Raw genomic sequence first — 46,962 nt, 5'->3', positions numbered from 1 at the left:
CAAAAAATGCCAGCTGGCAAACAATAAACACAAGGCTTACGGCTGCTATAAATGGCGTAAAACCTATTTTTTTAAAGAATGAATAAAAGCCTGCCAGTCCGCATAGTTGGGCCAAAGCTACCGTTATTGCCATTGCCTGCCCGGTGTTCAGACCGGCTACCAGCTTAAAAAAATAAGGCACCAGGTATTGTCCGGGACTCCACCACGTCACAAACTCACTATAGTTTTGCGAAATGTCATCCTGATCGGGTGCCGTTAAAACGTTAAAACCTCCTCCTAACCGCATGCTGCATAATATATTAAATCCATTGGCGGGATCGGGAAAAAGTGCAGGGGGGATAAAGAAAAGGATCACGCCCATTATCAACACAGCTATGCCGGTAATTATTAAAATAATTTTATGCGGGTTGTTTTTTTGTGAAGGCATTTAATATCAATAGCTATAAAGTTACCTGTCATATTTTTCAAGAAGAAACGATACATTTTCATCGGTGATACTATAGGCTGGTTTGCAGCCCGTATTGTGCTTGTTTTTAAAATGTACCCGGTATTTATTTGTTAGTTGCGGATCAAATCCATAATGATTTAAAAAAAAGGATTTGTTTAAAGAAATCGCATCTGAATAAACAAGGCTTATAAAACCCAATAAAACATATATGAATAATGGAATAATTTTGACATAGCTGCTTTCAATAAATTTAAACAAATAAGAAAAGAAAAGATAGATGAATAATGGGATTACCGGTATTAAAAACCTTGTATCGTAAAAAGGCCATAAAAAGATCATGATGAAATAGGTTGAAAATACCCAAAAAGCAAAATGATCAAATAGTTTAAAACGAAAGATTGCTTTAAAAAAAAGCCACAACCCAATAACTCCTAATAGGATCAATAAATATTGAGCGGTATCGAAACTTTTGATCTTAATAATTCCCATTAGCTTACTGTAGGGAATATTTAATATCAACTCCCCAATTTCTTTAAAATGCAATAGGAATCTGTCAATTATTGAAAACGGATGCTTGATCATCATCATTAAATTCAGCTGCCTTAAATAATCGATTTTGGTTTCAAGAAGGGAAAGTTTTATAATAAAAACTAAGATGGCTAAAAGTATGAGACTAATAAGCACAACTAATCTTTTGCTTGCCATGAATTTCGCCCTGTTACTATATATTATATAAAATACAATGCCAGGCAGGAGAGCTATGCCTGCAGTTCTTACAAAAACGCATGCAACAGTTAACAATAATGCGGGTATAATATAATATTTCCGCCCCGCAAAAAATTCAGACCACAAGTATATGCTTGTGATAAAAAGCAGTACAAATAATTGATCGGATACGGGTAATGTAAAGTGCTTAATATTTATAAATGATAACATTACCAGTGAAAAAAAAAGGTATTTATTATCAATTGTTAAAATCTTGGTTAACATATAGCATGAAAGCAGCGTGCACAAAATATTAACGATAGTAATTGACATTGGACCGAGTAAATTCAATTTATGAATTAAAAGTAAAAGCCATGGGTATCCGTGCGGAAGAACATCATGTGCCCAATAGCTGTTTTTATCCAAGCCGCCGTTTAAATATTCAAGGATGTTTAAATACCTGATGCCATCTGTTATTAATCTTAATGGTGTGAAAATATTCAGGAACACTAAAAACATAACTGTAAAGAACAGGCTAATTGTTACCCGGTTGTTAAAATTGTATAAGCCTGTTTTATCCATGCTGTGAGGGTTAAGGTTGTATCGTTATTGTTTTGATATTAAATGATGATTCGTTCACGGATCTTTACAGCCGGGTTTCCCTGGTAAACAGAATAAGCTTCCAGGTTTTTAGTAGCTACCGAACCACTTGTCAGCACTGCGTGCGATGCCGCAATTACGCCAAGGTTAACCATTGCTCCTGCGCCTATCCAAACGCCATCCTCCAACGTCACTGGTTGAGTTATCAGATCGAAAGTTTTCTTTTTATAATTATGGCTGCCGGTAAGCAAAACAGCCCCTTGAGAAATACAGACATTATTGCCTATGGTAACCGCAACAAGGCAATCTATCCATACATTTTCACCAATCCACGTATGATTACCAACGGTTAGGTGCCATGCGTATTTAATGTTAACACCAGGCTTTATGGTGACGCCTTTACCAATTTTAGCCCCGAATAAACGCAGTAAAAATACTTTAAAACTGCTTGATGGCAGCAAACCGCTTTTTAAAAATACAGCATTTACGTAATACCACAACAGTCTTTTTACAGCGCTGCCACCCGGATTAAAAGGCGAATTATTGTATAACGAAAGATCAGTTTGCAGCATTGTTGTTGATCAATATACCATTGCGCTTTACCCAAAAATAAAGCGTTATGGCAATAATTAAATAAATGATGATGTTAAAGATGATATGGTGATCAATCACCCGGTTCTTGTTACTGCTCCAGTACAGCGAAAGCAGTACAAATCGCATAACATTTAACACCTCAATCCCCAATATCCCGCCAATAAGGAAAATCAGCTTTGATTTACACTTTGCCGGGTAAGCCAGGACGAACGCACTAAAAAAGCTGATAACCCCTAAACCAAGGCAAGAGTAAACCAACTGGAGAATGGTGTGCCCCGGCACCATGAGCTCGTAATCACTGGTAATGGCCACAAACCCAAACCAGTTAAGCACCTGAACGCTGCTTTTCAGCAATAGCCACCTTAAGCCCTTTATATAATTAAGATGTTCTGCTAAAAATGCACTATAGTGATTACCGGGCGAGGTAACGCCAAAATAAAATATATGGAAATAATAGAAGGCCACAAAAAGCACAATAAATGTCAGTACAAACCTACCCGCCGGTGTATTACTGCCTGAATTGGTTTTAGCGCCTGTTTTGCCGGAGAACTGCATCTTTTTTTAACGTCAAAGTAATTCCAAATCTACATAAATTCACGAAGCTGCGGTGTGTTTTGCTGATCACGGCAATAAAAACATTTTAATCACAACAGCCTGCACTACCACAGGCAACTATTCCGTCAGTATGGGATCCGACAGCGCGCAAAAGATTAAAGATGCCGGCTATAATTATTAACGGAGGATCAACTGGTAAGGCCGTCATCAAAATTAATTGTAAACTTTATTATCAAAACCCCGTTTAAACGGACCGGGCAATATGCAATTTTTAAAAAACCGGTAGAACTGCATTTTTAGCAACATTTTAGTTGCAATAAAAAAAGGGTTAAATTGTAATTGAAAATTGTATTTTTGTAAAGTTGTATTCAAAACCAAAGGTATGCGGGTAAAGCTATTTATTAGTACTTTATTATTTTTAATGCTTAATGCGGCGTTGCTTTATGCACAGGATCCGGGTGCGCCCTGCTCGGCCCAGGATGTAGACCTTGGTAACTGCCCTTTAGACAGCTGGGTTGTTGTGATTGCCGTTGCTGCTGTTATTTTTGCCGCGTGGCACCTGAATAACCAACAAAAAAAATCTTCCCGCAGCTTTTAAAAATCACAAAGAAGGATGGACCAGTTGCTAAGCTGACGCAGGCTTCCCGAGGCTGTAAAAACTGTTCGGCAGGTACCCGATCCGCCGGGCTCTTTAGCCTCGTCGAATCCATAATGCAAGTCAGTTGTTTCATCCTACCTATTGGGTTCATTATTTCGTTTTGACCCCTTTTTTTCCTGCAGGATCTCATCGATTTTAATATCAACCATAAGGCGGAACCAAAATGACTGTAAAAAATGAAAAATAACACCGGTGCGGCCATCGAGGATCCCGAGCTGAAAAAACATCCGGTAAATAAAATAGAGCAAAGGCCTTGCATAACGTGGCAGTTTCCACCAGAGCTGCTTTAACCACGCCGTGCGTTCATCGGGCGAACCCCAAAAATGCGGCTTAACCGTTTGCGACCTTATTTGCTGCATCCGTTCCACTTCCTCCTGCGCAACCAAATCACTGTAGCGGTTATGTTTCCCGATCCAAAAGCTGATATTGTTCTCCTTTAGGTTTTCTTCCAATAGATAGCCATCCTTCCAGATAACTGTATGACCGGGAACTATTAACCGATGATCCATACCCTCATTAAGATCGGAGAAGCCAACCCCAAACCTTATCATTTTAAGCAGGTAAAAAGGTGAATAGCCCCCATGTTTTATCCACCGGCCTTTAAAAAAGTTTTTGCGGTTAAAATAAATCCCGTCAATATCCTTGTAATCCGCCGCCTTAAAATGATGAAGATGCGCTTTAAGCGCATCCGTGACAACCTGGTCGGCATCCAGGCAAATTACCCAGGGGGTTTGGATCCTGAAATTTTTCAGCGCGTAATCCCATTGTTTGGGATGATTTTCAAAAGCGTGCTGTAAAATGGTTGCTCCGGCTTTTTCCGCTATCGGGACGGTATTATCCGTACTGCCTGAATCTAAGATAAAAACAGGGGCGTTAAGACCTTGTACAGACTGAAGGAACCTGGGCAAATGTACTTCTTCGTTATAGGTAATCACGATAAATGAGAACTGATTGCTCAAGATAGCTTTGCTTTAATGATCATGGATTTCCAAAAGTACGGAAACCTGCCGCAGCCTGTAAAAGCTATAACCGTAAAACCGGCATTGGTCAATACTTTGGTCAGCGTATTTTTTGACCATAGTTTAATATGCCCGCCCAGCCACAGCGGATCCAAATGGCTATCCCATCTGTTAAAAATACTCAGGGTTAAATTTTTAAAATAACCATGGTAAGGCGTAGTTATGATCAACTCGCCCCCCTGCCTTAGCTGTTGCCTGCAAAAATCAATAAACGCTTCGGGATTGTATAAATGTTCAATCACTTCTGTGGATATGATAGTATCAAAAGGAATGCCCTGCAATTGCCGCGGTAAAGCGTCTGCAGAAAGATCCTGTACAAAAAAACGGCCGGGGTTTGTTTTTTGTGCGATGGCTATTCCCTTTTCAGAAGCGTCGGTACCATAGGCATTGTAACCTTGTTCAATCAGGAAATTTACCAGGTAGCCGTTGCCGCAGCCCAGGTCAAGAATATATTTGTTTTTTACTTTATCAATTAACCCAACCAGCTCATTCAACTGGTAGCTAAAATTATGTGTAGGGCCGTCGCTATGAAAACCGTAATCTATATAATCACCCATTAACTATGTTATTATACATATCCATATATCGTTTAATCAAATTACCTTCATCAAAATCAGCATTGATCCTGGCGGGCGCATTTTCCCGGATAAAATTAAGCGCATCCTGTTTTTGATGAATAAAATTAATCCTGTTACTCACGGATGCCGGATTTAACTCACATTGCCACCCCAAATTATTTTCCGTAACATAGTCAGACAAACCTACAAACGGACTTACCAATACTGCTGTACCCTGGCTAAGGCTTTCAATGATCACATTGCCAAAGTTCTCATCATGCGAGGGTAAAACAAGCAGATCGTTTTCAAACAGTAATTTAAACTTATCCTCATTTTGAAAGCCCATCCAGCGAATATTTTCCTCATTAGCATTTTTTTTAGCCAATGCCTTCAGGTCATTTACATAGTTTATGTCCCCGTCACCGACAATAGTTAGTTTGTAAGGGAAGGTTAAAAGCGGCAAAGCGTTTATTAATATATCCAGGCCTTTTTTCGCTTCAATTCTTGACAAAAAGATCAGCCGGAAAATACCTGAAGATCGATTAAATAAAGGTGAAGTAACAGGCAGCTTTACAAAATTGGGCAGATCAATGATACTTTTAGGTATAAGGATGCTATTTGCAGCCTCGCCTTCCTGATTGGACGTGACGTGGATATGGCACCTGTTTAACAACAGCTTACCCAATAAATGATGAATAAGCCATTTTTTGCCGATGTTTTTATTTTGAAACGAATAAGAACTTAAAGTCCCTCTTGGGGATACCACAACCGGCACCTTACGCACCAGCGCAATTAGGCATGAAAATAACGATACCAGGTTCCACCAGGCATGGATGTGGATGACATCAAAACCTTGCGCTTCCTTCCACAACCTTTTAAACAGGGCAGGGGAGAAGTGGCTGTGATCTTTTGTTATTCGTTTAAAATAAGTCACCCTGACACCATCAACATTTACCAGCTCACCAGGATTAACCGGCAACTCTCCTTTTCCGTTGGCTGTTGTTGCATATGCTTCCGTATAAACGCCAGCCTTTGCCAGTTGTTCGCCCAACATGCTTACCGACATGGTTGGCCCGCCATAAATATAGGCCGGTTTGTAAGCTGCACAAATCTGTAAAATCTTCAAATCTCTTTTAATATATTTCTGGAACGCAATATTTTGAATACAACCAGCATGGTTATATAACTCCAAAACACAGAATTTATCAAAAACTCAAAACTTAAACCCCGCCAGAATATTTGAAACAGGCCGCTGAAGATGAGTGCTGTACCCAAAATATAACCGCCAAATAATTTTTCAGCCTTACAGGCTATAATTTGCGCTATGGCGCCGTATGCAAACAAAAAAATAAAAATCCCTATTGCGCCGCAGGATAAATAGGCATCAACAATAAAAGCAGGTTTAGCCGAAACGTTTGAGTTTCTGTTTACTACGCCTGCGCTATAAACGCGCTCCATAATAAGGGCTTCCGTACTCGGTTTTGATGGCCAAAAGACCCGGGGAATTATAGCTATGGCAGATTGTTTTATCAATTGAGTGCCATAAAAGTCGATCTTGTCAGGAGTTGATTTAACATATTTTGTAAACATATCAATTTCACTTAACCTGTATACCAAAAAACCCCAATTGGTATTATCATCAGCGTCTTTATTAAGAGTAGCATCAAGTGCTATTTGCGCAGCATTATCTACATTTTCATCGCCAGTCCATGCAGTTCCACGAAAACTGCTTACATAAGCTGGCAGAAACATAAACAGCAAAATCAGGACGGGTCCAAAAACGATAGTCACAATTTTTTTATAATTTGGATATAAAAATATGCCTAAAACCAGTACACTAATGATGATGGGCTCCTTAAAGCCGGAAGTAAGGGCCTGGTAAAAGTTAAAAATATATAATGAAAGACTAATTAAGGTGTTGGTTACCTTTTGAAGCGGCAGGGCAAAAGCAAATGCAAGTGTGCCGGCAATAAAGCTGAGCGAACTAAGTTGAAAATAAAACTGTGATAATCCCGGGATCCGTAAAAAGACAAGGGACACTGGAAACGCAACTAACGCTGTCATTAATAGCAAATTAGCTAATTTCTCTTTTTCAATATAATACTTATGCTTAACAGGATATTTCATAAACATCAATATCCCCGAAACAAAGGCTGCATGCCCTAAACAATAATACCTTTGGCATTGTGCCGCAATGTTCAATGCATTCTCATCTATGGCTAAAGCCGTATTTGTCTTACTCAAATATTCATACCCTAAAAGGCTTAAAAAATAAAATATTGAAGTGCAGCACATGTAACCAGCAAAAATCACCTGGATTATAAAAATTGGCCGCATCAATTGTTCAGCAAAACTCCGATCGGCAGGCAAGGGTTTTATTTTACCGGTTAACGTCATATAAAAAATAAAGAATGAACCCAGCCATGCAATAAAATAGGAAGTAACCGCATATGACTCAAAAAGTAAGGAAATGGCCCATGGCAAAAAAAGTAAAAAATGTTTCTCAATGGCGTTTTCCTTTTTCATAAACTATACAGGCATACAAAACAGGTTACCACTCTCAACGTTTTCCCAATCGCTTAGCAGCTCACAGCCAACAGGTGTAATCTGGTACAGTATATAACCAAACGACTGTAAAAATGACCAGCATTCGGCAATTTTTTGACTATTACTCATCCAATAATTGCTGTCGTATTCAAAAATTATACGGGGTTTATGTTTTTGAATTGTTTTGGCCAAGCCAAGCAACACCTGGTACTCAAAGCCTTCTACGTCAATTTTTACCAGGTCGAGCGAGTGGAGATTTTGAATTTCCGGGAGGTTATCGCCAACCTTTATAAATACACGCTGTTTATCAGATCCATCGCTGTTATTATTGCTTAAACTAAAGGTTCCCTGGTTCCATGAATTTTTATTGATGATAAAATCGGCCTCACTTTCCTGGTTTGATAAGGCGTAAGGCAACAGCGTTACGTTAAAAGCCTTATTCAACAAAAGGTTGCGGCTAAGTTTTTCCTGGAGGTATATCAACGGCTCAAAAGCATAAACCTTACCTGTTTGCCCCACACATTGCGACATCCGGATACTTTGTAAGCCAATGTTGCCCCCAATATCCAATGCATTACCACCGGTTTTGAGAGAAATCCTGATCAATTTATTTATCTCATCTTCGTACGTGCCGGTGCTTAATATGGTCCATTCAATATAGTTATCGGCACTGGTATAAATGGCTATGTCTTCGTCGCTTAACCATACGATCCCTTCTTTTATTTTTGCTTTAAGCTGATCAGATGGCTTTAGCAAGTTAGAAAGCCTTTCTTTTCCGGGAAGCCTCCAGTTACGGGTAAAATCAAGCTTAATACGGTCAATGCGCCTCATTCAATAATTTATTTTCAATTGCTTCCGCAATAGGTAAAAAGCACCAGTCTTTAATAATTAATTTTGATTGCTGTCCTAATTTAACCAATTGACCCTTGTCCTGGGTTAATTGCTGTAGCTTTCCAACCAAATCAGCCACATCATCACTTGTAAAAACAGCGCCATTTTTGCCATTTTCCACCAAATCAACCGCACAGCCCGCCTTATCAGACACTAATACGGCTTTACCACATGCCATCGCTTCATTTATACTTAAGCCCCAGGTTTCACTTTTTGAAGGCAAGCAAAATAAATCAGCCGCCTGGTACAGAACAGGCATATAGGTTTGATTTTTAAACCCCGTAAAATGAATATTGCCGGTAACACTACTTTGACCAGCCATATCTTTTAATTTATTTTCATTGGGGCCATCACCCGCTAACAGCAAATGTACATTTGCCGGTTTCAAAGTTATAAATGCTGACAATAGTAACTCAACATTTTTAACCGGTTCAAACTTACCTGCATATAAGATCAATACATCATTATTACTGATGCCAAGAGACGATCGCAGCTCATTCGCCTCATGTTTCCGGTCGGCTTCAAATCTATCATTGTCAATAGCATGTGGTGTAAAACTTAGCTGACTTTTTTTTAACCCATACCTCTCATAATAATCCTTGTTGTTTTTACCAACATAAAAAACATGGTTAACATGCCTGTATACCCATCTTAAAAAAATATATCTGAGCGTTTTTTTTAATCCGTCTTTTTCATTCAGCAAAGTTGAATCGCCCCTGAAATATATAGGTATTTTACCATTAAAATAGCGGATTATTTTTAAATGAGAATTATATGCCCAGCCGAAGACCAAAATAGCATTAGGCCGGTATTTTTTAATCTGCTCAATGCCATCAGAATTAACTATTCCCTTAAAATGGTGAGAGCCGGGATTAACGGCTGTATTTTCCAACCATTCAAACTCATAACCGTCTAACAGCGGCACATCCCACTCAACTACCTTGTTAAAGCCATGGTCAAACTTGTTAACAGCGGCTATGCCCAGCGTGTAAAACACCTTAACAGCTATATTTTTACGCTGCTGCAAAAGCTTAAATACAGGCGCATAATACTGAATAGGATGGGTAGTAATAATTGCCAGCTTCCTCATTTGATGGTTAAGTTATCCATTGAAAAAAAGAGTTAGCTATTGACGGGTAAATCAAAGGAGTTAATAAGTAATAGCTACCGAATATCCGCCCCATTGCTTTTCTTTGCCTCATAATATCTGGTAGCCTTAACAAACAGGTCAGCCTGCTGGCCCGTAAGGTTTTCTGCGTTGTATTTTTTAAAATTCGCTGAAAGGTTTAACGGTTTAAATAAGCCATTTCCCCAATCGGTTAGTATTTGGAATAAATCACCTGTTAAGTAAGATGTATCTTCACTAAAAGTTAATACCATGGCATCACCTGTACATTCTTTTATACCTTCAACTGCATTGCTTTTTTCATTAAAAATTGCAAGCAGGGGCTTACCGGTTAACAGGTATGGATAAATTTTCGAAGCTGTATATTTTGGATCATCCGAGCCAGGTATAAATAATGCATCGGCCTGTTGTAAGGTTAATAAAGTGCGATAATAACTTATCCTGTCAGTTATTTCAATTATATTCGAATCAACGCCATATTTTTTAGCCAGAGGCAAAACTGTAGGCTTACCTGTGCCTGCCGGCGCATAGCTGGTACCGATAAAGTAAAATCGCAGCTTGCTAAATACTTCAGCGTTTTCATTCAGCCCTTTTTTTAGCGCTTCAAATACAGGGGCAATGGCTTTTTGCATATCCATACCGCCACGCCCTACATATACAATATTCTTGAACCCGCTTTGCAGCAATGCGTAAAATTTACCTTGGTTGTCAAGTGCTATTTTCAGATCCTGCTCAAAAGCGCCGAATGTAATGGTAGCCGATGGAACATTATTTATTACGGGGTATCTCGCTTTTAAATCGCTGATATAATCAGCTGACACACTGATCAAACCATCAACCTGCTTCATAGCTATCGGCTCCAAGTATTTGTGCAGGCGATAAGAAAACCAATATTTGGGGGGCTGCTGATCTTTAGGTTTATCTTTATAATATTCTGAGTGCCAGGGGTCCTGCATATCTATTACATAGGGAATGCCAAAGCGTTTTTTCCAATAAGCCCCTAAAATACAAAGCGGGAACTGGGTAGTTGAAAAATAAATGAGGTCGTATTTTTCCTTTTTCAAAATCTCATTTACCTTTTTACGGTAGTACCAAAGTGAGCGTAAAGCCAGGCTTCCTAATCCAATTTTTGAGGTTAGCGCCCTGCTTAAAGCTTTTACTTTATAAATCTTTATATCTGCCGGGATGCTTTGCATAAGCAACTCGTCCTGCACAACATCAGAATATTTTTCATCAATAGCTACTACCGCTACATCCCACCCAAATTGCTTAAAGTAAGGCAGGCTCATTCTTATGCGCTGCATATCAGCTGCATTTGAAGGCGGAAAGTAGGGGGAGATAATGAGTACCTTAGCGTTCAGCTTTATTTAAGGTTTGTCTAACAAGGGTTAAAAACTTTTTACTTTCATTTTCCCAGTTTAAGGTGTTTTTTGCCAAAAGCCGGGATGCTTCGCGGCTTTCTAAGAGCTTGTTCCGGTTTTTATTGTAACCAGATAAAACACCCGCTAATGATTGCGCATCTGCTTTATGATAAGTTGTTCCAATCGAAGGATATTGATCAAATAAAGCGCTTTGAGCCGTAGTATCGCTTGCAACAATTGCCAAACCAGCCTGCATATAAGTGAATATTTTATTGCTTAATGCAAAATCATTGTTTACGCTGAAACCGGGCTCCATCGCTAAGCCAATATCAAACTGAGCCGCAAATTCAACCAATGCTCCCGGTGTAACCGGCTGGTGATAAAAGATTTTCCCAGCACCATTATTTAGTTGTTCAATGAAGTCTATTGTTTGGTTTGAGTGATAACCCAGCAGGTGCAGTTCAAAATTATCATCTTTTAAAATATGGAGCGCTTTTACAACATCTTCTATCCCCCGGCTAACACCAATAACCTGCGAAAACCAAAATAACCTTATGGGGTGTGAGGTATTTAATTGAGGTTGCTTTACCTCATTATTAAAAGGAAAAACATTTAACAAGGTAACAGGTTTTTTAGCCGGAAAAAGCTGGTGATAAGCATTAGTAATTTGCGCGCTGCTTGCTGATAAATAGTTCACCTGAGGGATATACTTGTCCTCAATAAATGCTTTTAAAATAACTTCGCTATCGTTGTCGCTATTTGAGGTTTCGTACCGGTGAAAATCCTCTGCATCAAAGCCGCATAGTTTTTTATGCTTTTGAGATGCTTTAACTACAGCAGGTAAAGCACCAAGATTATGCCCGACGTACAGATCAGCCTTGTGTTTTTTAGTTTCCCTAATTAAAAAGTAGCTGCTTCTGGCAATAGCAAGTTGAGTGAAGTACTTAATGCCGGTATGTTTTGTAACCAGTAAGGAAAACTTATGAATTATTCGGCTTAGGAAATAAGTGACCCTTTTTTGCTCCGGATCTCCACCCGTCCTTACAGCCCGCCATTGTTTATGGGGCAACAGTTTTTTGTCGAGGTCTGTTCCCCAGGCGTTCCAGTAAGCATACAAGACAGTAACTTCATACCCCCCGGCATCCAAAGCATCTGCCTCTTTTACCAACCTTGGATTTAAAGACGGCTGCCCCGAAGAAACCAACACTATCTTTTTTTTAACAGAATTTATGCGTGCCGTCAATTCCTTTTAAACAACGGATACAGTTTATTAATAAAATCCCTGTGAAAAACACTTCCTGCCCCATCAACATAATGCTCGCTTGTTATTTTATTTCCAAGAAACATTTCTTTTCTGGCTAAATCATAGTGTTTTGGCAAACCTAGAAAATTTCCCTTTTCGCTGGCAAACATTGCCAGCAATGTTTGCTCGAGGTGCCATGATTCAGTTTTATATAAATTGCCTTCTATAACCCCGTTTATAAAGTTAAAAAACGACTCGTCAAAATTGTGCAGTATCAACCCCGAATTAAACCGGCCTATCATTTCTGATGTAAGATACCTTGACATAGTTTCATTATCAAAAGTATAGGAATTAGATACATCGCAGTTATAACACCCGTTGTAATTACCTTTTTCAACAATATCCAATATTTCATCAGGCCTCGAAAAAAAGAGGACGTCAGAATCAATGTGTAATAAGTAGTTTGTCTGCTTTTCTACAATCATATCAAACAACTTTATAGATAAGAAAAAAACATCTCTCAATTTTTTACAATTTTCCAGTCCTTTTGATGCCAACAGCGTTTTAACTTTTATATTTTCATCGCTTCTTAAAAACACTTTTATACCTGGAAATTTTTTTTTTAAAAAACCGATCTCTTTTTCAGTAAGTGTTCCGTCTTCATGATAATGGAGATAAACGTTCTTGTTCCAGAAACAAAAACTATACAGCGCAGCTACTGATTCGTAAAAATTCTTTTTATTAGAGAGTGTAGCCAAAGTAAGGCTACTATTTTCTGATCGTATAACAATTGGCGGAAGTGATTGGATTTTTTTTTTCAGGATTAATCGATAGGCTGTTTTTCTGACCTTGTCTGAAATTCTTACATAATAATGTGTATTATTAAATCGAAGTTCGTACTTTATTTTCTTTATGATTTTTTTAATCATGAAAAATTAATAATTAAGGGTATTGAACAATATTGTGTTAAAGTTTAACCCTTGTCGGTAATTTTTGAGCATTTATTACCGGCGAAAAAGTTTAATTGATTACCTGACTCTCTGGAAATTTGTATTCCCGTTATAGTAAATTGTTTTAGCTTAATAATATTCATTAGTTATATTAATTGAATAGTAAAAGGTATTGCGTTGAAATAACAGAAATATTGAATCTTTTTTCAGCAAGCGCTCTACAGTTTTTTCTGCCTATCGTATTTATTAATCCAATTGCAGCCTGCATTTCTTCAAAAGTATTAACCTGTATGCCTGTTTGTTCAGATACAACTTCGGGCACCGAACCCCGGTTAAAAGCTATAACAGGCGTACCGCAAGCCATCGCCTCTACCATTACCATACCGAAGGGTTCATCCCATTCAATGGGGAACAACAGCGCTTTTGCCTGCCCTAAATAAGTATTTTTTTCAGCATCATTTAAAGCACCCAGGTAAATAATTTGCTTACTATCTATCTGCGGCTCAATTTGCTGTTTATAGTATGTTAAATTATCAGCCGTTTGGGGGATATTGCCCGCTATCCATAGTACATTAGAGGTTGTTTTTGCAATTTTAATAGCCGTATGCACGCCCTTAACTTTATCCAAACGGCCTAAAAACATTAAGGGGGCATTGTCACCTACCAATTCATTTAGTTCATATTTAGAAAAATCAACGGCATTGTATACCGTTTGCCAGGTACCAGCCACATTACCTGTTGATACACAATAATTACTGCAGGCTGTAAATATCAAATTGCGATTTGGCAGTGCATTTATAATTTTTACCCCCTTTGTACTTACCGGCCTGCCATAGGTCATTATTTTTTTTACCGGATAATTTAAAACAGGCAGTAAGTAAATTAACCTGCCGAAGTTGTGGATCAAATCAAACTCGTGCCTGTGTTTATAAATAAAGGTCCATGCCTGGATCAGCTCCTTATTTTTCTGAAGGGATGATCGCTCCAAATCATTCACACCAAAAGAATAACACTTACCCTTAATCTTAGAACCAGGTCCCGCCAATAAACTTACTTCATGTCCCTGTTTTTGATACTCCCCGGCAAACATATGCACAAGCCGCTCATGTCCCCCATAGAGCGGCGGTGGTACAGGTATTCCCGGATCCATTATCAGTAAGATCTTCAAGCTATTTCTTTTTCAACCTCCAGGTAAATCTGCAGATACTTTTCAGCGGAAATTTCAAGTGTTAGATTATCTAAAATGAATTTCCGGGGTTCAAATTCTGCTTGCTTGCTTACAAATAAATCAAGCTTTTCTTTAAATTCAATTGCATCCTTAAACTTAAAACCGCAACTATCATTCCAGTAAGGCACCGAGCTTACCGGTTCATATTTTACTTTGCCGGGGTAGTAATACGGATCCTGCCAATAGCCGCCCCTGTCCCAGGCCAGTATTGGGGTATTGGTTGCCAGTATTTGCTGATAGGCCAATCCCTGCGTTTCATGCTCGCATAAAAAGATCACTGATTTGCTGTTAGCTACTTTTTCCTGCAATTCACAGTGCGTATAATTGCCGTATCTAACAAATTGATAGCTAAACCCGCCTTCATCCAAATCTTTCAATACGGGTTTGATCAGGGATCTACTAAATTCATCGTGCTCCCAGCGGATCTTGTCGTATATCAAAAAGTCCATTTTCTTTTCAATGCCTGATGGCTTCCATTTTTCCGTATCAATACCAACCGGCCAGGTTACCGCTTTGTCGCCATAATAAGGGCGGCACATTTGCTGCATCCAGTTACCAGGTACCAAAAAACGCTTTACATTAGGGTATTTTTCAAACAGATCAGGGCATTCAATAGGATGCGAATAAATTCCTGAACCAAAAATGACTGGGTTTTCCCATCTTCTATCAAACAATAACTGCGGTTTGCCTATTAGGCAGGCAATATCGTCTGGGTTTTTGTTGATATATCCATAATCGTTAAAGCGGTAAGGAACCCCCATTTTTTCGAGGCCCCGCATCAAATTCATGGCCACCATCATTACACCACCCGGTTTTTGTTTACCCCTTACAAGCCTGCGGATAACACGGCGGGGATAGCGATCGAATTTAAACCACCTGTCGGGATCAGGTTCGCTATAAAATATATTTAAAGGCCTAATCAGTTCCATCCGTATTTAAACAGCCTACGTATGCTTAAGATCCGTTCTGTCGTTTTAAATCCAACGATTCGAAACATAAAACCGATACCGCCCTTATTAGGGGGCGTAAAATCAGGGTTTAATTCAACGATCCATTTTAACAAAACAGCAGCTTCATTGATATTGTCTTTAGCTATCCAATGGCACAACGGCCACAATACATTTATCGAAGCTTTTATGCGCCTTGTGGTAAGCTTGCCTTCCTTACTTAATTGTCCTAAAATATACTTATAAAGATTTAAATGCTGATAATTTTGTACCTGCTGCTTTAAACCGCTGCTTACCTGCAAACGGTCATGATGGGCAATACGGTGTAAAAGTGCAGCACCCTGGTGAACAACAATTTTTGGGTTTTTTAAAGCCACCTCCAATATAAAAATCCGGTCATCTCTAAATGCGAAATCAGGCCGGTGCGGTATTTCCTCAATAAATTTTTTCCTGAACAAAAATGCTGAATAATGCGAGCCGAAGCCTTCCCCTAATTGCTGGGCTATAAAATCGTCTGTTTCAACCCAACTTTGTGCTTTTTGTGTTTGCTCTTTGTTAGTAAAATCCGTACAACCACTTACTACTACATCAGCCCCGTTTTGAAGAGCTAATTCGAATTGCTCATCATTCGCCAGGCGCTCAATTAAATCATCAGAATCTAAAAAACGGATGTATTTACCTTTGGCCATTTTAAATGCCTTATTTACCGCCCAGCATTTGCCTAAATTTGGCTGGTGTAAAACAACTAAGTCATTTTGCTGCCCCAACCATGCTAACGTGCCGTCAGTACTTCCGTCATCGATTACAATTATTTCCGCGCGGCAGCTTGTATTCCTGCAGCTTTCAATCGTTTGTGGTAAACTCCATAAGCGGTTATATGTTGGAATTATAATTGAAAGATCTATATCGTTCATTAATTTACTATTCTTTCAGAGTTTTTAATCTTCCTTATCCCAAAGAATTTATGATAGGTGGCTCTGAATGTGTTTTTTAAAAACAATTTAAACCGCTCAGGATATTCTATTGTTACTTTACTTTTAAAATTACTAAACCTGGTAAGGTTATGGTTAAGAAGATAAGCTTCACGGCGATAGGGATAGTGCAATGTATATTGCCCTAAAAAATGCACTATCAAAGGGGTAACCCTTTCAAACGGATACCAGCTTTGATGCAATGGATGTGGTAATGGTGGGTTAACCAAAAGTGTGCGGCCATTTATAACATCCAATTTGTACTTGCCCGGACAAGCCTGCGGATCGCTCATAATACTTCCATCATCAATTAAAGGCTTCATATTTTCAAGCTGCATCGCGAGCGCCATTATTACTTCATCATTTGGCCGGTTCCGCAAACGGACAAAACCGATCTGGTCATATTGTTTTTCGATGTTCCGCGCCCTTTCATAAACCCTGGTTGCAGCATCGCCATTTTCCAGGTAATAAAGTCCCCCATTAAATTTGGGAAGATGGGGTACATTGAAATTTCTGCAGATAGTTTTGATATCCCCGAACCACTCCCCTGATGAAATATAATTGCCAACTACTGCTACCGGCATGCCTTTTAATCTGTCAAATACCACTGATAGATCACCGAAAATAAGACAGTCACTGTCAATGAAAAGTGTTTGGCCTTCGGGAGCAACTTTATCTAAAAATAACTTACTTGAAAAACCTTTGCCTAGCTCACCAGGTTTAATTGCTAAAATTTTTGCTTTGGATGTAATATCTGCCGGCAATAATTCAGGATGATCTGTTACAATATTAAACGTCATAGCTCCGTCTGTATGCCATAAGTAAAAAGACCTTGCCAAATTAACTGCAAAATTTATATACAGGGGTTTTCCCGTTGCTATTGTTAAGACAGATCTCTGGTCGCTCATTTTTTTACGATCCCTGACTTATATAAACCAATGGTATAGCGCAATAACTTTATGCCTAAAATGGGATTCAATTTAAATAGCTTTAGATATACAATTGTCAGCTGTTTGTATCCACTCTCTGACGCCCTGTTAAGCAATTGAATATCATAATTAAGTAGTTTTAAATTTACCGCACCTAAAATTTCAACTTTATCTTTTAAATCCGGAAAGTCAGAAATATAAGTCATGGTTAGCCGGATAACTTCCTCCCACATCCTCTCTTTTAATTTTGATCCTTTGGCTGCATTATGCTCCCGGTAAAATGATAAGGTTTCGGGCAACTGAATAGGTTTATAGTCACTATTCAGCAGTTTATACCAATAATCATGATCCATGGAAAATTCAAGCTCTTCATTAAATTTTAAATTATTTGCAGACCAAAACACTGAGGGCTGAGGAACCACGCCGTAACCCATAGTCAAATGTCTAGCTGTAAATTCGGCTGATGCAACACCTGTATTTGCATGCAATAAGTTTTCAAAATCTAATCCATTTTTACAATAGCCATGTATTAATAATTTTGAGTTATCCTTTTGATCCCTAAAACTTTCGGCAACTAATTTTAATGTGTTGGGATAGTAACAATCATCACTGTTTAAATAGGCAAAAATTGCACCGGTGGCTTTAATAAATCCCTTGTTGATCGCATGTGTTTGCCCCCTATCCGGTTCGCTAACCCAGTATGAAATTTTTTGTTCATACTTTCGTATTATATCCACCGTGCTATCATCACTCCCGCCATCAATTATTATATATTCAATATTAGGGTAATTTTGATTTAAAACAGACAAAATTGTTTCTTCAATAAAGTTACCCTGGTTAAAGCTGGGTGTAATAATTGATATTTTGGGCCAACTTATATTGCTATCATACGCGGCATTATCGACAGCGTTTGTCCAAGGCCAAAGCAATTCTTTTATCATATTAAAATTACTTTACACATTATTATATTTGTCAAGTGTTTCAACTATATGATTTAAGTTAGCCAACCTTCTTAAAAGCTTTTTGGGTACAAACTTTTTTAATTTTTTAATTACCAAAACCTTTTTGGTGTTTGCGGTACCCGGCATTTCTCTTTCAATATAATTCCCATAACTTAATTTATATGCTGGTTTGTATTTTTTGTAATATGGATAGTTATTTTCAATTAGCTTATCCTTATAAACAATCATCAATTCCATTAAAACATCGTTGTTAACTGCCGGGCTTGTGTGTTTTCTTTTTGATAAGTGTAATAATGAAAAGTCAAATGAACTAAAATGAAAAAAAACAAGGGGAACGTTTTTATTCACATAATATAAATCATTCATTTTTTGAACTGTTCTCTCATTCAAATTCCAATAAGCCGTATTAAAGCCTAAATGATTTGTAATTTTTACCCCATCAAAAAATCCCGGAACCAGATTCATCCATAGCTGATCAACAAAATAGCCATTTTTAACATCGGCAATTCCTAAATCTAATGTTCTTTCTTCCCACCAGTTTAGCATTTTAAACGAATTGTCATCGGCTTTTATAGCAATAAAACCTAAATTGTAAATACCATAGTTAAGGAATGTGTTTTCAAATGGCTGAATATTTAAAGGTACTGGCCGGGTTACATGTGGAGTTAACAATATTGAATGGTTTTCAATCTCAGATGCGATAAAACTGTATGCGTCCTGGAAGAAATACAAGTCAGGATCAAAATAAACGAACAAGGATTCATTACTATAAAGTGATATAAGGTATTTGAATACAGAAGGTTTAACCGAGGTGCTTAATTCAATAATATTATATTTTTGAGTTAACATTATAAAACCCGGTACAATTTCATCAATTATTTTAATTATGTCATAATTTCCTGCATTGTAATCAATATCAGAGCTTAGCTCATCAACCAAAAAAATAAAATACTTAGTTGGATCAAAACCATTTTTTTCCAGGGAATTTCCTAAAGTGATCGCCTCAGCTAAATAATTATTTGAGCATATCGTAAATGTTATCATCCTTTTAATTTAGTTGTTAAAGATTTTATAAATGAAAACGGTTTTAAAATCAAATTCCCTATCCGAAAAGAATGAGAGTTTCTGATAGCTTCTATTTGTTTGTAGAAAACCTCGATAGCGTTAAAAAAAGATGTATCGGCTAAAGGAATAATGTCGATATCGGCTTCGCTTGCTAACGCTAAGTTAAAATATGGCTTGTTGTGGATATTGTCACAATGAAGTTCGTCAACATCACTAATATTGTTTGTGATATTTAAATATCCGCCATCAAAAAAGCTAAAACCGCTTGCATTATTTGAGTCTGTTATTCTATTAACTATCGAACCGTAAACAAACCGTTGGTTGAAAATTTTATAGTATTTAAAATTTTTTTTTAACAGATTTTCAAATTCTTCAAGTGTTAACTCTTTAACATGATATGGATTATTACTCTCGCGAAATTTATAATTATTTTTTTCGGGCGATGAGATCAGGAGTACTCCATTGGATTTCAGCACCCTTTTAATTTCATTCATCATTAGTTGATGCTCGTCATGATGTTCAATAGTTTCAAATGAAATTACAACATCAACACATGCATCCGCTAAGGGTATTTTACTAGTGGAGCCGGTAACAAAATCCAGGTTGGGTTTTCCATATTTAATATTTGCGTGTTTAACTGCTTCGGTAGAAATATCTGCTCCATATACTTTTTTTGCATTATAGCTTAACAAGTTTGAACCATATCCCTCACCAGAGGCAATATCCAACACAACTTTATCTTTTACTATTTGCATAGCTAATGCATAACGGTGCAGGTGCTCTACAGTTCCTGGTTTGTCTCTAATTTGGGTTACAAGCCTTTCACCCGTCCAGTTTAAGTCGCTCATTAGCTATTTATCTTTATTTAATAATATTCCGGTATCGTAAATACGTTAATATTCTTACCAGTCTCCAGCCTATAATTTTACTCAAAAATGTGCTAACAGGACCGGCTTTATACTTTTCCCCTCTATAGTCATAGGCAACAGCTTTGTCTAAAGCATTTTTTGAAAGTTCCTTATATTGAGGATAAGCTGCGACTCCAATTTCCCAATAATGTCTTGCAAATATTGGTTCAAGTATGGGATTGCTGCTTCTTTCTTTTAAGTAACTATATTTTAAATTCACGGATAAAAGCATGCTTTCGTATGCATTCAGACTTTTTTGAGCTGATAAAGAATTGTTTGTTGTATGTTTTCTGTAATAATTTGTACCGGCAGCGCTATATTTTATGCCTTCGGAAGCTAAAATTACACGGCAAAAAAATTCACCATCGTCATCAAGATTCAGTTCCTCGTTCCATAGTCCCGCTTTTTCAATCAAACCTACAGGTGTCAACCACGCGTTTGGCTGTATCATACTTCCATACCCAGGCATTACCTCATCACCGGCGTTCAGCTTTAATAAAAAATCAACCGGATCATTATTGTCTGCACAAAACCAGTCATCATCTTTTAAAGCCTTTTCTTTGTAAGCTTCTCCATCGTTAAAATGCACAACCCGACATAAAGCCAAATGCGTTTCTGATCTGTTTAAGCGATCCATCTGGCCTTCAATTTTATCAGGGCTCAATAAATCGTCTGCATCCAAAAATTGTATATATTCACCTTTTGCCTCTTTTAACGCATAATTTCTTGCCGTGCTTGCACCACTATTAACCTGGGTTAATACCCATACATTGTCGCTTATAAATTGCATTGCTATGGCTAATGAATTATCAGTAGAACTATCATCAACTATAATGATCTCTTTGTTTGGCCAGGTTTGGTTTAAGGCGGACTGTATGGTTTCCGAAATGAATTTTTCGGCATTATATAATGGGATTATTATAGATACTAATGGTTGATTTATCATTTACCCGAAAAAATCTCTATCCATCTTTCTCTTAATGAAAAATCAGCAGGGGGGATATTATCATGAAACCATGGCTGTTTAAGATAAGCCGTATATTTATCAGGATCTTTATCTAACATAATTATTTGATCGATCAGGCTACTAAAATCCAGTTTATTAAACTGCAATTTCATTTTAAGATCCTTCCCGATTGATTTTAATTTACGCTGGATCCTGTCTTTAGGTGATTTATAATAAAGCGGCCTCGTGTCGATAAAATTTAATTGAGATCTTTTTTCCAAAAGCCTTACTAACCCCGAGTTATTGGGCTTAATGAAATCATTAGCGAACAAGAAACTCTGCGTGTTAAATATTTCACTAATATTAGGATCGCCGCAATAAACCGGCAAGCTTTGGCAAAGCATTGCATCATACAGCTTTTCGGTTTGATACCCCGGATAAACATAATTTTCAAAGGCAATAGTGAATTTATATTGCGATAAAAACTGGTGTTTAACTGTCCATTTATCCCCTTTATAAATACTATCAACAGACAGCATATTGTTCATGCTTTTTCCCGGGGCATCCACCTTTTTATACCTGGATAATTGCCTGAAAAACTCTTCCCTGTAATGAACCGGATGTGAATATAAGAAATTGCAAAATTTGGTTTTTGATGAAAGGATCGCTTCCGGCTCCCAATTTTTTTTTATCAGATCGTCCGGGTTTAAATTGTGCCACTGAATCCGTTTATATCTGGGATTATTGACTTGAGTCTCCAAAGGAATGCCGAATGCCCACTCACATGCTTCAAGATCAGGGATGATATTTTCACAAAAATATCCTATCCTGCTATATTCACCAGGGGGCGGAACATTATTCCCATACGGTCCAAAAAAAATATAATCCGGCTTGTCGCTTTCAATAAAATCAAATTTATCCAACACTACATTCAGAATATCATTAATGCCGGTATGATAAAGTATCCCGTTTTGGAATTTAATTTTTATTTGTTTCTTCATTTATGAAATGAATACAAAATCATCAGCCTGGTTGTACGCTTCAATAACTTCGTAAAACCTGTTATAAACAGAAACCATTTCATCAAATGCGGGCATTTGCGAAGTGCCGTTATTTGTACCGCTATTTTCCGTTTTATAATTAATTGCCTTCCCTATAGCTATTTTTATTTCGGAATAAAAAGAAATGTCAGACCGGTCGCCTTCATATCCATATTTTTCCTCACCTATTAATCCTTCTTTTTTTAACCTGGCGGCATTGGTTGATGAAGTGACATTTTCGGGTGTATTTACAGCTAATGAATTGTAGCCGGTATAATAAGCAATGCTTGCTTTTAGGTACGAGCATCGCAGGGAATATTCCCAATCCATCATGGCAAACTGTGTATCAAATAATCCCAGGTAACTTAAAGCGCTTTTTCTGATCAGCATATAAACATCGCTAAAGGTAAAACAAGCGGTTTTCCCGGCTTTCCATACCTCATAATATTTTAACCTGCCGTTAGTATGGATGTTTTGCGGAGCTAGTAGGTCGGCAGTTAAGCCATTTGATATGCAAATATCAACTCCTGGATTATTTAACATAAACTCCCTGCATTTCCTTATCGCTGTAAATGAAGGGACGTCGTCATCAATTACTTTTTTGATGATGGTGCCTCTTGCCATTAACAACGCCTTATTCCAGCCATGGGCCTGGTTATGGTCGGGCTCTGAAATAAACTGGTGTATTTTTCCCTGTTCAAAAAGCTGCAGCAAGTATTCTTTTGCGCCATCTGTGCTGTTACCATCTACAACTACAATTTCCTCGCCCGGTTGTAATGCGATTATTAATTTTTCTAACGTGATTTTTAAAAAAGCTAAACGGTTACGGGTAGCAATAATGTACGACAGATTAAATAAGTTCATTAGGCCGACTATTTTTCTTATTCAGTAATAAGTATAAGGGAAACGAAAAAGCAGTGGAACTCATCCTGCCTGCCCGTTATTTTTGAAAGTGCAAATCTTTCTATAAATACTCATTGTTTTAAAGTTATATTCAAAATAATTAAGCGCTATATTTTTCCAGGTAATATGGTGTATTTCATCGGTTGTCCCTGTACCTGTGCTGTAAGCCAAATAATGCTTTGGCCAATACTTCACATAAATTCCACAATAATAAAGAGCCTTCCTTAACCAATAAAAAGGCGGCAATTTTAAACTTTGGGTATTTAATGCTTTATTATATAAACTCAGTATTACATTGCTTTTAGCAAACCCGGTATGCAGCTTTTTTAAATGGTCCCACGTAAGGCGGTTGGTTGACAAAAAATGAATAAATGTTAATTTTGGTGAATACAACACCCTAAACCCGGCAAGCCGCACCCTCATGCAAATCTCCGAATCGCCCCCTGATAAAAGCTGGTTTTTTTTTCGATCCTCCAGGAACATGGGATATTTCCGGGTAACCATGTTTAAGACAGATTTACGGATAGCCATCCCCGCGCCGTAAACCGTGTCGCGGTTTTCCACCTCCCCGGCGTTTAATGAAACCGCATATCCGTGATAAAAGTTATCAAACCAAAAAGGTTTTAACAAAGGATCTTCAAACCTTGCGATTCCAAATCCGCCTATGACACCAATATCCTTATTTGCTTGGAATAATTCATAAACATTTTGAAGATAGTTTTCGTCAAGCCAGTTATCATCATCGCAGAGAATAAGATATTCATAAGCGGATGCTGAGACACCTCTTAAACGGGCAAACGATAAGCCAGGCATCGGCTCCGAAACTATGTTAAGGTTAATTTTGTCCGAATGAATTATTGACCAAAATGAGCCTGCAATTTCTGCTGTATTGTCAGCCGAGGCATTATCAACCAAAATTATTTCCCATTTTATATCATTTACCATTTGTGCAGCAAGGTACTCCAGCGCTTTCTCAATTCGTAAAGCGCTGTTATAGCAGCATATTATAACGGATATTCCTTCAGTAATCATTAAAAATCAATTAAGGTCCAACTATCTGGATATATTTCTGCCGGGGTTTGTTTTTTAATTTGCCAGCCTAAAAAATATTTGGGGGCATAAATAACTTTCGCGGGTTTATTATTAAGCCATGCACCCCACCAGCTAAAAGTACTGTTTGATATAATACAGGCATCGGCATTTAACAAATGCTGAAAATCAAATATTGTAGTATCAGTTGATATGGTTTTATTGGTAATCGTGCTAAAATTCTGATTAACAAAATCAGGTTCATCGCTTACAAAAACGAAATGTACATTTTGACCATTGTATTTGCTTAGTGCTTTATTATAATAAGCCAACGGTAGAGACAGGTCTTTACCGCCTAAGTTTAAGTGTGATTGATTTTGATAATCAGTCCGTCGGATATGGACAGCTACTATATAGTTATCCTGGTATAGTTTGCTGTATTTGTTTTTAAATGCAACAATAAACGCCTTTTTCAGACGGAACCTCTCCTTGACCAGATCTTCCGCGCCCTTAAAAAATAGTTCGGACTGGAAAAATCCCACGTACAATGTTTGGTTTGTTAATATTGTTGCGGCTACGGCATCGTTAAAACCATATGCTTTTACGGATAGCTTGTTTATTTGCGCCAAATATTTGTAGTATAGCCTGCGCAAATGAAAACTAAAGATGTTTTTAAAGCCATTAATTTTAAATAGCTGCGGAATAATGCCGCGCGAACTGCCGGCAACAATGTTAAAATAATTGTCAACGATATCATGTTCAATGCACTGATCGATATAAAAACCGGTATTCAAATTTTTTTTAGCAGCAAGTATAAAAGCATATTGAAAAAGCTGGTTACCCAAACGCCCCTGCAGCCTTATTGCAACCATGCCGTTTTAGTCAATGAATAGGAGATGCCTGCACTTTTAAACCATTGTATTGGAAACGCTTCTTGAGTTTTAAGATCCAGCCCTACCATTTTTTAGTTAATCTGTAGATAAGTGTTTGCACCTTATACCTCAAATAAGAGCCATGGTGCCATTTGTAACTGAAGTATATCCTGGGCGCCTGTGTAAGTTTTCGATGTTCTTTATCTCTCAAGCTATTCCAGGACCCACTTCCCAAATGCGTTACAATTGATTTTTCAATTAAACAGTTTTTAATACCGTACTTTTTTAAAGTGTTGGAATAATCACGATCGGCATACCAAAACGTAAGCTTTTCATCAAGCGGCCCTATAATATTAAAAATCTCTCTTTTAACAAATATGCACCAGCCAAATAAAACGCCAAAATAATTTTCCATTTCAGAGTCATGACCAGTAAATTCCTCTTTTTTTTGAAACGTCGGAATACACGGATGAACACTTAATAGTTCGGGGTCATTACCCATTGCCTTCAATAATTCAGTTGCCCAGCCTCTATGAAATATCAAATCATTATTACAAAGGCACACATAAGGGCTGCTGGTTAATGTAATGCCGATATTTAAATATTTATGAAAGCCGAATCCTTCCCTGGGATAAATTGTAGTTGAGTTTTCAAATTGAAAGGGTTGCAGCGCTTTATTTGATTCAACAACCACTACATTAAAACGAATTTTTTCCGGGTCTTCCGACTCCAGTAACGTGTTGATAGTTTGGATTGTTAAGCCTTTAAGATATTCGTCTTTAGCATAGCTTAGTATAATGATGTCTATATTATTTTTCACGCGTGTTTTTCAGGCCTCACATGCCTGTTTGTATACCTAACCTGTAAGTCAGGTTAATTGGTTCCAATCTCACTTAGTTAATTCATTTAAAATATTCTTCAGCTGTTTAACTCTTTCAGAGGTGTAGTGTTTAGCCAAATAGTTTTCATATAATTTCAAATCAGGCCCGTCTTCGTTTAAAGCTTTTGATAGTTCCTTTTCAAATAATGAATAATTCACGCACGAGATGCAAATTTTATCCAATTCAAAATATTGCGTTTCTTCATTTATAGGATACCTGGCTATTATATGGCATCCCGCACTAACCATTTCCAGAAACCTTGGCGTTACCGGGCTAAATCCTCCAGTTCTTATCTCATCCTCGTCAATTCCAACGGTGGAGTAAAGCGTAACCCTTGAGGCCTTTAGCAAATTCATGTATGCTTCTCTTTCCTGTCCCTTATGGCCAATTCCTGTTTTATTTGAAATATAAACAAATTCTCCATTTATATATTCCCGGTATAAATACTCTATATCCGGAAATTTCTTTTCATACGCCTTCAAAAACCCTAAAAGGATTGAATCAACCCTTCCGGGTATAATTACGTCATATAACTTTTTAAAGTTCGCGTCGGGCCGAATTTTGTATTTATCGGCAATACTTTGCGGGAAATGGTAAATATTTAACGGGCATTTATATTGTTTTAGATAATTATAAGCCTGAAGGTTTGAAATCAATACCACCTTACAGTTTTTATAGGCATTGTAAAATAAATTCAAATTGAAAGTTTTCGGAAAATCAATAATAACAGGGATTGTGTTTTTACTTCCTGTAAAGTAAAATGAGCTTCTCGGCAGCAACTCAAAGTAAACAGCCAGCGGTTTATTAATAAATTTATCGGCAAAAATTATTAATCTGTTATCACCGAAAATATTCCGTGATGCAAATCTTAAAACTTTATCCAAATAATATGTAGTTACTGAACCTTTGATTACATCAGATAGTTCCAGGTTTAGCGACGCTGCAATTACATCTTCCCATTCATAAATTAAAGGCCAGGTAGGCCAATTGTTAAAATAACGCTCCGTATAAATAATTTTTAATTCCATGCTATTGGTTTGATTGCCGCCGTGAATGATAATTAAAATACGTTCATTTATTACTGATAAATGCCGCCATCCCGAACTGTAGATATTTCATATCTGCCAGTTTATTAAATAGCAGTACGTTCAAAATATTGAGGAACCTGAAATTACTTTTATTGATGCCTTTTATAGTTTTTATGGTAAAGCCTGCATCTTTAAACATACGCGCCATGCTTTTTTCGGTAAAAAACCTAAGGTGCGTTTTATCCATCACACCCGAATTTTGGTACTCAAAATCTTTATAGCGCAGCAATTGCAATATTACCGGGTACCAGCGCATGTTTGGGATTGAAGCTACTATGTATCCACCCTCATTTAGCAAATCTTTTGCAAGCAAAAGCGCGTTTTCCGGCTCGGCTAAGTGTTCAAGTACGTCGTTGAAAAATACACAGTCGAACTTTGGCAACTGCATTTCTTTCATCGATCGGTTGAAGGTATCGTTTATGACATGGTCAAGCCTGGTGCCTGCTTCCTTTGCTGATGCGGGGTCGGGCTCTATTCCCCACACCGAGCAGTTAAAGGCCGATTTTACCAGCATTCCAAAATTGCCCGTGCCGCAACCCACGTCGAGCGCGTTTTTAATACCGGCTGGAATAAATTCAAGCATCTCAGGCCTTGAATGATTAAAATAGGCGCTATTTTTATCCTGGTATAAACTAGTGTACATAAATTTAACTGTTGTTGCTAATTGGTATGAGTGCCCGGTTCTAAACTTTTAGATAGGTACCGGGTTAAATGCAGCAGCGTTTTGGGATAAAAATGAATTTTAGCATATTTTAAAAGCTTAAAAAAGGCAGCCTGGTAAACCTTTTTTTGCGGCTGGCCATTAGCTATAAGTAGCATTGCAAACTCATTAAGTGTTTTTAGTTCCGCTTCGCAACGCGTGCTATACTTTAATTGGGTACAGGTTGCAGGTAATAACGGTTCCCACTTTTTATTAAAAGCCAAAGCATTTTGCGTCCAGGTTTCATTAATGTCGCCTTTTGAAAAATGCTTGATCACAATATCAAAAACGCAATAAACATTATAGCCGGCCTGGCTCACCTGCATAGTGGTATCGACATCATAAAAATGAAAGCCGCGGTAAATATCGTCATCAAATCGTATTGAATCAAAAAGGTTTTTGCGGATGCAAAACCAAACACCGTCAAGCACAACTACTTTGCTTCTATTGCCTGCCGCAGGCAAGTATGCCTGAAAGCTATGGTGCTCGGCACCTTCTCTGTCTGATAGCATATTAATGCTAATCAAATTCCCTCCCCACCACGAGCCTGGTAAGTATGGCATGTAAGGGGTGCCTGCTATTCCAATTGCACCCGTCTTTTCGTCATCAAAGTGATTTAAAGCCAAATTACCCCAATCTTTTGTGAAGTACTGTATATCATCATGCATGAAGCATAAGACGGGGTACCTGCTGCGTTGCACCCCTAGGTTGTAAGCTTCAAAAATGTTATATTTATTATCGGAGTTATCAATCACTATAATTTCATACGCAGCGCCAATGGTATTTGCTATGTTTTCTTTCAGGGATAAGGAGACATCGCTGGCCCTGGCGCAAATAATTAGGGAAAGCATTAATTGTTTGCTAAAGCCGGGTTAATCAAATTACTTATTTGGTTATAAATGCCCGGTGCTGCTGTTTCAGTATTATGTTGGGTAACTACCAGCTCATTACCTTTAAGCCCCATTTTTTTCGCCAAATCATTGTCCAGGCTAAGCTGATATACCAGCTTTGCAACTTTTGTTGTGTTTAAATATGGGGCCAGCAAACCCGCACCTTGTATTACAAATTCGGGTATGCCGCCGCTGTTTTCAAAAGCTATCAGCGGCTTTTTCAAAAAAGCCGCCTCCAATGCTATTAAAGGAAACGGGTCTTCCCGCGACAAAAGCACGAAAATATCAAACAGATTTAAATAATTGACAGGGTCTGACTTAGCGGGTATAAACAATATCTTATCTCCAATATTGCATTTATTTGCATCATAGACCAGTTGTTTTACAAATTCGTTCCCGGCATCAGCACCTAACCAAACCACTTTAAATTTAAAATCCGGGTATAATTTGATAAGTTTTAAAGTAAGCGGAATAAGCAAATCGGTGCCCTTTCGCCATGACGGAGTACCACCGCCTCCAATTACGAATTCGCCTGGTTTTACGCCAAACCCGGCTAAATGCTCATCCATAGCGGCAGGGACTAAATCAGTATCGATAAATTCGTAATGAAGTTTAATTTTCTCAGCCTGTAGGTGCAAAAGATCTACCAAATGCTCCTTAACTGCCCCCGAAACCGCGATAATGCTGTCGGTAAGCCTTAGGTTTTCTTCAATATACGCATCGGTAAAGAAATAATTCAGCGCATAGGAAAGCTCATGTATGCAACAAAGTGTTTTTACTGCATGATTTTCTTTAAATATTGTTAACCAAGGCAGGCTCACTATCGTATTGCCATACACCAGTTTATATTTTCGTTTAGAAAGCCAGGCGGCGGCTTTTTTATATTCATCGTTTAGCGTTATTTTCAGTAATTTTTTTTTGATACGGGCACCATAGGTGTGCTGCCTGATAAGTTTGCTTAAAACAAAAGTTTCGCCCAACCGTTCAAAATCGGGTTTTAACGGCCCATCGGCTAACAGCAGTATTTCAAATTGCAAGGATGTGTTTATTTTAATCCATTTAATCAAATGCAATAAAACGATTGGTGCACCACTGCGTGAAGCCTCATGGCTTATGAACAAAACTTTATTTAACGGTGATTTAGTCAAGTTATAAAGGATGGTTTTCGATAATATGATCCGCCTTGAATTTTAAGACGCTATTGGCCGGTACAGATTTATAAATCAAATTATTGGCGCCAATAATAGCATTGTCGCCAATGATTACGCCTTTAAGTATGGTTACATTGCTGCCTATCCAGCAGTTTTTACCAATGGTAATGGGGGCAGTTGTAAACTTATCCCTGGCCACGGTGAGGGCACCGTTTTCGTAACCAAACGTATGGTTATGGTCGTACAATTTTACGCCTTCGCCAAACTGGGTATTTTCGCCAATGCTTATTTTATCCAGGCAGTTGATGGAGCAGTAATTGTTAAAAAATACGTTTGAATTGATAATCAGCCCAGCGTTCGGTACCAGTAAAATAGCACAATACTTTTTAAAATAAACCCCTGCGCCAAATTTTATGGAGAAATTACCGGCAGGCAGCGATGCCGAAAAATACTCCTCAATGGTAAGATTGCCCTGGATACTGATGTTCGGGTTATTGTATATTACCTTAAGCTTATACCCTTCGTAAATAAGCTTAAACTTTGCAACCATTTTACCGGCTATGTTTTTCAGGGCCCGCTTCATCAATCGGAATTTAGCATCGTATCAATTTTAAAACCCAGCCGTAATAAATAGTACGCCCTTTTGCCGTGGTTATCTATAATAAAGGAACCAAATTTCCTTAACCATCTCTTTGAAACATTATACATGAAATTATTTAAAAACAAAGCCTCTTTAATTTTTCCAAGTTTTGTAAAGCTACAAATAGTCAGGTTTATAAAACCATTTATTCTGCCAAACTCTTCTTTTGTTAAGAGTTCCTTTTTTAAATTTTTGATAAATACAGTCGCCTTAGCCAAAGTCATCAAGTTATTATCGTTCGACATATTTGAAATGTGCCTTCTATAATAAAAAAGCCGTTCATTCATCCCGAAAAACGAAACTCCGTTTAGCGCCAGCCTTAGCCAATAATCCCAGTCTTCGCACCCATAGACATATGGGTTTTCATCCTGCAACCCTATTTTATCAATGTGTGATTTTTTTACCAACGCTGATAGCACCGGGATATAATTACCCTTATATTCCAGCTTATAAATTTCTGTATGTGTAAAAAAACCGGCAACCGTACCATATGGTAATGCAGTATTCAGCGAGTTATCATAAAAAGTATACCCACTGCTAAAAATAACGCCGGCTGCGGGTTCTGTTTCCGCCGCCTGTATTTGCTTTTCTAATTTATACGGCATCCATAAATCATCGGCATCTAAAAATGCTATCCAGTTTCCTTTAGCAGTTATTATTCCTGCGTTCCTTGCTGCGCCAAGTCTTTTATTTTCCTGGTTAATCAATTTTATCCTTGCATCAGCAGCACCATATTTACCCGCAATGTTGGCTGTTCTGTCTGTTGAACCGTCATTTATAATAATTAATTCCCAATTAATATATGTTTGACAGATAACAGAGTTTATAGATTCCTCAATATATTTTTCTGCATTAAAAGCAGGCATAATAACAGAAATAAAGGGACTATTCATTTGGTAAGCGGATCCAATCTTTTGGAACGATGTCCTGATCGTTAAAATAATCCATTTTGCCGTTGAACCAATGTTTTGGAGTAATAACCATTTTTTCTTTATACGGGTTTAGCCATGCGCCCCACCAGCTAAAACTGCTGTTTGCTATGATGTGATGTTTGCATTTACTCATCAGGACCATATCCTGCCAGCTATCTAAACCGGTGTTATGTTGAATTAAAGCAGCACTTTCAACGCCTGGTAACAGATTTTCCCTAACCCAATCCGGATCATCCGAAAAAAAATAAAAATACGGATCAAGTGTTTCATCTTTAATCATTGTTATTGCGTCACGATAATATTTGACTGAACACAGCCCGTGCAATTCATTGGTTGCTTTTGAACTTACATAATCTGCCCGACGCACATGAATACTTACTGCATTTGGATGTTGCGCCAGCTCATCCGCAATCTTTTGCGATTGCACGTTTAACTTAACTTTAAATGTGAACGCATTTCTCACCTCATTTTCAATGCCGATAAAGTATTGTTCACTTTGCCAAAATCCTTCAAAATAAACTGATGGCTTTACATTAAACACATCCCCGGTAAACCTTAAGGTACTTTCTCTGTAAACGGTGTTTTTATTAAAAAAAAATTGAGCGAGGTTTGGCTTTAAAAAGCTTTTCACCAACCCGTGGCCCGCAATGTTTGCCGATGGGGTAAAAACCCCCAGCTCATATCGCCTCGGCGTAAGGCCTGTATCCTGCTTATAAAATGATAAGTCGAAATACAGCGGCGCCTTCATTTTTTTTGATAGGGATAAACCAAAAGCATATTGAAACATTTGATTGCCCAGGCCTCCCTGTAGTTTAATAACAAGCATTTAAAAGTTTTACCGATTTTGCCATTTATCCTTTAAAATAAAAATGGTGTTAATATTAGTATCGGCGTATACCATATAACCTTTACCTGTTAAATAGCTAATTAAAGTGTCGTCTTTTATGCCGTTTCCGTTACCTGAATAAGATATGGTCTCGAGACAAATAACAGTAGGTCGCGATTGGCTAAAATCAATCGACTTTATTATAGCCTCATCAAGTCCCTCCACATCAATACTCAATAAATCAGGGTAAACCCCATTGTTATATTGTTGAATAATGAAGCCAACTGTTTTAACAGGGGTTGTTATTTTATTTACGATGCTGAAATTATGCTCCTTAACCAAACGGTCAGCTTCACTGGCCGAAAATGTATTTAGTGCAGGCGAATTCATTACATGCAAAATCATTTCGCCAGCCTGACTGCCAATGCCGCAATTAAGGTTTATGTCGCCTTTCCGGTATATAAGAAAATGCTTAAATAGTTCTTTATCGGGTTCAATATTTATGCCCCTGTATCCCTTTTGGTACAATAAAGCCGTATTGCTTAAATAAAACGGATGATGAGCACCTATGTCCAAATAGGATGGTTTTGCTAGGCCTATTTGCGTAAAAATAAAATCAATAATCAAATCTTCGCCCGATTGCGAATAGGACTGTTTTTGATACTTGTTTTTGGGATGCTCAAATTTTGTTTTTAAAGCCGCTATTTGATTCCGCAATTTATTAAGGTCCCCGGTAATTTTTGACATTTACTACGAATACTATTGGCGATATTTTAAAAAGCCCAACTTACAGGACAGTTTTTTAGCTACGCTTTTAATTTTTTTAAATGAAATTTTTGAGTGTTTTAATTTTTTATCTGAAATATTCCTAAGATAATCATGCCCGCCATATTTTTCTTTTAACAAAACTATCAACTTGGGTTTAAACGGAATATCATATCCTTCCACAAAGCCATAAGCGGGAGATAATATTTTCGGATTTTTATCCAGCAAATACCTGTTCAGGTGCGATTCATCATGCCACAGCGCAATAACATCTTTATCGAGGTCGGTATGGATGTTATTGTTCAACGTTTTAATCAATAGCAGGTAGGCGGCTGTTTGTCCGCCGTTAAAGCCGCCCATAAAATAGTGTTCACCGTCCCCCTCGGGTATATATGCGGTTGAGCCGGAATTCCGGTCGTATAAGTACCCTGAGCTTGGCTTATCCCAAAAACCGGGATGCTTCACCGCGAGCAAACCATCGTTTGTTTCAGATGGGAGAATAGTAGGTCCTATTGTGTCAACAAAAACTATGTTCGCATTAAAAAAAAGAAGATAATCGCATTTTTTTAAATATTCTTCCACGCCCAAAAACATTTTGAACCTAAACAACGTGTCGTAAGGCCAGCCTAAGGTTTCCTGGTATATCTTTTGAATTTTGTGGCTTTTTTCGGCATAAAGTTGTTGGGCATCTGTAAACACAAAATATTTTTTTTCATGACCAGGAAAGAGAAATTTCTCGGCGGAAAGGAAAAATTTCTTCCAAAAAATAGCGTATTTACCCGTACAAATGTATAGTATGCCTATCATTTATTTTTTGCCACTATATAACAGTACGATGCAATGGATTGATGGGTAGGTTTGCGTCGGTGCACATAGTCGGCCAATTTAATAATACCTTTTTTAATTGCCCGTTGAATTTTATTTTTTTGAGGCGTTTCATCCCAAAATTCATAACCTGTATAGCCGTCAGCAATAACTTTCATGCCCGATTGCTGCAGTAAAAGTTTCCATTTTTTTGGTGACATGCTTTTCACAATGTGCCTTTTTAAATTTTTATTATCCAGGAACCAATGATAAAGGTATTGAAATATTCCTTTAAAGTTTGGTGTTGTAATTAGCAGATAGCCGCCTGGTTTTAAGAATTCTATGTGCGCTTTGGTAACGTCCTCCCAGTTCAAAAAATGCTCGATAAACCCAAATGAAGCGACCACGTCATACTTCGCATTTTTTATTTCCTGGAACTTGTTATTCTCGAAGCCTCCCACCTGATAACCTAACTTTTCGAGTGATTCCTTAAGCTGAATAACATTGGGCGTGGCATCAACACCGTTCAAAACATAACCCAAATCGCCTAAGATACATAAAAACCTGGCCGGGAAACAGCCGATCTCAAAGGCTTGCTGACCGGTCAAAGCAGGCGGAATATATTTTTTTATGAGTTGTGAAATAGCATCGTCATCAGGAGCGCTTTTAACTACGTGGCCGTGATAGCCTGCATCCCAATAGCCCTGCGGAACAATGTTCATGATTGTTTTATATTAATTGGTATTTGAGGCCTCACAACACCAATCCATTTGCTGTACCAGTTTTCGTCCCTTTTAACTTCGCTAATATCAAACTGCAGTATGCCTTTATATCCAGCCAAAATTGTACTGCGGCTTTTTATAGCATAAACGTCAATAACATATGTATCATCATTTAATAGATGCCGCGGTATTAGTAAGCTCGCCGCATAATTACCTATTTGTTTAACGCTGTCTGAAGCCAGCTTAAAAACACAGACCCGATCGGACGTAAAAACCTCTATACCGATTGTAATTTCGTGACCACCACCTAAAATCAGGAAATCGATATCAACCTGCATGGAGTTATCGAGCGTAATCACCTCGGGGCCTACCTGGTCCTCTTCTAATTTTTTTAAGCGGATGCTTTTAAATTCAAAAACGCCAGCAATCAAGCCGTCGTCATTTTGCCAGCTATAGTTGTGGTTAGTCAGGCTTTTGCCGGAGCGTAAATAATAATTAATGGTGGTATTAATGTCTGACGAAAGCGCCATCTCTCCATTTTGCAGCAAAATCCCTGAATGGCAAACGTTTGAAAGTGCAACCGTATTATGGCTCACGAATAAAACCGTGCGGCCTTCTTTATTTGATACATCGCCCATTTTTCCCAGGCACTTTTTCTGAAACTCCGCATCTCCTACAGCCAATACCTCGTCAACTATCATTATTTCGCTTTCGAGGTGGGCGGCAACAGCAAAAGCCAGCCTTACATACATCCCTGATGAGTACCTTTTTAACGGTGTATCAATGTAACGGTCAACTCCCGAAAAATCAACAATCTCGTCAAACTTTTTCTTTATTTCTGCTTTGCGCATGCCAAGTATGGCGCCATTTAAATAAATATTTTCCCTTCCGCTTAACTCGGGATGAAAACCTGTGCCAACTTCTAACAAACTGGCAACGCGCCCTTTTAATTTGGCTGAGCCTGTTGTGGGGGCCGTAACCCTGCTTAAAATTTTCAGTAACGTACTTTTGCCGGCGCCGTTACGCCCGATAATGCCTACCGCATCACCCTGTTCAATTTCAAAGTTTATGTCTTTTAGGCTCCAAACTATATCGCTCACACCCTTAACGGCGCGGTCATTAACTTCACCAATTTTTAAAAATGGGTCTTCTTTCCCCCGCATTTTTGCCCAAAAGCGTTCAAGATCGCGGCTGATGGTGCCGGTGCCAATATCACCAAGCTGATAAGCTTTTGATAAATTTTCTACCTTAATTACTGCTGCCATTAATTAATATAAATGCAGGTTGTTTCATGTGTGCAAAGTGTTTCATCTATTCCAGGTTATATCGTTCAGAAAAAAGTTTCACAGTTCCGCGGAACAGTCTACACAGTATCAATAAAATTCCGCTCAACCTTGTTAAAAATGATGATGCCGATAAGTATTATGAAAATTGTTATAACAGTTGTTATCCCTAATGACAAGATGGTAAAGGTGCCCTTTCCTAAAAATCCATATCTGAATGCTTCAATAATAGATGTCATCGGGTTATATTCTACCAGCCATTGATATTGCGGGTATTTTTGTTTTACTGTTGATAGGGGATATATAACAGTTGTCAAATACATCATCAGTTGTATGCCGAAAGCGATCAAAAAAGCGAGATCTCGATATTTTGTGGTCATGGCCGAAATTATCATTCCAAGCCCTAGTCCCAGCATAGCCATAAGCATTAGCAAGAATGGGAACAATAATAAATACGCATTCGGATGAAAAGAAGAACCTTTTATCCAATAAATAATCATCATTAAAACAAACAGCAGCATTTGTACACCAAAGCGAAGTAAATTTGACACCACGATGCTTAACGGGACTATAAGCCGGGGGAAATAAACCTTGCCGAACAAACCAGCATTTGTTGTAAACACTGCCGATGTTTTGGTAAGGCAGTCGGCAAAATAATTCCAGGCGGTAATACCTGCTAAATAAAAAAGTGGTTTAGGCAACTCATCAACTGAAATATTTGCGAGGTTACCAAATACAAAGGTATAAATAATGGCGGTAAACAAAGGCTGAATAAAAAACCACAGCGGCCCTAATATGGTTTGCTTATAAAATGATACAAAATCACGCCTTACTAACAAAAAAAGCAAATCGCGGTAGTGCCAGATATCCTTCAGCTTTAAATCCAGCATGTTATTTGCCGGTATTAATTCAATGTCCCAATCTTCCTGGTTTGCTTCGCTCATGAATTAAGCATTTTTTCCAATTTATTCATATAATCATTTTCATTAAAGTGCGCCAGGCATTCCTGTTGAAGATATTGTCTTCTCTCCTGTGTTAATGGGTTTGCCAGGCAATCACTTATCGCGTTCTCCAATTCAACCAGGTCATCAGCATTAACGGCCTTTCCCAGTTCTCCATTGCAAATCGCATCAATACTGCCATCAGCATTACCGCATACAACAGGCAGGCCGCAGGCTAATGCTTCAATAAAGACAATGCCGAACCCTTCCTTTTTACTTGGCAAAACAAACAGGTCGGCCAGCAAAAAATGATCGGCGATTTCATCCTCCGCAATAAAACCGGTCAGTATAACCTGCTCATCAACTTTAGCAGCAGTTATCAGTTTCCGGATCCTTATTTCTTCTTTAGGATCATATTGCCCTGAAAGGATATATTTTATCCCGGGGAATTTTAATTTCAGGCAGCCGATAACTTTTATCACCTGGTCATGCCCTTTGTACTGTTCGGTAGATGCCAGGCGGGTTAAAGTAAATATTACCGGGGTATTAGCAGTTAAACCGTATCTTTTTAGCAATTGGCCGGGTTTTGAAAATGTTACCGGTAATTTAATAAAAGGATCAACCACATTATTTAATACCTGGCATACTCCGGCATCGGCGTTGTGCCTGCTGATCATTTGCTGCCGGGTGAAGTTGCTTACACAAAGCACCTTATCGCAACGTTTTAAAAATGCAAGCTTTATAAATGACAATGGCCGCCAAACCTCGATCCCGTGAGCAATAAGCCATACCTTACATTTAGGGTTTAATGTTTTTATCAACAACCCTATAATAGCCAGGTTAATATGGCTGATAATAACAATATCGGGCTTTTTAGCAGTAATTAAAGTTTTAAACACAAACGCAATACGGTCTGTACCAAAGCCACTGAATTCTTTGGCAGGCAGGTATTGGGGCATCAGGTCGTTAGTTGAATCATATGCTGACCATAATTTAAAATCCCAATGATTACTTTCAGCCAGCAGATGTAAAGAATGCGCCAGTGTACGGGTCATTTTTTGAATGCCACCGGTGGTGCTAAAGGTTTGCAAGGTAAATAAAATTACCCTTTTAGGCATTCAATCGGATCTGGTAAAGTGCAAAAATTTTCGACCAGTGTAAACGGCCTTCCTTAAATTTCCTGACTGCATTTTGTGCCAATTTACCCCTATACAGGTTAGGATTACTTATTTCTGTATGCTTGCTCATCCATTCCTGTAAAGGGAAAGTGAAGCCCATTTTAGGCCGGTTCCAAACGGCATCGGGTAACAGGTGGCCGAAACTATCCATTAATAATTTTTTAGGCTGATTTTTATTGAACCTGATTTCGGGCGATATACTTTGCACTAATTGCTGAAAATCCTCATCTAAAAACGGCACCCTTACTTCTAACCCATGGCTCATGCTCAATACATCAGTATCCCTTAGCAGCTGATTTTGCATGTATAAATTTGTTTCAAACCAGGCTGCGTGTTCCCTGTTATATGGCCCCAGGCCGGGTATCGTGTTTTCACCAAACAAAATTTCATTGACCTGCTTGATATCTGCATCCAGTATCCCTGCAATATCATCGGGTACAAATAAGCCGCGCAGCAAAAGGTAATCAGCTAAAGGGTGATCGTGCGCTAAAAAAGAGATCTTCCTGTATTTGTCCGCCTTAAAATAATTGGCCGCGCCTAATACAGATGCGGGTATTTTTCGCAGGTAATGCAGGTATTTAATCCGGTTAAAAGATGGATAACCGCCAAATAGCTCATCAGCACCTACGCCCGATAAAACGGCCTTTAATCCATCCTCATGCGCATACCTGCTGATAAACCAGGTATTAATGCCATCGGTGGTCGGCATATCCATGCTGCCGATTATACGAGGAAAAAAAGTTTCAAAATCACGCTGCTGAACTAAATGTGTAAATTTTTCTCCATTTAAATTGTTTAGTATCATATGCTGATAGGCACGCTCATCGTATTTCTTTTCATTAAAATAAAGGGAGATCGTTTTAAGGTGCTGGTTTTGTTCATTAGCCAATAATGATAACAGGCTTGAATCTATTCCCCCGCTTAAAAACACGCCGATCGGGGCGTCGGCCACGAGCTGCCGCTTTATAGCCTTTTTTAAGCTATCATGAATATGTTCTTTCGCCGTATGAATATCTTTTATATCATCAATACCCTGCGGCTCAATGTTATAAGCGGTAATAGGGTGGGTACCGTTGTGATGATGCCATGCTAAAAAATGTCCTTTTGCAAGACTGTATACGTTTTTCAGCGTGGTATACGGTTCAGGAATATGCCCCAAAGCCAAAAACCTAACCTGCCATGTCTGATCCGGTTCAGTTGCTATGCGTGCCGCTTTAAATGCTTTAATTTCTGATGCAAAAGATAGCCCGCCATTATTGATATGGTAATAAAGCGGCTTTATCCCCGCAGTATCCCTGACCAGATAAGTGATGGATTTTGCGATGTCATACAATGCAAAAGCAAACATACCCCTGAGTTTTGAAAAAGCAGCTGTTCCCCAATGCAGGTAAGCAGCTAAAATAACTTCCGTATCAGTACCAGAATAAAATTTGGCGCCGGCTTTTATCAACTGGTCTTTTAATTCAGGATAATTATAAATTTCACCGTTAAATGTGATCCAGGCTTTTTGCTGTGCATCGGCCATAGGCTGGCGGCCTTTTTCACTTAAATCAATGATAGCAAGGCGGCGATGCCCAAATGCAAGATTTGCCTTTTCATCTAAAAACAGGCCTTTATCATCAGGGCCGCCATGTTTTAATGAATTGCACATGATGCTGACCCTCTCCGTGATTTCATTTGCCGGTAATACATTTGAAATTATTCCTGCTATCCTGCACATCGGTTATATCTGTTCATAGCTTCGCCCCGTAAGTTACAGCCAATTCCGCGTAACTTATTATCTGTCAATTTGTTATATTGTTATTTTAACTGTTATATAACGGCCTTAAAATAAACAAAATGTCCATTTAAATGCCGGTATTATCCTATATAAATCTAAAACCTGTCAATTAATGCTGCTGCAACATAAACAATGATGGAATACCCGAGATTTTCAAGGCGTAAGGCCAGCTGCTTTTGGGAACGATAGGATATGATCTCACCGGTAAGCCCCTTAAGCGGCCCCGCTTTAATCATAATCCTTTCTCCCGGTTGTAAATCTTCAGCGGTAATCTCTAATTCATAGGGGCTGGCCATCAGTAATTTAAGTTCCTCTATCTGCCGGTCAGGCATTGGTGTTATTTTACCCGAAAAATATAAAAAGCGAGCAATCCCTTTTGTCATTAATACTTCCGTTTGCTCCTGTTCTTTGATACGGACAAATAAGTACGATTTAATAAATGGCTCTTCGGTCCATTTTTTTCGGTCACTCCATTGTTTAAGCTGGCGGTGTAAAGGTAAATAGGTTTCAATCCCTTTGTTTGTTAATGCCAGGCAAGCTTTTTTTTCCGCACGCGGATGCGTATAAACCGGGTACCATTTGCAAGTATCTTTATTTATTCTTAAAGCCATATGTCAATACCATCAGCGCTTTTTGTACCAGCGCCTTATATCCCACCATTTATTTTCATTTTTATCTACATAATAACCAGAGCTTTCATAACCGGTATAATCCGAGTAATAGTAATACTTCGTCCCATAATTTTCACCTGTAAATTTGGTCGTATAATACCTGGAGTGCAGCAGATCCTGGGCAAATGCGTTAAGCACGATTACCGTATTTTCCAGGTGATACTCCTGCGCAATTCTCTGCGGCACGGTAGCCGCGTAAAATTTGGATTTCCCGGACCGGATCACAAAAAGGTTAATATCGCTTGCCCTTATAAGGGGTATGGCATCAGATACCAAACCTATGGGTGCGGTATCAATCATGATCACATCATACCTGGTTTTGAGATCCTCAATTAATGCAGCCATTCTTTTTGAATGCAACAGCTCCGAAGGATTAGGCGGTACCGGGCCCGAGATGATAAAATCAAGATTTTGCTGGCCGGAATGAGAGATAATATCAGCCACCTCACATTGATTGGCCAAATAATTACTAAGACCCAGGTCATTCGGTACGTGGAACGTTTTATGCAGTTTCGACCGCCTTAAATCAGCCGCGATCAATATCACCTTTTTATCAATCAGTGATAACGTGCTCGACAGGTTCACCGCCACAAACGATTTTCCTTCACCGGCAACTTCAGAGGTGATGCAGATCACTTTGCTTTTTTTCTCAGAAGCCAGGAAACTTAAATTGGTACGGACGGAACGAACCGACTCCGCAAAGATGGATTTAGGCTTGCTGATGGCTAATATCTGCGTGCTGTATTCATCAATTTCTTCGGGGAATTTTCTGATTACCCCAATAATAGGTATGGTGGTAAGGCTTTCAATCGTTTCCTTATCGTAAATGTATGGGTTCAATATCCTGATCAGGACAATTAATCCGAACCCTATGGCCAGGCCAAAAATTTCTGCCGAACGCTGAACGCCATGTTCATCAGGCGAAACAGGGTTGTAGTTAGGCTGTGCCAGATCAATAATGGTGGCACCGGGCAAAATCCCCGCGCTGCTAATTTGTGCGTCCAGCTTTTTTTCTGAAAGAAATGAATAAACCTTATCGTTAATATCGAAATCACGTTTTAAGGCAACCATGTCACGCTCAGCCGATGGCAGTTCTGCTATTTGCTGGTTAACAGGCCCAAGCTGGTTTTGCAGGTAATTTAGTTTATTTGCAATTAACTGGTGTGTCGCGTTAATGCTGTTTAAAATATTATTTTTTATCTGCAATAGCTGCTGATCCAGGTCCCGGATCGTTTGAGAATTACTGGTATAAGTTTTCAGCGCGGTTTTTCTTTCGCTGATCAGTACATTCAGGCTAATGATGGCGTCGCTTAATTGCTGGTGTTCAACGCCTCCCATGCTGAAGTTAGGAAGCTGGTTATCCTCAGCCTTGATGATTTCCTGCTTAAGCTGGTCAATAGCCAGCTGATCTATCTTTAGTAAGGAACTTTGTGTTTCAAGTTCGGTCACCTTACTCAACGCCCGGCTGGATGCTGAGGATACATCCATGATCTTCTTTTTATTTTGATATTGCTTTATCGAGTTTTCCGATCCTTTAACTTCATTTGAAAGAAACTCTAATTGGTTATCGATAAACCTGATCATCTGCGAAGCGGATTTAGTCCGTTGGTTACGATCATAGTTCAGGTACTCCTTCATCACGGCGTTCAATGCATCGGCAGCAAACTGGGGGTTGGAGTCAACCTCCTGCAGTGCGATGATATTGGAGTTCCTGGCGGTTTCACTGGTGCGCAATCCCCCCCTGACCCTGCCAATAAAATCTTCAGCAGCGTTTAGCTTAAACAAATACAATGCGCTTTTTGGTATGTTGCCCGGGTATTTAATGCTGAAAGCGGTTGGCCCGATGGTAAAAGGGATATTGTAGTAATAAGTATTTTTAATTTCTTTTCCTGAAGCTTTATAGCTGATGCTAAAAGAGCTGCTGTTAACAGGCCTGTAAGTAATAAGGTCATGGAAAAAATTTAAACTGTCAAATTTAACCAGTTCGACGTCAATGGGTTTCTGGGGATACAGCTCATTGGTACGGTTAAGCACGCGGCCCACTATATAAAAGCTTATCCGGTAGTCCAAATGTTTAATGGCGTTCAGCAGCAGCGCGGTGCTTTGCAGCACGATGGTTTCACTCTGGATTTTCGATACCGTCGACCTGTCATTAACACCCGGTACACTGATCAGGTCGGATATTTCCGATTTTTTTTCCTCAAACTTCAGCGTAGCCCCAGTTGCATACGTTTTAGGGGTATACCATAAATACAGGTTAGCCATGATCAGGCAGATTGCAAGGGAGCCAACAACCCAGTACCACCTGCTTAAAAGTATCTTGGCGATCTTCAGATAATCGATCTCCTGGCTGGGCAGTTTGGGCTTAATCTTATCCGTTTCTTCCATTTAACGATGAATAAGCGTGAAGATAATTAACGCAGTGTTAAACAGGAGTAAGGCAGGCTGAAAGATGGTACTTGTAAAGCTTTGGAGGTTATCCGTGCGTACCGCTCTCTTATTTTGTGCAATATAAACGATGTCCCCGTTTTGCAATATGGTACGCGGATCGTTGATGGATTGGATATTCCCCAGGTCAACTAAAATTACCTTTGGATTTTTTTCAGTGCCCCTGATGATCTTTATATTGGTTTCATTTGCTTTTTCTGTAATGCCGCCAGCAGCCCCTATCATCTCAATTAACGTCATATGATCTTTAGTCAAAGGATAGTTTCCCTGCCCCTTTATCTCTCCAAGCATCGTTACTTTAAGGCTTACAATTTTCAGCTCAATGATAGGGTTCACCAGCACGTTTTTACGGTAAGTGTCTTCCACCAGCTTTTGGGCTTCGTTACGGGTGTAGCCAGCAACTTTTATGCGGCCGATGGCTGGCAATATGACGGTTCCGTCATCTTCAACCTGGTAGCTTTGGTCAACCCCGGCAACGGTTCCGTTCGCTAAAATATTGGTGTTAACAGCAGTACTGGGTGTCGTGTTCACCAGGTATTTGGTGTCCTGTAAATTTCTTACCTGTATAACATCCTGTGGTTTTATCCGGTATTCATTAATGATGTCAGCGCTTTTATAAGCACTGTCCGTGATCGAATTCTTTTGCTGAAAGAGCACCTGGTATTGCCTGTTTGAGCAGGAGGTGCAAATAAAAAACAACCCCAAAATGAAATATGTAAAAATTTTTTGACGCATGTACATCCGTATGCTTAATGTTAATTAGGTAACCACTCCAAATTTATATAAATTTGCCAGTATAGGTACTTATTTTTTCACTGGTGCGTGATTTAAAAATTTCTTTAATTACCGTCGTCCACAATGCAGAAAACACTATCACCAGCTGTATAGATTCTGTTATACGGCAAAATTTCAAAAATGTTGAGCATATTATCATTGACGGCGGATCGACCGATGGCACCGTTCAGCTCATCGAAAAATACAGGCATTACTTAAGTCACTTCGTTTCAGAACCCGACAAAGGGATTTACGACGCCATGAACAAAGGGATCAGGCTTGCCACAGGGCATATCGTCGGGATGCTGAATGCCGATGACTTTTTTGCGGATGAAAACGTTTTGAGCACTGTTGCTGCAGCATTTGAAAAAAACAACGCGGACATATTATACGGCGACCTGGACTATATCAATAAGAAGGGTAGGGCCGTGCGCAAATGGCGGTCCGGCGAATTTAAACGGAGAAACTTCAATTTTGGCTGGATGCCGCCGCACCCCACTTTTTACTGCAAACGTGATTTGTTTGAGAAATTCGGGCTTTACAGCCTCGATTACGGAACGGCCGCAGATTACGAGTTAATGGTAAGATTTCTTTATGTCAATAAATTAGCCGTGTTTTATATCAAAAAAGTACTCGTTAAAATGAAACTTGGAGGGAAAAGCAATAAAACGTACAGTAACCGCATCAAAGGACTGCTCTTTGATCTCAAGGCAATGCGGGATAATCACATTAAGCGCCCTGTTATCGCTTTGATCGTTAAACCGATCCGTAAGGTCAACCAATACTTTTAGTGCTTTTTATTTAAATTAGAGAATGATCCTGATAAACTGAAGGATGATGTTTGAAAAAAATCATAAAAAATGGACGCGGGATCAGAAAACCAACTTTTATCAATCACGTATTTAATATTATAGTATTTATTTAGAAGCCATACGATGCTGAAATACACTAAGGTTATCTTAAAGATTACAATTCCATTAATGATTATCTTTAAAATCTACCAGCTCAATAAAATTGAGTTTGATATTGATATCTTGGATAAACAATTAACACCATTGCAAATCTATATTAAGCCTAATTCAGCAATTGGCTTTTATACCAATATAAGTAATTCGGTATTATTTATAGAAATGCAATACATCATGGCTCCGCTAAATATTCAGAATAAAATAACACCTGACACTTTATTATTGATACAATTTCCGAATGAAAAAATAAAAACATTTGATCATTACCGCACTATTATCCAGAACCAGCAAAATGGAAAGATCGTATCGTTAATAACCAAGCTTAACTAATATGACGGTGATCCTTACTATTATAAATGTTCTTCTTTTATACGCAGGCATTTATTGGTTATTGAAAGAGATGGCAGCGGACGATAGCAAAGCCGTATTACTATTAACATCAGCTGTGGTTTTATTTACAGCTGTCGGTATTTTTTATTATTTAATGCTGATTTCACATCAAAGTTTTATTCGGCTGCAACTATTTCTTTTAACTATAAACCTTGGGCATATTTATTTTACCGGGAAATTTTTGGCTGAAGAACTTAAAAGGAAACCTGCTGAACCGGCCGGTCTAGATAGTTTTTGGGCATTGAGTGCCGTTTTCTTTTTAACCATTTATTTTGTTTTATACGAAAGTAAATACGGGGGCTGGGATGCATGGGCAATTTGGAACCTGCATGCCAGGATTCTTTATCACCCTGAATTGTGGCACAATTTGTTTTCAGATAATATAGCTTACTCTCACCGGGATTATCCGCTGATGCTTCCGGCAACAATCGCTTTTTTCTGGAAGGGGATAAATAGTATGTCCCCGTTTGTTCCAGTGACGGTATCCTACGGATTCTTATTAATCATTCCGTTACTGCTTTATTTTTCATTACTAAATGAAGGCCATAAACTTTATGCAGGCTTAGCCATGGTAATATTTGTAATTGATAACAATTACAAGTCAATAGCGCTTTCGCAATGTGCCGATACCTTATTGTCGTTACTTATTTTGTCGACCTTCATTCAATATCATGGTATAAAAGCATTTTCTACAAACAGGATCTATGTTTTAGGTTTCATTTGCGCGTCATGCGCCTGGGTTAAAAATGAGGGCATGGCGTTTTGCGTGTTATTCACCATTGGATTTTTGTTAATAAATGCTAAAAACAGGCAGGCTTTAAAAAAGTATCTCATTGGAATGCTCCTTCCCCTGTTGGTTGTGGTATCCTTTAAAGTGCTTTTTGCCCCGGCCAATGACCTGATCTCAGCCGGTAACAAACAACTATTCTCGCTTTCAGCAGCGTTATCAGATTCAGGCAGATATGTAATGATTCTGAAATTTGCGCTTAATACGTTAATCAGCAGTTACATGTGCGCCATGATTATGGTTTTTGTGGTTTTTGCATTCAACCGCAAAATCTTTCTGTCCCTTCCTTTTATAATTATATCAATATTGCTTGGCGTCTATTTTATAATCTATTTAATTACACCGTATGATTTGAACTGGCATTTATCAACTTCGCTTAATCGTTTATTTCAACAGGTTTATCCGGCATTTATATACCTGTTCTTACGATCGCTCAAAGGCGTTAAATGGCCGTACGGTTTAAGTAAATCCTCGGAAAGTACCTGTTAACCTGAATTTCGATTAACAATCAGTGAAATAATAGCAAAAAATGAAGTAATATTCTGTTTATATATATAGCTTTATTTAATTGTCACTTAGATTTCCTGGCTGGTGTTTGCATCACTTCGGCCTAAAATATAGAAAGCTGCTTGCCAACAAAAAAGCCGCTTTACGAAAATAGAGCAGCCTTTCCCAGGCCGTAGGGGAACATTTTTGAACCCCTTTTTGGAAGGTTTGAGAAGATTGGCAACATCTTAATTCATTATAACTTATTGTCTTTTAGTATATATAGCAATACGGTAGAATTACTAAAAGTTTTTTTACTTGGGGGGCTTCAAAATCAATAAAAACCTACTCTCAGGAATAAGATTTTTATTATTTACGCTCTTGGCTACATTTCAAATCTTCAGGGAGTATAAGGGCCGTGCACAACCGGCAGGAAAAGCAATATAACATTCAGCCATCGCCTGAATGGATTAAAAAATGACTTTAAGGCAATGCGCGCAAACCGGATCCTGCTGCCGGTTTTAACCGTATTCATTAAACCATTGCGGAAGCTTACCCAGTATTTTTAACCGGGGATACAGCCCCGGCGTTTAGCCGGCTTTGTACAGCAAAAAGGTTTTACCTTCCGGGATAAAAACCGTCAGCGGGACAGCTTGCAAAAACAAAATCTGATCATCCTGGTTCCCCCGTTTGTTCCCCTCCGGGCCAGGCTTAAGCGATCGGCAGCCATAAGCCGCTGGTTTTCAAATAATAACCCTTTTGCCTTTCTTTTTTTCCAGCAGTTAACGGAGCCGAAACTTTTT

At 38.5% G+C, this 46,962-nt stretch carries 48 protein-coding genes; 4 read left to right on the top strand and 44 right to left on the bottom strand.

Annotation, left to right across the window (positions count from 1 at the left end):
- The 4 genes from JWQ54_RS08095 to xrtY form a co-directional block, all read right to left on the bottom strand.
- On the bottom strand, positions 1–427 hold a 427-nt coding region (locus tag JWQ54_RS08095; protein ID WP_299582812.1), incomplete at its 3' end, for a hypothetical protein.
- Positions 428–448: 21 nt separating this feature from the next.
- A complete protein-coding gene (locus JWQ54_RS08090) occupies positions 449–1,735 on the bottom strand; it encodes a hypothetical protein (protein ID WP_299582810.1) in 1,287 nt (428 codons plus the stop codon).
- Between the two features lie 38 nt (positions 1,736–1,773).
- Positions 1,774–2,325 (bottom strand): putative colanic acid biosynthesis acetyltransferase, encoded by a 552-nt coding sequence (locus JWQ54_RS08085; protein WP_299582807.1) that lies wholly within the window; start codon positions 2,323–2,325, stop codon positions 1,774–1,776.
- Positions 2,312–2,902 (bottom strand): exosortase Y, encoded by a 591-nt coding sequence (xrtY, locus tag JWQ54_RS08080; RefSeq protein ID WP_299582804.1) that lies wholly within the window; start codon positions 2,900–2,902, stop codon positions 2,312–2,314. The genes JWQ54_RS08085 and xrtY overlap by 14 nt, the downstream gene beginning before the upstream one ends.
- 382 nt (positions 2,903–3,284) lie before the next feature.
- On the opposite strand from xrtY, the gene JWQ54_RS08075 reads away from it, so the two are divergent.
- Positions 3,285–3,500 carry a hypothetical protein gene (locus tag JWQ54_RS08075; protein WP_299582801.1) on the top strand — a complete coding sequence of 72 codons (216 nt, stop codon included), beginning with the start codon at positions 3,285–3,287 and terminating at the stop codon, positions 3,498–3,500.
- A gap of 134 nt (positions 3,501–3,634) precedes the next feature.
- On the opposite strand, the gene JWQ54_RS08070 is transcribed toward JWQ54_RS08075, so the two are convergent.
- The 39 genes from JWQ54_RS08070 to JWQ54_RS07880 all read right to left on the bottom strand — a co-directional run bounded on the left by JWQ54_RS08070 (position 3,635) and on the right by JWQ54_RS07880 (position 43,489).
- On the bottom strand, positions 3,635–4,519 hold the full coding sequence (locus tag JWQ54_RS08070; RefSeq protein ID WP_299582798.1) for a glycosyltransferase family 2 protein: 885 nt from the start codon (positions 4,517–4,519) through the stop codon (positions 3,635–3,637).
- Positions 4,516–5,136, bottom strand: coding sequence for a class I SAM-dependent methyltransferase (locus tag JWQ54_RS08065; RefSeq protein ID WP_299582795.1), 621 nt, complete (start codon positions 5,134–5,136; stop codon positions 4,516–4,518). The genes JWQ54_RS08070 and JWQ54_RS08065 overlap by 4 nt, the downstream gene beginning before the upstream one ends.
- Positions 5,129–6,262, bottom strand: coding sequence for an XrtY-associated glycosyltransferase XYAG1 (locus JWQ54_RS08060; protein WP_299582792.1), 1,134 nt, complete (start codon positions 6,260–6,262; stop codon positions 5,129–5,131). The genes JWQ54_RS08065 and JWQ54_RS08060 overlap by 8 nt, the downstream gene beginning before the upstream one ends.
- Complete coding sequence (locus JWQ54_RS08055) at positions 6,259–7,662, bottom strand: exosortase Y-associated Wzy-like protein (RefSeq protein ID WP_299582789.1); 1,404 nt, start codon at positions 7,660–7,662, stop codon at positions 6,259–6,261. Before JWQ54_RS08055 ends, JWQ54_RS08060 begins: the two co-directional genes overlap by 4 nt.
- 3 nt (positions 7,663–7,665) lie before the next feature.
- Positions 7,666–8,514, bottom strand: coding sequence for an FkbM family methyltransferase (locus JWQ54_RS08050; protein ID WP_299582786.1), 849 nt, complete (start codon positions 8,512–8,514; stop codon positions 7,666–7,668).
- Positions 8,501–9,664, bottom strand: a complete 1,164-nt coding sequence (locus JWQ54_RS08045; protein ID WP_299582783.1) for a glycosyltransferase family 4 protein — start codon at positions 9,662–9,664, stop codon at positions 8,501–8,503. Before JWQ54_RS08045 ends, JWQ54_RS08050 begins: the two co-directional genes overlap by 14 nt.
- A 74-nt stretch (positions 9,665–9,738) precedes the next feature.
- Positions 9,739–11,004 (bottom strand): glycosyltransferase, encoded by a 1,266-nt coding sequence (locus tag JWQ54_RS08040; RefSeq protein ID WP_299582780.1) that lies wholly within the window; start codon positions 11,002–11,004, stop codon positions 9,739–9,741.
- Positions 11,005–11,050: 46 nt separating this feature from the next.
- Entirely contained in the window at positions 11,051–12,304 is a 1,254-nt protein-coding gene (locus JWQ54_RS08035) for a hypothetical protein (RefSeq protein ID WP_299582777.1), read from the bottom strand.
- Entirely contained in the window at positions 12,301–13,062 is a 762-nt protein-coding gene (locus JWQ54_RS08030) for a glycosyltransferase (protein WP_299582775.1), read from the bottom strand. Before JWQ54_RS08030 ends, JWQ54_RS08035 begins: the two co-directional genes overlap by 4 nt.
- A 343-nt stretch (positions 13,063–13,405) precedes the next feature.
- Positions 13,406–14,422: a glycosyltransferase gene (locus tag JWQ54_RS08025; RefSeq protein ID WP_299582773.1), complete on the bottom strand. Its 1,017-nt coding sequence runs from the start codon at positions 14,420–14,422 to the stop codon at positions 13,406–13,408.
- Entirely contained in the window at positions 14,419–15,411 is a 993-nt protein-coding gene (locus tag JWQ54_RS08020) for a hypothetical protein (RefSeq protein ID WP_299582770.1), read from the bottom strand. The genes JWQ54_RS08025 and JWQ54_RS08020 overlap by 4 nt, the downstream gene beginning before the upstream one ends.
- On the bottom strand, positions 15,402–16,343 hold the full coding sequence (locus JWQ54_RS08015; protein WP_299582767.1) for a glycosyltransferase family 2 protein: 942 nt from the start codon (positions 16,341–16,343) through the stop codon (positions 15,402–15,404). The genes JWQ54_RS08020 and JWQ54_RS08015 overlap by 10 nt, the downstream gene beginning before the upstream one ends.
- The gene (locus JWQ54_RS08010) at positions 16,343–17,308 is read right to left on the bottom strand and encodes a hypothetical protein (protein WP_299582764.1); all 966 of its coding nucleotides are present in this window, start codon (positions 17,306–17,308) and stop codon (positions 16,343–16,345) included. The genes JWQ54_RS08015 and JWQ54_RS08010 overlap by 1 nt, the downstream gene beginning before the upstream one ends.
- The gene (locus tag JWQ54_RS08005) at positions 17,305–18,270 is read right to left on the bottom strand and encodes a glycosyltransferase family 2 protein (RefSeq protein ID WP_299582761.1); all 966 of its coding nucleotides are present in this window, start codon (positions 18,268–18,270) and stop codon (positions 17,305–17,307) included. Before JWQ54_RS08005 ends, JWQ54_RS08010 begins: the two co-directional genes overlap by 4 nt.
- A 12-nt stretch (positions 18,271–18,282) precedes the next feature.
- Positions 18,283–19,335 (bottom strand): hypothetical protein, encoded by a 1,053-nt coding sequence (locus JWQ54_RS08000; RefSeq protein WP_299582759.1) that lies wholly within the window; start codon positions 19,333–19,335, stop codon positions 18,283–18,285.
- Positions 19,332–20,111, bottom strand: a complete 780-nt coding sequence (locus tag JWQ54_RS07995) for a class I SAM-dependent methyltransferase (protein ID WP_299582756.1) — start codon at positions 20,109–20,111, stop codon at positions 19,332–19,334. Before JWQ54_RS07995 ends, JWQ54_RS08000 begins: the two co-directional genes overlap by 4 nt.
- A 106-nt stretch (positions 20,112–20,217) precedes the next feature.
- Positions 20,218–21,210: a glycosyltransferase gene (locus JWQ54_RS07990; protein ID WP_299582753.1), complete on the bottom strand. Its 993-nt coding sequence runs from the start codon at positions 21,208–21,210 to the stop codon at positions 20,218–20,220.
- Positions 21,207–22,211 (bottom strand): glycosyltransferase family 10, encoded by a 1,005-nt coding sequence (locus JWQ54_RS07985; protein WP_299582750.1) that lies wholly within the window; start codon positions 22,209–22,211, stop codon positions 21,207–21,209. The genes JWQ54_RS07990 and JWQ54_RS07985 overlap by 4 nt, the downstream gene beginning before the upstream one ends.
- Complete coding sequence (locus tag JWQ54_RS07980; RefSeq protein WP_299582747.1) at positions 22,212–23,114, bottom strand: glycosyltransferase; 903 nt, start codon at positions 23,112–23,114, stop codon at positions 22,212–22,214.
- A 60-nt stretch (positions 23,115–23,174) separates the two neighbouring features.
- The gene (locus JWQ54_RS07975; protein WP_299582744.1) at positions 23,175–24,185 is read right to left on the bottom strand and encodes a glycosyltransferase family A protein; all 1,011 of its coding nucleotides are present in this window, start codon (positions 24,183–24,185) and stop codon (positions 23,175–23,177) included.
- On the bottom strand, positions 24,185–25,054 hold the full coding sequence (locus JWQ54_RS07970; RefSeq protein ID WP_299582741.1) for an alpha-1,2-fucosyltransferase: 870 nt from the start codon (positions 25,052–25,054) through the stop codon (positions 24,185–24,187). The genes JWQ54_RS07975 and JWQ54_RS07970 overlap by 1 nt, the downstream gene beginning before the upstream one ends.
- A gap of 82 nt (positions 25,055–25,136) precedes the next feature.
- The gene (locus JWQ54_RS07965) at positions 25,137–25,874 is read right to left on the bottom strand and encodes a glycosyltransferase (RefSeq protein ID WP_299582738.1); all 738 of its coding nucleotides are present in this window, start codon (positions 25,872–25,874) and stop codon (positions 25,137–25,139) included.
- 69 nt (positions 25,875–25,943) lie between these two features.
- Positions 25,944–26,963: a hypothetical protein gene (locus JWQ54_RS07960; RefSeq protein WP_299582735.1), complete on the bottom strand. Its 1,020-nt coding sequence runs from the start codon at positions 26,961–26,963 to the stop codon at positions 25,944–25,946.
- 43 nt (positions 26,964–27,006) lie between these two features.
- A complete protein-coding gene (locus tag JWQ54_RS07955) occupies positions 27,007–27,666 on the bottom strand; it encodes a class I SAM-dependent methyltransferase (protein WP_299582732.1) in 660 nt (219 codons plus the stop codon).
- Positions 27,667–27,683: 17 nt separating this feature from the next.
- Positions 27,684–28,574, bottom strand: a complete 891-nt coding sequence (locus JWQ54_RS07950; protein WP_299582729.1) for a glycosyltransferase — start codon at positions 28,572–28,574, stop codon at positions 27,684–27,686.
- Positions 28,574–29,650, bottom strand: coding sequence for a glycosyltransferase family 4 protein (locus JWQ54_RS07945; protein ID WP_299582726.1), 1,077 nt, complete (start codon positions 29,648–29,650; stop codon positions 28,574–28,576). Before JWQ54_RS07945 ends, JWQ54_RS07950 begins: the two co-directional genes overlap by 1 nt.
- 112 nt (positions 29,651–29,762) lie before the next feature.
- Positions 29,763–30,347, bottom strand: a complete 585-nt coding sequence (locus JWQ54_RS07940) for an acyltransferase (protein ID WP_299582722.1) — start codon at positions 30,345–30,347, stop codon at positions 29,763–29,765.
- Positions 30,347–31,297 (bottom strand): glycosyltransferase family 2 protein, encoded by a 951-nt coding sequence (locus JWQ54_RS07935; RefSeq protein ID WP_299582719.1) that lies wholly within the window; start codon positions 31,295–31,297, stop codon positions 30,347–30,349. Before JWQ54_RS07935 ends, JWQ54_RS07940 begins: the two co-directional genes overlap by 1 nt.
- On the bottom strand, positions 31,290–32,162 hold the full coding sequence (locus tag JWQ54_RS07930) for an alpha-1,2-fucosyltransferase (protein ID WP_299582717.1): 873 nt from the start codon (positions 32,160–32,162) through the stop codon (positions 31,290–31,292). The genes JWQ54_RS07935 and JWQ54_RS07930 overlap by 8 nt, the downstream gene beginning before the upstream one ends.
- A 9-nt stretch (positions 32,163–32,171) precedes the next feature.
- On the bottom strand, positions 32,172–32,909 hold the full coding sequence (locus JWQ54_RS07925; RefSeq protein ID WP_299582714.1) for an FkbM family methyltransferase: 738 nt from the start codon (positions 32,907–32,909) through the stop codon (positions 32,172–32,174).
- A gap of 12 nt (positions 32,910–32,921) precedes the next feature.
- Positions 32,922–33,734 carry a family 6 glucosyltransferase gene (locus JWQ54_RS07920; RefSeq protein WP_299582711.1) on the bottom strand — a complete coding sequence of 271 codons (813 nt, stop codon included), beginning with the start codon at positions 33,732–33,734 and terminating at the stop codon, positions 32,922–32,924.
- Positions 33,731–34,453 (bottom strand): class I SAM-dependent methyltransferase, encoded by a 723-nt coding sequence (locus JWQ54_RS07915; RefSeq protein WP_299582708.1) that lies wholly within the window; start codon positions 34,451–34,453, stop codon positions 33,731–33,733. The genes JWQ54_RS07920 and JWQ54_RS07915 overlap by 4 nt, the downstream gene beginning before the upstream one ends.
- Entirely contained in the window at positions 34,450–35,718 is a 1,269-nt protein-coding gene (locus tag JWQ54_RS07910) for an ABC transporter ATP-binding protein (RefSeq protein WP_299582706.1), read from the bottom strand. Before JWQ54_RS07910 ends, JWQ54_RS07915 begins: the two co-directional genes overlap by 4 nt.
- A 98-nt stretch (positions 35,719–35,816) precedes the next feature.
- On the bottom strand, positions 35,817–36,680 hold the full coding sequence (locus JWQ54_RS07905) for an ABC transporter permease (RefSeq protein ID WP_299582703.1): 864 nt from the start codon (positions 36,678–36,680) through the stop codon (positions 35,817–35,819).
- The gene (locus tag JWQ54_RS07900; RefSeq protein WP_299582700.1) at positions 36,677–37,795 is read right to left on the bottom strand and encodes a glycosyltransferase family 4 protein; all 1,119 of its coding nucleotides are present in this window, start codon (positions 37,793–37,795) and stop codon (positions 36,677–36,679) included. Before JWQ54_RS07900 ends, JWQ54_RS07905 begins: the two co-directional genes overlap by 4 nt.
- On the bottom strand, positions 37,788–39,575 hold the full coding sequence (asnB, locus tag JWQ54_RS07895) for an asparagine synthase (glutamine-hydrolyzing) (RefSeq protein WP_299582697.1): 1,788 nt from the start codon (positions 39,573–39,575) through the stop codon (positions 37,788–37,790). The genes JWQ54_RS07900 and asnB overlap by 8 nt, the downstream gene beginning before the upstream one ends.
- A 155-nt stretch (positions 39,576–39,730) precedes the next feature.
- Positions 39,731–40,246: a UpxY family transcription antiterminator gene (locus JWQ54_RS07890; protein WP_299582694.1), complete on the bottom strand. Its 516-nt coding sequence runs from the start codon at positions 40,244–40,246 to the stop codon at positions 39,731–39,733.
- 12 nt (positions 40,247–40,258) lie between these two features.
- Entirely contained in the window at positions 40,259–42,694 is a 2,436-nt protein-coding gene (locus JWQ54_RS07885) for a tyrosine-protein kinase family protein (protein WP_299582691.1), read from the bottom strand.
- Positions 42,695–43,489 (bottom strand): polysaccharide biosynthesis/export family protein, encoded by a 795-nt coding sequence (locus JWQ54_RS07880; RefSeq protein ID WP_299582688.1) that lies wholly within the window; start codon positions 43,487–43,489, stop codon positions 42,695–42,697.
- An 83-nt stretch (positions 43,490–43,572) separates the two neighbouring features.
- Between JWQ54_RS07880 and JWQ54_RS07875 the strand changes: the two genes are divergently transcribed.
- The 3 genes from JWQ54_RS07875 to JWQ54_RS07865 all read left to right on the top strand — a co-directional run bounded on the left by JWQ54_RS07875 (position 43,573) and on the right by JWQ54_RS07865 (position 46,162).
- On the top strand, positions 43,573–44,319 hold the full coding sequence (locus JWQ54_RS07875; protein WP_299582685.1) for a glycosyltransferase family 2 protein: 747 nt from the start codon (positions 43,573–43,575) through the stop codon (positions 44,317–44,319).
- A 189-nt stretch (positions 44,320–44,508) separates the two neighbouring features.
- Entirely contained in the window at positions 44,509–44,826 is a 318-nt protein-coding gene (locus tag JWQ54_RS07870) for a hypothetical protein (protein ID WP_299582682.1), read from the top strand.
- A gap of 1 nt (position 44,827) precedes the next feature.
- Positions 44,828–46,162, top strand: a complete 1,335-nt coding sequence (locus tag JWQ54_RS07865) for a hypothetical protein (protein ID WP_299582679.1) — start codon at positions 44,828–44,830, stop codon at positions 46,160–46,162.
- Positions 46,163–46,559: 397 nt separating this feature from the next.
- Here the strand turns inward: JWQ54_RS07865 and JWQ54_RS07860 are convergent, their stop codons facing one another.
- Positions 46,560–46,694 carry a hypothetical protein gene (locus tag JWQ54_RS07860; protein WP_299582676.1) on the bottom strand — a complete coding sequence of 45 codons (135 nt, stop codon included), beginning with the start codon at positions 46,692–46,694 and terminating at the stop codon, positions 46,560–46,562.
- Positions 46,695–46,962: the final 268 nt, after the last annotated feature.

The sequence above is a fragment of the Mucilaginibacter sp. genome (genome assembly GCF_028288225.1).
Lineage (GTDB): Bacteria > Bacteroidota > Bacteroidia > Sphingobacteriales > Sphingobacteriaceae > Mucilaginibacter.
Note: the sequence above shows the minus strand (reverse complement) of the source record. Positions and strands in the feature narration are given on the sequence as shown.

What these genes read in the sequence shown, in the direction of transcription:
- JWQ54_RS08005 (WP_299582761.1), bottom strand. Translation starts at nt 18,270, where the DNA reads ATGATAAAAGAATTGCTTTGGCCTTGGACAAACGCTGTCGATAATGCC.
- JWQ54_RS08000 (WP_299582759.1), bottom strand. Translation starts at nt 19,335, where the DNA reads ATGATAACATTTACGATATGCTCAAATAATTATTTAGCTGAGGCGATC.
- JWQ54_RS07940 (WP_299582722.1), bottom strand. Translation starts at nt 30,347, where the DNA reads ATGAAGCGGGCCCTGAAAAACATAGCCGGTAAAATGGTTGCAAAGTTT.
- JWQ54_RS07955 (WP_299582732.1), bottom strand. Translation starts at nt 27,666, where the DNA reads ATGTACACTAGTTTATACCAGGATAAAAATAGCGCCTATTTTAATCAT.
- JWQ54_RS07980 (WP_299582747.1), bottom strand. Translation starts at nt 23,114, where the DNA reads ATGAACTTATTTAATCTGTCGTACATTATTGCTACCCGTAACCGTTTA.
- JWQ54_RS07890 (WP_299582694.1), bottom strand. Translation starts at nt 40,246, where the DNA reads ATGGCTTTAAGAATAAATAAAGATACTTGCAAATGGTACCCGGTTTAT.
- JWQ54_RS07935 (WP_299582719.1), bottom strand. Translation starts at nt 31,297, where the DNA reads ATGAATAGTCCCTTTATTTCTGTTATTATGCCTGCTTTTAATGCAGAA.
- JWQ54_RS08045 (WP_299582783.1), bottom strand. Translation starts at nt 9,664, where the DNA reads ATGAGGAAGCTGGCAATTATTACTACCCATCCTATTCAGTATTATGCG.
- JWQ54_RS08015 (WP_299582767.1), bottom strand. Translation starts at nt 16,343, where the DNA reads ATGAACGATATAGATCTTTCAATTATAATTCCAACATATAACCGCTTA.
- JWQ54_RS08065 (WP_299582795.1), bottom strand. Translation starts at nt 5,136, where the DNA reads ATGGGTGATTATATAGATTACGGTTTTCATAGCGACGGCCCTACACAT.
- JWQ54_RS07900 (WP_299582700.1), bottom strand. Translation starts at nt 37,795, where the DNA reads ATGCCTAAAAGGGTAATTTTATTTACCTTGCAAACCTTTAGCACCACC.
- JWQ54_RS07995 (WP_299582756.1), bottom strand. Translation starts at nt 20,111, where the DNA reads ATGCAAATAGTAAAAGATAAAGTTGTGTTGGATATTGCCTCTGGTGAG.
- JWQ54_RS08020 (WP_299582770.1), bottom strand. Translation starts at nt 15,411, where the DNA reads ATGGAACTGATTAGGCCTTTAAATATATTTTATAGCGAACCTGATCCC.
- JWQ54_RS07920 (WP_299582711.1), bottom strand. Translation starts at nt 33,734, where the DNA reads ATGATAGGCATACTATACATTTGTACGGGTAAATACGCTATTTTTTGG.
- JWQ54_RS08010 (WP_299582764.1), bottom strand. Translation starts at nt 17,308, where the DNA reads ATGAGCGACCAGAGATCTGTCTTAACAATAGCAACGGGAAAACCCCTG.
- JWQ54_RS07880 (WP_299582688.1), bottom strand. Translation starts at nt 43,489, where the DNA reads ATGCGTCAAAAAATTTTTACATATTTCATTTTGGGGTTGTTTTTTATT.
- JWQ54_RS07915 (WP_299582708.1), bottom strand. Translation starts at nt 34,453, where the DNA reads ATGAACATTGTTCCGCAGGGCTATTGGGATGCAGGCTATCACGGCCAC.
- JWQ54_RS08090 (WP_299582810.1), bottom strand. Translation starts at nt 1,735, where the DNA reads ATGGATAAAACAGGCTTATACAATTTTAACAACCGGGTAACAATTAGC.
- JWQ54_RS07930 (WP_299582717.1), bottom strand. Translation starts at nt 32,162, where the DNA reads ATGCTTGTTATTAAACTACAGGGAGGCCTGGGCAATCAAATGTTTCAA.
- JWQ54_RS07885 (WP_299582691.1), bottom strand. Translation starts at nt 42,694, where the DNA reads ATGGAAGAAACGGATAAGATTAAGCCCAAACTGCCCAGCCAGGAGATC.
- JWQ54_RS07975 (WP_299582744.1), bottom strand. Translation starts at nt 24,185, where the DNA reads ATGATTACTGAAGGAATATCCGTTATAATATGCTGCTATAACAGCGCT.
- JWQ54_RS08055 (WP_299582789.1), bottom strand. Translation starts at nt 7,662, where the DNA reads ATGAAAAAGGAAAACGCCATTGAGAAACATTTTTTACTTTTTTTGCCA.
- JWQ54_RS07985 (WP_299582750.1), bottom strand. Translation starts at nt 22,211, where the DNA reads ATGAAGAAACAAATAAAAATTAAATTCCAAAACGGGATACTTTATCAT.
- JWQ54_RS08040 (WP_299582780.1), bottom strand. Translation starts at nt 11,004, where the DNA reads ATGCAGCGCATAAGAATGAGCCTGCCTTACTTTAAGCAATTTGGGTGG.
- JWQ54_RS07860 (WP_299582676.1), bottom strand. Translation starts at nt 46,694, where the DNA reads ATGAATACGGTTAAAACCGGCAGCAGGATCCGGTTTGCGCGCATTGCC.
- xrtY (WP_299582804.1), bottom strand. Translation starts at nt 2,902, where the DNA reads ATGCAGTTCTCCGGCAAAACAGGCGCTAAAACCAATTCAGGCAGTAAT.
- JWQ54_RS08075 (WP_299582801.1), top strand. Translation starts at nt 3,285, where the DNA reads ATGCGGGTAAAGCTATTTATTAGTACTTTATTATTTTTAATGCTTAAT.
- JWQ54_RS07925 (WP_299582714.1), bottom strand. Translation starts at nt 32,909, where the DNA reads ATGTCAAAAATTACCGGGGACCTTAATAAATTGCGGAATCAAATAGCG.
- JWQ54_RS07990 (WP_299582753.1), bottom strand. Translation starts at nt 21,210, where the DNA reads ATGATAAATCAACCATTAGTATCTATAATAATCCCATTATATAATGCC.
- JWQ54_RS07950 (WP_299582729.1), bottom strand. Translation starts at nt 28,574, where the DNA reads ATGCTTTCCCTAATTATTTGCGCCAGGGCCAGCGATGTCTCCTTATCC.
- JWQ54_RS07970 (WP_299582741.1), bottom strand. Translation starts at nt 25,054, where the DNA reads ATGGTTGCAATAAGGCTGCAGGGGCGTTTGGGTAACCAGCTTTTTCAA.
- JWQ54_RS07905 (WP_299582703.1), bottom strand. Translation starts at nt 36,680, where the DNA reads ATGAGCGAAGCAAACCAGGAAGATTGGGACATTGAATTAATACCGGCA.
- JWQ54_RS07910 (WP_299582706.1), bottom strand. Translation starts at nt 35,718, where the DNA reads ATGGCAGCAGTAATTAAGGTAGAAAATTTATCAAAAGCTTATCAGCTT.
- JWQ54_RS07865 (WP_299582679.1), top strand. Translation starts at nt 44,828, where the DNA reads ATGACGGTGATCCTTACTATTATAAATGTTCTTCTTTTATACGCAGGC.
- asnB (WP_299582697.1), bottom strand. Translation starts at nt 39,575, where the DNA reads ATGTGCAGGATAGCAGGAATAATTTCAAATGTATTACCGGCAAATGAA.
- JWQ54_RS07960 (WP_299582735.1), bottom strand. Translation starts at nt 26,963, where the DNA reads ATGGAATTAAAAATTATTTATACGGAGCGTTATTTTAACAATTGGCCT.
- JWQ54_RS08085 (WP_299582807.1), bottom strand. Translation starts at nt 2,325, where the DNA reads ATGCTGCAAACTGATCTTTCGTTATACAATAATTCGCCTTTTAATCCG.
- JWQ54_RS08050 (WP_299582786.1), bottom strand. Translation starts at nt 8,514, where the DNA reads ATGAGGCGCATTGACCGTATTAAGCTTGATTTTACCCGTAACTGGAGG.
- JWQ54_RS07870 (WP_299582682.1), top strand. Translation starts at nt 44,509, where the DNA reads ATGATTATCTTTAAAATCTACCAGCTCAATAAAATTGAGTTTGATATT.